This is a genomic window from Streptomyces sp. NPDC025784, from assembly GCF_055558435.1.
The window spans coordinates 23,433-79,506 of sequence record NZ_JBVHMN010000028.1 but is presented as its reverse complement, the minus strand read 5'-3'; the positions used below and the strand labels follow the sequence as shown (position 1 = coordinate 79,506).

The window sequence follows — 56,074 nt, the reverse complement described above, 5'->3', positions numbered from 1 at the left end:
TGGGCAACAGCGCCTACCTCGTCGACCTGGGTGACGGCCGCGCCCTGGCCGTCGACGCCAGCCGCGACCTGCGGACCCTGAACGCCGCCGCCGAGGGGCGCGGCCTGCGGGTCGCATACGCCGCTGACACCCATCTGCATGCCGACTTCCTCTCCGGCGCCCTTCAGCTCGGCCATGACCACCGGGCCACGGTCCTGGCCTCCGCCGCCGGCCGCCGTGCGTTCGAGCACCGGGGGCTGGCCGAGGGCGATGAGGTGGATCTGGGCGGCCTGACCCTGCGCGCCCTGGCCACGCCCGGCCACACCGACGAGCACTTGTCCTTCCTGCTGCTGGACGGCTCCCGCGAACTCGGCGTCTTCACCGGCGGCTCACTGATCGTGAACTCGGCCGCCCGCACCGACCTCCTCGGCGCCGAGCGGACCGAGGAACTCGCCCGCGCCCAGTACCGCTCGCTGCAGCGCCTGGCCGCACTGCGCGAGGAGACCGCCGTGTGGCCCACTCACGGAGCGGGCTCGTTCTGCTCGGCCCCGCCGGGCACCGAGCGCACCACCACCATCGGCGCCCAGAAGCAGGCCAACCCGCTGCTGTCCGCACCTGACGAGGACGCCTTCGTGCGACGCCTGGTGGCGAGCCTGGGCTCCTACCCCGCCTACTTCGACCGCCTGGCCGAGGCCAACCGGCGCGGCCCTGCCGTCCTGACCGCCGTCCCACCGCTGCCTGCCCTCGACGCGGGGCAGGTCGGTGTCCTGCTCGCCCACGGCGGCCACGTCGTCGACGTGCGTCCCGCAGCCGATTACGCGGCCGGCCACATCCCTGGCGCGCTCTCCATCCCGCTGCGCGATCAGTTCGCCACCTGGCTGGGGTGGCTGCTGCCCGACGACGCACCCCTGGCATTCGTCACCGGCGAGAACCAGGACCTGAGCGAGATCGTCTGGCAGGCGTACAAGATCGGGTACGAGCGGCTGGCCGGTCGCCTCGTCGGCGGGATGTCCGCATGGCTCGCCGGTGGCCGCGCTCAGGTCGCCACCTCGTTCGTCGCTGCCGAGCAGGCGCCGACGGGTCCCTACCTCGACGTGCGGCAGGAAGCCGAGTACGCGGCCGGGCACGTCACAGGCGCCCTCCACATCGAACTCGGCACCCTGCTCGCTCACGCCGACCGGGTGCCCGACGGAGCGGTCGTGGCGTGTGGGCACGGCGAGCGCGCGATGACCGCCGCCAGCCTTCTGGAACGCTCCGGTCGTGCCCATCTGACGGTTCTCGACGGCGGTCCCGCCGAGTACGCCGCCGCGCACGCCCAGCACCTTGCCGAAGGCGGCAGCAGGTGAGCCCGACCACGACCGCCGCCGCGGCAGCCAGGCCTGTACAGCTCGGGCTGCGCGAGAACTGGCTGCAGTTCACTCTGCTCGTCATCGTCAACATCTGCGTGGGCGCCCTGGTCGGCCTGGAACGCACCACCGTGCCGCTGATCGGCACGCACACCTTCGGGCTGACCAGCGACCTGGCCGTCTTCTCCTTCATCATCGCCTTCGGCCTCACCAAGGCGCTGACCAACCTGGCCGCCGGGGCACTGACAGCGCGCTATCGCCGCAAGCAGTTGCTGGTCACCGGATGGCTCATCGGCATTCCCGTCCCCTTCGCGCTCGCCTGGGCTCCGTCGTGGGGGTGGATCGTCGCCGCCAACGTGCTGCTCGGCGTCAACCAGGGGCTGACCTGGTCGATGACCGTCAACATGAAGATCGATCTCGTCGGCCCGGCCCGCCGGGGCCTTGCCACCGGCCTGAACGAGGCCGCGGGATATACCGCCGTCGGTGCCACCGCCCTGCTCACCGGCTACCTCGCCACCGCCTACGGACTGCGCCCCACACCCGAGTTGATCGGGGTCGTCTTCGTCGCCGCCGGACTCGCCCTCTCCCTGATCGTGCGGGACACCGCCGCCCACGTCGCCCTCGAACTGGCCCAGCACACCAAGCCTCTGCCCGCCGGTGAGAACACGCTGGCCGCCACGTTCGCCCGGACCTCCTGGCGCAACCGCTCACTACGCGGCGCCAGCCAGGCCGGCCTGGTCAACAACCTCAATGACGGCCTCACCTGGGGCGTCTTCCCGCTGCTGTTCACCGACCACGGACTGGGGCTTGCCGCCGTCGGCCTCATCAAGGGTCTGTACCCCATCCTGTGGGGCATCGGACAGATCCCCACCGGCCATCTTGCCGACCGCATCGGCCGCAAACCCCTCATCGTCACCGGCATGCTCGTCCAGGCCGGAGGCTTCGTCCTCGCCCTCGCTCTGCTGGAGCGCCCCCTGCTCGCGGGCATCCTGTCCGCCGTCGCCCTCGGCCTGGGCACCGCCATGGTCTACCCCGCCCTCATCGCCTCGGTCTCCGACCACGCCCACCCCGCCTGGCGGGCCAATGCCCTGGGCACCTACCGCTTCTGGCGCGACATCGGCTACGCCGCGGGCGCCCTGATCGCCGGCATTCTCGCCGACGCCTTCGGCCTGAACGCCACCGTCATCGCCGCCGCCGCCCTCACCGCCGCCTCCGGCCTGCTCGCCGCCCGCTGGATCACCGAGCACCACCCGGGCCGCTGAGCACCACCAGACGGTGCGTACGAGCGCACCGGGACGCTCGAAGTGACGGATGTTGGGGGTGGACGGATGCGGCCGTGCCTTTCGGCGGCGGCATCCCGTCATCCGCCGACCGGATCGATGACGCGCGGCCGCATGATCGTGTCTCCATCCCTTGGCGGAACGCGTCCAGTGGGGGCCCGGCACGTGGCCGCACAAGGCGACGGCGAGGGAGTCCCGGTCGCCGTAACCACAGCATCCCGGCCGCAGCCCCACTGTGCGTGCTCGCTCCGCCAGACGGATGAGATCGGTTGCAGCCCCAACACGCAGGGCTCCTTCCTACATCTGGGATTGATCCTGAGTTTTGGCACCACCGTTGGCGACGCGGCCGGTTTGTTCGCCAACCCGGTCGATGAGGATCATCGCCACATCGTCCGCCAAGCGGCCCTCGGTGTGATGGAGCAATTGCTGGTGCAGGCATTCCAGGAAGTCCTGAGGAGTGACGGCATGCATCCCTTTCATGGCGTCCGGCAGTGCGAAGAAGCTGTCGTCGCGATTGCGGGCCTCGATCACACCGTCGGTGTAGAGCAGCAGACGGTCACCGGGCAGGAACGGATAGCTCTCGGACGTAACGGGAGAGTCGGTGATGAGGTCCTGTAGACCGAAGGGTGGCAGTGGGCAGGTGGGCACCAGTTCATGAATCTGGCCCTGGCGCAGGATCAGGGGAGGCGGGTGGCCGCGGTTGACCAGCTGTACCACGGGTTCGTCGGGCGGCACTTGGGCCATGAGGGCGGTGGTGAACCCCTCCATCAGGGCTTCCTGATCGAACGCACCTGGCACGGCGGCCTCGCGTTGCAGGGCAGCCGCGCAGTGGTTCATGACCTCCACCGGGTCATGCTCGTAATGCGCGGCCTCTCGGAAAGCGCCCAGCACCACCGCGACCGCGTGCATGGCTCTCAGCCCCTTGCCCCGTACGTCGCCCACGATGATCCGGACGCCGTACCGGGTCTGAACGGCCTCGTACAGGTCACCCCCGACCTGTGCTCCCGTCCCGGCCGCCAGACACAGGCTTGCTGCGCGTACCGGGCCCAGTTGTGCGGGGACGGGCCTCAGAATGACCTCCTGCGCCGCCACCGCGATCCGGCGGACCTGGTCCAGTTCGATTTTCCTGCGGGTGGCGATGGCCCCGCTGGTCATGACGCTGGCCACCGACACCACCAAGATGGCGAGGAGGTTGGTGTAGACCTGCTGGCTGCCCCATGCGTGGTTGTGGGTGGCGGTGGTCACGCTGACGGCCAGAGCGAGGCAGGCCGCCGAGAGGGTTCCCTTGGGGCCCATCGTCACCGCGGCCAGCGCCGGTGTCGCGGTCAGTACAGGGCCGGTGTACAGAAAGTGCGCCGGCGAGAGCTCAATCCCCAGAACGACCAGAGCAAGCGCAAAGGGTATGGACCGCGCGACCGCCCAGAGAACGCTGTTCCGGCCGTCCGCTCCCGACCGAGGAGATGAGCGGAAGAGTGACCGCATGTATTCAGCCTGCCTCGGTGCAGCTCAATGCTCCACAGCGCGTTGCCCGCGTGGCTTGTCCGGCAGGCTGGAGTCCATCGGCACGCAGTGTGATGGCGCGGACGCGAATTCGCTCGAGGTCAAGGGTGGGCGAGGTGGACCGCATACGCGGTACGGGCCAGGAGCGCGGTGTGCTGCGTGGCCACGGGCAGGCTGTGGCTGCGCCGGGAGGAGTCGTGAGCATGCGAGTCACCGCGGTCCGCTCACGCACCGGGGAGCTGTGGACGCTCCTACCGTTGGTCCCGCAGACGTCCTGTGCTGCGGATCGTCCACGGAAATAGGTTCGCCACCTGGACCTGAGGGTGGAGCTCGTGCCCGCACCGGGACCGGCACCCGAGGGGCTCGCCGCGCTTCACGCCTCCCTCGACGGTCTGCTCGGCCGGCCCGCCTTGCCGCACTGGGCGGACGAGTACTACGCGCGCGGCCATCGGTCGACAGGGGCTCACGCCCGCAGCACCGGCACAGTTCGCCAGACCGCACAGCACGCTTCGGACGAGACGCCACGTGCGCGGAACGTACGGCGACAGGGCGGACCCAGCAGCGATCAACGCCGGGACTGCACAACAACCCACGTGAGTCAGCCGATCGGCACCACGAGTCGTCGCACCGCTCCGTACATTTGCCCGAAGCCCAGACGACGTGCACCTGTCGCACAAGCCGCGACCACGTCAGGCTTCGGGTCGGTCAGGGGTACCGGCATCCCTCAGCCGCGTCGCCTCAGCGATCGCGGGCGAAAGCCTCCTTCAACGCGTCGACGACGTGGGTGATCGCCCCGTGAGGTGCTCGCGCCGACGGCAGGGCAAGGTCCTTCACGCCTCTGCCACAGCGCACAGCGGAGACAACTACCCCCGCAGAGCCCAACTTGGCCGCGTAAGCCTGCCCCGCGTCCTGCAAGACATCGGAGTCCGCGGTGACGACGAGTGCCGGGGGCAGACCTGACAGCCGCTGCCCGTTCGCGTGCAGCACTTCGAAGATCTCCGCATCGGACGTGACCTGATCCCTGGCCTGCCTGGTGATGGTCCGTTTCCCAGAGATCACACAGGAGGAAGCAGCTCCCTCGTGCACCAGGGGGTACAGCAGAACCTGCAGAGCAAACGAAGCCGCGCCCCGATCCTTGGCCAACAGCGTCAACGCCGCGCTCATGTTGCCTCCCGCCGAGTGGCCGACGACGGCCAGCCGGGCGGGATCCATGCCGTGCCCGACCCCATGCTCTGTCACCCATCTGGCCACTGCGCAGCATTGCTCCAACGCGATGCCATAGCTCGCTTTGGTCGCCAGCGTGTACTCGGGGTACAGAACGGCAGCCTGCGCGCCCACCGCCAGCTCACGTATCAACCGGTCGTGTCCACCCTTGCCGTAGATCCCCCGGCCGCCGTCATGGAGGTAAAGGACTGCGGGAAGAGGCCTGGACACCCCCTTGGGGCGTACCATGCGTACCGCGACGCTGCCCTTGCGGCCGCCGAAGATCGCAGCCCACCGCTCCTCCACGTCGAGCTGCGTCACGTCAAATAGCGCGGGCACCCTGCTGCCCATGCCGGACGTCCAGTCGTCGGATGACGGCAGAAGAGCGATTTCCTCCGTCGGCTCGCCAGCCAGACCCTCCGACGTAGAGACATGATCAGGCATCACATACTCCTTGACGACGTACCTCACTGGGCACTGTCGATTTACCGCTGATGCCCCTGACTGATCGTCAAGGTCCTGCAGCAGTACAGACTTGATTGCGATGGAACCTTCGCGGAGCCGTCCGTGCATCGGTCATGTGACTGAGGTTTGGGCTCCACGGCCACGGTGCCCCGGTCATCTGCAGCGCGCGGTCGTGATCGTCGCTTCGTCGACACGCCTTTGTGTCAGCTCAGAGCCCCACGCGAGGGCATGTGCGATTCAGCCTGGGCGCGGGACGACGACGTTTGATCGTGGCAGCCTGCGAAGACCATTCACGTGACTGCCGACTGCGTCCACTGCACCGGTGACGCCAGACCGGCACCGGTGCAGTGCTTGATCGTGTGCACTCCTCAGCGTCCGGGGAGGCGGGTCTTGATTTCCTGGAGGATCCAGCCATTGCCGTCGGGGTCGTTGAAGGTGAGGTAGCTGGCGTAGGAGGTGCGCTCGGGGTGGAGTCCATGGAGGCGCTTTTGGCCTTCGTCGTGGTGGGTGACGTCGCCGGCGTGGTGGCCGTGGTGGAGGAGGCCGCCGGCGTCGTGGAAGACGTCGCTGACCTGGATCCCGCGGTTCGTGAGCTCGGCGTGGGCTTCGGCGATGTCGGACACGATGAGGTAGAGGCCCTGGGCGGATCCGGGGACGGCGGTGGTCATGCCGTTGCCGAAGATGATCGAGCACTCCGAGCCGCTGGGGGTGAGGTGGACGGCGCGGAAGTCGTCGGTGGCGGTGTAGTCGACGTCCAGGCGGAAGCCCAGCTGCTCGTAGAAGGCCTTGGCCCGGTCCACGTCGGAGACGGGCAGCACGATCATTTCGAGTTTCAGGTCCATGGGGGGTGTCCTTGATTTCTGGTGTGGGGGGCGCCGACCGGGTCGGCTCGGTTGTCTGCGGCAGTGGCCGGATCGGCGGTGTCCGCAGTCCCGGAGGCCGTGACGGCAGGTGTCCGGGGTGGGGGTGGATCGTCCCTGGGGCTCGATCCATGACAGGAAACCTACGCCACGTTTAGAACGTGCACAAGGTAAATGGGCGAAAGTGAAATGTGACAAAAGATACGCAAGAGGATCGCGGCAGGCAGCATGCGGATCCGACAGGTGAACGTGTCGGATCGAGTGCCGGGATGCTGCGACGATGGCCGCTCCGGCTCCGGAAGGCGGTGAACCCTGTCGCGCGGCCTCCAAGACCGTCATGGGGGAGGGCCGCCCAACGGTTCAGCCGATCCCTGTGCAGCGCATGCGCATGGCCGGCTGCTCATCCAGAAGGCGGGCTGCGCGGCGGCCTGCGCCCCTTGGATGCATCCGCCGCCGCTCGAAGGCCCTTCTGCAGCATCTCCAGCTGCTGCTCGTAGGAGTAGTCCAGCACTTCACGCGGATCCTCTGCGCGGTCCAGCACCTTGTTGGCCTTGATCCGGAACAGTGCGGCGATACGGTGAGTGATGCTGCTCATGACGACCCGTCCGGGACGAATCGAGAGACCGTTCGGGCCGTTTGCGGACACGTGCGCGTCGACGTCTGCCGCCGCAGGCCACAGCCCCGATCATGGCTCTTCCATTGTCCGGGCACGCCCCCGGCCCGGCAGCTCGGCCCGCTCCAGACCGGTGCCTGCCACAACGATGTCCCCGGCCGTAGCCGCGCTGTGAGGGGCCGGATGTCACGCAAAGTGTCGGCGAGAACGTAGAGGGGCGTCTGCCCGGCGTGGGTCAGTCCTTACCCCGGACCACGGTGACAGGGCAGTGCGCATGGTGCAGCAGGGCCTGGCTGACCGAGCCGAGCAACAGGCCCGTGAAACCGCCGCGTCCACGTGCACCGGCCACGACCACTTGTGCGTCACGGCTGGCCTCGAGCAGGGCCGGGCGGATCCGGGAGCGCACCAGGCGTCGCTCGACAGCAACCCCGGGACAGCGCTTCTCCCATTCAGACAGCGTCTCGTCGAGCAGCCGCTGCTCCTCCTCACGGAGCCGCTCGATGTCGACCACCATATTGAGAGGGTCGCCGGGCCCCTCGTAGGCCCGTTCGCTCCAGGTGTTCCATACGTGCACGGCCAGCAGGCCCGCGCCGCGCAGTGAGGCTTCGGAGAAGGCGAACTCGATGGCTGCTTCGCCCGCCGGTGAACCGTCGACCGTCAGGAGCACGGGACCGGCAGGGTTCGGAGTGCCGCGTACCACCAGCACCGGGCAGCGGCCGTGTGCGGCCAGATGCACGGCGGTGGATCCGAGCAGCAGGCTGCCGAACGCACCCAGTCCGCGGCTGCCGACCACGACGAGCGAGGCGGTGCGCGACTCGATCTCCAGCACCATCAGCGGCTCACCGACGGTGACCTCGCGGATGATCTCCACGTGCGGCTCGGCCTGGCGCGCTCGCTGTTCGGCCTTGATCAGTGTGCCGTCCACCAGCTCGCGCACACCCGCCACGGCCGGGTTCCACGGGGGCCCACCGGGCGGTACATGGATCGACGGCCACCCAAAAGCGTGCACCAGCCGCAGCCCCGTGCCGCGCAGTGCAGCTTCCCGCGCTGCGGCTTCCACCGCGTCCAGGCTGGACGGGGAACCGTCCACACCCACCACGACCGGATCAGTCATGCTGCACCTCCCCGTCGAGCAGCGTGCGCTGCTCGCACGTCCTGCTCCACCCAGCGTCCGCCAACCTGTCGCGCATCGCATCGGGCCAGGCGGGCCAAGCCACGTGCTCCGCGCGGCCCCGCCCGACTGGCCCACACCCTTCCCGGTCACGGCGCCGACCGGGCCCTGATGGACGCAGCCCTCACCTCCGACTTCGACCAGACCGGTCCTGCGCATTGCGCCTGCGTGGCTCGGTGCCCTCACGCTGGCCGCTGCCGCACTGTTCCACCGCGCCATCGCATCCTCCGCCAGCGGGATCCGGGGACCTGCAAACGTGCGCACGACCCGGGGCGGCTTGCAACATCCGGCGTCGACAGGACCCAACTGCGCCTGTGTGAGGTCATCGAGGCGATCGGCTGCACCTACGAGGCTCTGGCGAAGGACATTCGGCGTCTCACGGCCGAGGACGGCGAGATCCTCCAGTCCAACAAGCCGGCCGTCTCCCATTGGGCTGACGGCGGCATACGTCGGCCGACCGGGACCGGCCAGTACCCCCTGAGGTGCTTTCCCGCCGGACAGGCCGCCCCATCACTCTGGACGAGATCGGCCTTCAAGCACCCGAAACTGCGGTGGCGCAGGAGCCCGATCCGGTACTGACCGCCACCCATATGGGCCGTGCCGACGTCGAGTGCCGCCGCTTCCTCGTCGTGGCTGCCATCACTGCGGCAGGCGTGGCCATGCGAATCCGACGCCGGGGCGGCGGCCGCGTGCTGCCGCCCCGGCCCGGCGGTCAGGCTTCGCGGGGCCGGAACTGCACAAGGTACTTCTCGACCCAGTGGCCGGCGCCCTCCTCCTGCGACAGACGCGTCGCCTCGGCACGCCCGGCACTCGTGGGGAGGCCACCCACCGCCGCACTCCCCACAGCAACCACGATGCGATCTGGGCCCGCAAGTGACATCTCGCTGCCACGATCTATGTCTGGGCCGAGGCCACCAGCAGCGAGGCCCGCCTGCACCCGGACATCCGGCAAACCCCCGGCCCCTCCACCGCCATGCAACGCACTCGGACCATGGCTCAGCGCCCTTCAGCAGGCTCGATGCACTAGAAACGCACTCGACCGGTGCAGCCTCGACCCCATCGCGCAGATCGAGTGAGCGGCGCTCCGTGTCTACATCAGACAGTCTGTCAGAACGCGATCGAGCGCTGCCCGGCCGGCGGGTCCCCATGTCGGCTTGTCGCCAGGAAGGCCCCGATCTCCGTTCTGGCCCATCAGCATGAGGAACAGGCATTTCATAGCAGCCGGCCCGCGGGCACGCCGGATCGTCGCCTCGTCCGCATGCGCGTACACGTCGAAGAACCGTGAGGCGGCGCCCGAGGGAGGGAGCACCCATGCGGCCGCGCGGTCCCACGCCGGATCGCCGGCGAACATGGCGTCGAAATCGATCACGCCCGCGAGCGTCCCGTCCGAGACGACGACATTCGCGGGATGGAGGTCACCGTGCAGCCATACCGGTGGGCCTCCCACTCGGGGGCCGCTACGGCATCGTCCCAGACGGCCCGGACGTCGGCAGCGATGTCGCCAGGGTCAACGGCTTGCAGGAACTTCTCGAAGCCGTCCGCGTACTCCTTGGGGTGACCGCCGCGGTCCGAACTGGCCAATCGGACCGTGCGGATCTTCACCGGCGACCCGTCCGGCGACGCGCCGTACGCCGCCCTCTACGACGTCGGGCCCGCCTCCCAGCCGACCCCCACCCACCGCGGCGACGGTCTGGAACTGTACGGGGGCGGATCACGGTACCGGTGCGCTTCGCCCCACCCGACAACCGGCCCACCACCACCGAGCGCGACACCTGCTGCCCGTGGCCGGCGCTGGACACCTTGACAGACCATCCGGTCGCCAAGCTCGAGAATCGCGTGCGTGGTGGACACCACCGTCCAGACCCGCTCACGCAACGTAACGAGGGGCCTCCGGATTCTTGATCCGTCTGTCGTGCGTGCTTCTGGGCCGGTGTCCTGTCCGTGGGCGGGTCGTCTCGCTCGCCGATAACTCAGTGTGGATGCTCGGTCGTATCTCCACGATGGCGTCGGCGTCCTTGTCGTCGCTCTCCGTTTCGCGCCAGAGGAGGACGCGCACGGATTTCGCCTGGTGAAGCCCGGCCGCCTTCCACTCGGTCATCAGGGCGGTGATGACGAGGGAGAGGGCGTACTGAGGGTTCTCGCTCGAAGCTTCGGCGGTGATCGTGCCTCGCCATCGTTCGGGGTCGGTGCCGTAGGGGCGCCATCCCTGTGAGCCGTGCGGCTCGTCCACCCGGTACGCCCAGTTGGTCTCGATGCCCATGGCACGATCCTGTCACCAAGGGGTCCCACGCGCCGTGTCGGATCGACGCCTGCCGAGCGCGGTCGGACCGGGTACGACATGGCCCGGACCTCATCGAGCGCGAGGACGGTGGCTTCGTCGTCATGGGGAAGCTCGCCTTTGGACTCAGCCTCGGCGAGGGCATTGCGCTGCTGTCTTGGCTGAAGGTGTCCGTGCCCGGGAGGACAGGGTGTCCTCGTAATCGATCGATGTGACGCGCCCGCCACTGGCGGTATCACCGTCACGTCTGCTTCGGTGCCGGTGGCTCCGCCCACCCGTGGCGGACGGCGTGGCCGCCGAGCTGCATGCGAGTGCGGACTCCGGCTATGTCCATGAGGTGGCGCAGGCGTCGGTGCAGTGTGCGGGGTGACAGACCGAGCTGTGTCGCGGTCGTCGGGTCGGTTACGCCGGCCAGCAGGAGCGCGAGGATCCTTCGGTCGAGGTCGGTCGGGCCCTCCGTCCCGAGCTCGACAGCCCGTTCGGCTTCTTCCCCGGTGACTGACAGCTCCAGCGGGTGGGCGGTGCGCCATACCGTCTCGAACAGCGCGTCCATCGCGTCCAGCAGGCCGCTGCGGTGCAGCAGCACCGCGCCGGGCTCTCCGGTCGGCGTGGTCGCGAGCGGGACGAGGCCGAGTTCGGCGTCGGCCAGCATGAGTTTCATGGGCAGCTGGTCAGCGACACGCAGGTGCACGCCGTTGCGCAGGGAATCGATCGCGTCGTTGACGATGCCCGGCTCCGCCAGCACGGCCCGGTCCAGTACCGCCCGGAAGTGCACGCCCCGGCCGATGGCCATGGGTTCGGCCGTGTTCTCGTCGGGAGGCAGGGCGACGAACGGTGCGGTGATGAAGGTGCGGACCTGTGTGCGGGCCGCCTGTTGTACCTGGAGATAGCGATGTCGGATGGCGTCGACGCCCGTGACGACCTCGATCAGATCGACGATGCTGCTTCCGGTCATCGCCGCCCGGTGTTCCTCGGCGAAGGTCACCAGGGCATGCTCAGCCGCGCGCAACCCGTCCCGGCGCTGACTGATGAGAGCGCCGAGCGCCATGGCCGGCGGCGCGGCGGTGAACTGCTCGTCCGCCGACCTGATCACCAGTCCCCACCCGACCAGTCGGGACAAGGCCTTGTCGACCTGAGTCTGCGCCATGACGAGCAGATCCGACAGCAGCATCACGGTGGAGCTTGGCCGTCCGATCAGCGCTCGGTAGACGCGCTCGTCATCGGGTTCGAGGCCCAGAACATCCAGCATCGGCGACCGACTCTCTTCCGCTTTCCGCAGCGGGGGGAGTATGCACCATGGCGGCAGACTGCGAATAGTTCCTGATGGGAGCAGGTGTGGGACGGGCCCCGGAGAGTCGGCTCCCCGGGGCCCGTCAGCGCGGTTCATCGCAGGCCGTACGCCCGGATGATCTCGTTCTTGACGCCGAAGCCGCCGCGCGCCTCGGCGCTCGCGCGGACCGAGAGGAAGCCGCCGGGCTTCCTGGCCGTTGTGAACGAGCCCGTCCAGTAGCCGTCGGCACCCTTGGTCAGGGTCACCTTCTGCCAGGTGGAGCCGTCGTCGTACGAGATATCCAGCTTCACCGTGGTGACTTTGCCCGGCACGGCGCCGCCGTCCAGCGACACCGGCTTGAGCGCGATCTTCTGGGTCCGGTGGGCCTGGACGTCGCCGTGCAGGTCCGACTCCAGCTTGTAGTCCAGGTTCAGCACCGAGAACGGCTCGAAGAAGTCCGAGTCGACGGTGTCGGACATGAAGGTCCACTCGGTGTGGGTGCGCGTCGACAACCGGAAGACGTCGGCAGGCCGCTCCGCGTCGAGTACAGCGCGGTAGGGCAGGTTGCCCGCCGGCACCTCCACCCACTGCATGTCTGTGCTCGACGGGTTGTCGTGGATCAGCGTGTCGCCCTGGAAGACCTGCAGGTGGGTCGGTGTCTCACCCCACGGCAGGAAGCCGCCCAGCCGCATGTTGGCGCTGGCGGAGGCCCACGCCTGCACGTTCCAGGTCATGTAGTTCTGCCAGCGGGAGTTGTACACGCCGAAGGCCTCTCCCTGGCCGGGCCGGGTCGCCGGAGCGAACCAGTCCAGCCGGGTGGTGCTGCCCCTGGCATACGTGTTGTCGCCCGAGACCATCACCCACGGCAGGGATCCGTCGACGCCCTGCGCGTGGAACTCCCTCCAGACCTGACCCGGAGTCACCCATTCGGTGCGGGTGCCCGGGTGCCACTCGGCCTCGGGGAGGTTGAACGACGGGCTGAGAGTGAAGTCGGAACGGTAGCCCTCCGCCGGCTTCCCGCCCGTGGCCGAGTAGTAGCGGGCATCGATGCGGGCGAGGTCGCCCTTGGCCGGCTTGTAGACCAAGGCCCGGTCCGGCACCTGGCCGGGGTAGTTCCGGGTCAGGTCGTAGACATACGGCGTGTACTCGGTCTGCGTCGTGGTCAGTTTGAGTCTGCCGGTCTTGGCCATCGAGATGAGGCTCTTGCCGGCGTCGCGGTGCACGGTGGCCACTGGGATGGTGGACTCGCCGACGTATTCCATCAGGGCACCGACACCGTCGTTGACCACGATCAACGCCTTGGCGCCGGCCTCGATCGCGGCCACGGTGCGCTCCTGCGGCGAGACCTCGTCGCTGCGCTCGACGACGACGGCCTTGCCCTTGGCCTTGACCTTCTTGTAGGCGGCCGCCGCGCCGTTGCCCGCGTAGACGGCGTCCAGTCTGTCCGTGGCGGTGTCCAGGGCGCTGCCCGTCTGCACCATTGCGTCGAAGCGTCGGCGACCGCCCAACGCGCTCAGGCTGAGCCGAGGCTTGCCCTTGCGCCAGCGGGTGGTCAGCATGAACTCGCCCTGCTTCATCGGCTTCGTGGGCGAGACGTAGACGTCGTCGTACGTCGGCGGTAGCACGTACGCGCTGCGGTAGTCCGTGTACGAGTCGTGGCCCATGTAGTGGACGTTGAAGTCGACCTTGCGCTGACGGTCCTCGGTGCGCTGCGGCGCCTCGGTCTGCAGCAGACGGGCCTTGCTCGCGTCCAGCACCACGTCCGCGGAGCCGTCCTTGATCACGGTCTCCGGGGCCACCAGCACGGCCAGACCCGCACGGTCCGCCTTCTCACCGGCCACATCGAGGTACCCCGCCACGGTGTACGTGCCGGGTGCCATGCGCATGGTGGTCGAGCCGTCGACGTAGACCGACCACGGCCAGAGGTCGCCGGCCAGGTTGACCGTGACCGTGCCGGTGGCAGGCTTGCCGTCCCGGCCGACCAGCTTGATGTTCAGGTCGTAGCGCTCCTCCTCCTTGAGCAGCGCCACGGACGTGCGGGTCACCGGCTTCCCTGTGGCCGCGTCGGTGGCTGTCACGTAGCCGACGTGCCGGCCTGCGGAAGCGGATTGCGGGTCACCGGTCACCGGGACGGCGGCGCTACCGCCTGCCGGGACGGTCACTTTGGTGGCTCCCAGCGCGAACGGGCCGCCGTCCTCGTTCAGCGCCAGGTTCAACGTGACATCGGTGGAACCGGTGTTGGTGAAGGTCAGGTCCTTGGTGACGGCGACGTCGCTCGGCTCGTGCGGCCATCTGTAGTTGCCGAAGAAGAGCGATCCGGTGCCGCGGACCGTGGTGCGCACGGCGGCCGCCACGTCGAGACGACCGGTGCCGACCTCGTAAGGCGAGTACCCGTTGTCCAGGCCCTTCGCGGTGCTCATCAGGTGTTCCTTGAGCTGCGCGCCGGTCCAGTCCGGGTGCTGCTGGGCCAGGATCGCCGCCGCGCCGACCACGTGCGGGGTGGCCATCGAGGTGCCGCTGAGGGTGCGGTACATGCCCTCGCCACCGTCGGTCATCTCCTGCGAGCGGGCCGCGGTGATGTCCACGCCGGGTGCCGCGATGTCCGGCTTCATCCCGCCGGAGTAGGCCAGCGGGCCGGTGCTGGAGAAGGACGCGAGCCGGTCCTCCTTGTCCGTGGCGGCCACGGTCAGCGCCGAGTCGGCCGCCCCCGGGGAGGAGATGCTCTCCGGTCCCGCGTTGCCGGCGGCGATGACGAACAGCGTGCCGTACTGCGCGGACAGCGCGTCGACCGTCTGTGACATCGGGTCGCTGCCGTCCGTCGGGTAGGTGTCGCCGAGGCTCATGTTGACGACGTCGGCACCGGATTCGGCGGCCCACTGCATGCCGGCCATGACCCAGGAGTCCTGGCCGTAGCCCTCCGCGCCGCCGAGCACCTTGCCGACGATCAGGTCGGCGCCGGGGGCGACGCCCTTGTAGTCGCCGCCGGAGGCGGCGCCCGAGCCGACGATCGTGCCGGCCACATGCGTGCCGTGCCCGTTGAGGTCGGTAACGGCCTCACCCGGCACGAAGCTGGCCGTGCCGTCTATCACGCCGGCGAAGTCGGGGTGGTTGACGTCGATGCCGGTGTCGAGCACCGCGACCTTGGCGCCCTTGCCGTTGTATCCGGCCGCCCATGCCTCGGGCGCGCCGATCAGCGGCACGCTCTCCTTCAGGTCGGCCTTCACACGACCGTCGAGCCACAGCTTCGCCACACCCGCGCCCAACGTCCTGCTGTCCTGTGGCGCGACGGTGTTCCAGAAGGTGCGGGCCTGCCGCTTCTCGGCCTTGAGCGCGGCACCGCGGATCCCCTTGAGCTCGCGGGTCAGCTTGCTGCCGCGGGGGGCCGTCGGCTCGACGGCCGAGCGGGACTTCGACCGGGCGTACGTCGCGATCAGTGGCACCGCGGCCGACTTCGCGTCGTCGTAGCCCATCTCGATGAGGTCGGTGACATTGAACAGGCGCCTGTCCAGCTTGCCCGCGCCCAGCAGCGGCGCCGCTTCGTCCGGGATGACGAACAAGTCCCCCTTGATCTCCTGGAGTTTCACGCCGCCGACGGCGCTGTCCGGCCGGTCGACATCTGCGATCTGCTTGCCGTCGGCCACCGTGGTGACTGAGACGACGTCGCCGGTGACCAGAGTGACCTTGTGGGTCGTCGTCGGCTTGGCGGGAGCGGTGGGCTTGCGCGGAGCGGCTTGTGCGGGCGCTTGCGGAACTGCGAGTCCCGACGCCAGCAGCGGCACCGCGGTGACGGCCGAGATCAGCTGCCAGCGTCTGCGCCGCAAGGCGGAAGCCTGAGAAGGGGAGGACATACCCTGGGTCTATCGGCCGCCTCATGCCGACGTGAAGACCCCACGACGGCAAGTCTTCGCCACGGCAAGGACTTGCCGGCCACAAATTACATGTAGTCACGCAAGTAAGCACTTTTCTCGCCGGTGCCGGGTTGAAGTGGGTGAACTGCAGGCGACCCCACTGAGCGACTCAAACTCCCGCACCTGTACGGGGATTGTTCATGCATCCCGGATGCGACCCTGACAGGGGCGGTGGCTCACTCTAGGCGCAGGCTGATGGGTAGGCGGTCCCCGCCCGGGCCGAAGTAGTCCGGGCGGAGTCCGTCGGGGGCGATCCTGAAGCCGAGGGCTCTGTAGAGACGTAGGGCCGAGGTGTTGCCCGGAGCGACCACGGGCAGGGCCTCGCGTATGCCCTCTTCCCGGAGGGCGCGCAGCAATTCGCTCATGAGGAGCCGTCCCAGACCGTGCCCGCGCTTGCGCGGGGTGACGCCCAGGCTCAGCAGCCAGCACGAGCCGTCCCGTTTCGTGGCGGCGGCCATGATGTAGCCCGTGAGCGTGCCATTGTCGTCCACGACCAGCATGTGGTCATCGCACGCGTCGAAGAACTGGCGCAGGGCGAAGTAGGGGTAGGCGTCGGCGGCGAACGCTTCTCGGTCGAGCCGGAGCACGTCCGGCAGATCGGTTTCCACGGCCCGTCTGATCAAGCCTCCTGGACGGCCGTGAGCTGAAGCGAACAGGGCAGCGGAGGGGGTGGGAAACGATCACCATCGTGTGCGGTCATTGCAGTCCTAAGGCCGTGTCCTAGTAGGACTCCGTCAGGTCTTCCTGTTCGTGCTGATCAAGAGGATGGTGGGTTGGTGGATTTACATGAAGTGAGGCGTGTTCGGGCGACGTTGGCGTTGTTCGTGGCCGATGTGTTGGCTTCGGTGCCGTGGAAGGACCAGCGGGCCAAGGGCGACTGCTATCTGCGGGGACTCATGCTGGACGGGCGCCGCAAGCGGCAGCAGACGTTCGTTGATGCGCCGCTGCACGGGCACCGGATCCCAGGTCGACTGGTTCACGAACTGCTGCAGATGGTCGATCCGGTGGCCTGGGTGATCGACGCTGTGTCGGCCTGTGTCTGGGTCCGCTTCTTCGCGTACCGCCCGGACCGTCTCGCCGAGATGGTCCGCGAACGGGGTCTCGCCGTGAACCGGCGCGACCTCGACGCGGTCAGACTCCGCCAGCTCGTATCCTTCAAAGGGGACCGAGGTCTCTACGATCAGGCACCAGTCCGACCCGGTCGTCACGTGGGTGGCGGCCTCCTGGCTGTCGATCAGCCACACATCCAGCAGGCCGGACCGGGGCTGCGTTCCGTACCGGTGCCAGGACGCAAGCACTCGTTCAAGACGCCGCCCGACCAGGTAATCAAGACGCACCCCGGCCCCGCGCAACGGGCGCTCGTTCAACCGTTTCGGCTCCACCCAGCGACCGTTCCGTCAGGCATGGCCACAGCTCACGCGCTCATGCGGGACGAGCCTTAGCCCGACTTCCGCATGCCGGGCTCGCCGTGGTGCGCGTCACTGGCGAAGGCCTTGGTGAATTCCGCCAACGCCAGCTCTTCCTTGGATTCCAGAAGTGCCCTTTCGGCCATGGACTGGGGACGTAGGTCTCGGTACTGACTTCCGAACAGCTCCTCAGGGTCGAGTTGTGCGCGTATTTCCGACTGGGCCGTGTCGGAGATGGATCTGACCTTGCGTATTAAACTCAGAGTCTCGGAGATCGCCTTGGGTAGCTTCTCGGGTCCGATGACAACTACCGCCACGACGAAGATCGTGAGGATTTCGAGTGGCCCCATGTCGAGGAACATGCATGACCTTCCTGTGCGACGCCTTTCAGAGGCGAGTCGATCAGTGGCTGCCGGGCGGCTCAGGGGGAAGGAGCGGTGAAGCTTCATCCGGGCTGAGGGGTGCAGGTCTCCGTCGGGCGCGTCGGCGGTCGTTGACCCAGGCGATGGCGCATGCGGCCATGTAGAGCGCGGTGATGGGCCCGGCAAGGGCCAGCATGCTCAAGGGATCGCTGCTCGGTGTGGCGATGGCAGAGAAGACCGTGATGCTGATGACCATGTTGCGCCACCAGCCCGCCATGCGTTTCGCGCTCACCGCGCCCGCCAGGTTGAGCATGACGAGGATCAGCGGCAGTTCGAACGACAGCCCGAAGACCACGACCATGCGTGTCGCAAGGTCCAGGAAGTCGTCGACCGGCAGGATGTTCGTTGCCTTGCCCGGTGTGAAGGAGATCAGAACTCTCGCCGTTGTGGGGAGCACGGCGTAAGCGATCGCGGCTCCCGTCAGGAACAGGGGGATCCCGGTGGCGAGGAAGGCCAGTCCGTATCTCTTTTCCGTGTGACGCAGTCCGGGGGAGAGGAAGGCCCACAGTTGGTAGAGCCAGACCGGACTCGCGCCGATGAGGCCTGCGGTGATCGAGACCTTCAGCGCAAGAGTGAAGGGGGCCAGGAGGCCGTTGGTGGCGATGATCCCGCATCGCTCAGTGCTGCTGCTGGTGCCGGAAATGGTGCAGCCCGGCAGGGGAGCAAGCATGAAGTCAACCAGTTGGTTGTAGAAGAGCCCAGCGACGATCGTCGTGACAGCGATGGCGCTGATGGCTTTCAACAGGCGGCTCCGAAGCTCGCGCAGATGGCTGGTGAGGGGCATCACCCCTCCAGGAGCGCGGGTGGCGACTGAGAGCACGGCCAGGCCTCCTTTCTTCTGTCGCTGATGGCGTCGAGCGTCAGCGCGTGATGGTGATGCTCTGAGCGGAGGCGGTCTCGGTGGCCTCCTGCATTGCAGGGACAGCGCTGCGAGGTCCCTCGGCGGCGAGGTGGCGCGTGGAATCGGCCGGCGCGGCGACGGGAACTGCAGCAGCCGTGTCTTCGTCGTCGTGGTCGCGCATGGCCTTGGTTTCGCTCTTGATGATGCGCATCGACTGGCCGAGTGAGCGTGCCATGTCGGGCAGGCGCTTCGCACCGAAGATGAGAATGACGACAACGAGGATGAGGACGATCTCGGGTGCTCCAAGCTTGCCGAACATGCTGGTTCCTTTCGTGAGGAGCGAAGACCGCTCCACGGTGTGGGGGGAGGGAACCGCCGATAGGCGGCGAGACGTGACGCTGTGGGGGCCGGCCCCGCAGGGCAGCAGTGCTGCCGGGATCACCGGTGACAGCGTCGGCACCGGCTGCTGCACTGCTGTTGCAGGACGGCTGCGCCTGCGGGGGTGGAGTCGTGCTGGCGAGCTCGCTCTCAAGTGCGGCCGGGCGGCGCGGGGATAAGCCATGCCCGGCCGCACCGTCGAGCCGGGCTCTAGCGCAGCGAACGGAAGCCGGAGCGGACCTCGTTCACGAAGAGCTCCGGCTGCTCCCAGGCGGCGAAGTGGCCACCCTTGGGGAGCTTGTTGTAGTGGATGAGGTTGGGGTAGGCCTTCTGGGCCCAGCTCTTGGGGGTCTGGTAGAGCTCGTCGGGGAAGACGCTGACGGCGACCGGGATCGACACACCCTTAGCGGCGAAGAAGGGGAACCTGTTCTCGGCATAGAGGCGGGCGGAGGACACCGCGGTCTTGGTCAGCCAGAACAGGGTGACGTTGTCCAGGACGTCGTCCCGGGTGAGACCCGTGCGCTGCCCGTTGAAAGCTCGTGTGATCAGGTCGAGGCTGGCCGCGTCGTGATCGAGCATGAACGCCGCCAGGCCGACCGGGGAGTCGGTCAGTCCGGTCAGAGTCTGGGGACGCGATCCCATCATCTGAGCGTAGGCAATGTGCTTGTACACGAAGTCCAGCTGCTGGCAGGCACGCTTCTCCTCGGGGGAGAGGTTGCTGGGCAGCGGCATGCCGGACTGGATGGCCTTGTCGATGGCGGGCGGGACAATGCCCGGCATGTTGGTGTGGATACCGAGGAGCCCGGTCGGCGCCTGCACGGCCAGGAGGTCGGTCACGACCGCGCCCCAGTCGCCGCCCTGAGCGACGTACTTCCTGTAGCCCAGGCGTCGCATCAGCTCCGCCCAGGCATGCGCGATGCGATCAGGTCCCCAGCCCTTGGACGTCGGCTTGCCGGAGAAGCCGTAGCCCGGCATGGACGGGATCACCACGTGGAAGGCGTCCTCGGCCCTGCCGCCGTGCGCGGTGGGGTTGGTGAGCGGCTCGATGATCTTCAGCTGCTCGATGATCGACCCCGGCCAGCCGTGCGTGACGATCAGCGGCATGGCGTTCTTGTGCTTGGAGCGGACGTGTATGAAGTGGATGTCCAGGCCGTCGATCTCGGTGATGAACTGAGGCCACGAGTTGAGCCTCGCTTCCACGTCACGCCAGTCGTACTCCGTGGCCCAGTAGCGGGCGAGTTTCTGCATCGTTGCCAGTTGTGGGCCCTGCGACTGATCGCTGACCGTTTCCTTCTCCGGCCAGCGTGCTGCCTCGATCCGCCGGCGAAGGTCGGTGAGGTCCCTTTGGGGGAAGTGGACGCGGAAGGGGCGGATGCGCCGGTCAGCGTGTGAACCGTAGGAGGTGGCACTCTCGGCAGCCGCGGCCGGCCTGGCCGAGAACAGGCTCGTGGAACCTCCGAGCGCTGCTGCTGCGGCAGCTGCAGCAGCCGAGGTGGAAAGAAAAGCCCGGCGGGAGTGGGGCGGAACGGTGTCAGACATGACGATCTCCTGAGTCGAGTAGCTGTGTAGGGATGCTTTGGAGGGCAGTCGTTCTCGTTGGACTGCGCGGTGAACGGCTGAAGGACCATCCAGAGCAGGGGCGCCGCATCCAGATCTAGTGACTGGTGGTAATCGCCCAGTCCCCTTTTGTGCGCGTAGGCGTCTGCTGTGTCTGTTTAGTGAGTGTTTGTCGAGCTTGTGGAGCTTCGACATTGAAGCTACGGGGGATTTAGCTCGTGCACAAGTGAAGATGGCAAGTGGAACATGTGGCAAAGGGAACAATGTCGGAGCATCCGCCGCAGGCCCCCGACCGCACGAGAAGGCTCGCCAGCCGGACGCGGTCGGATCCGTGGATCGGGATCCGCCCCGGCGCCGCCGTGCCAGGGCTAGAAGCGCGGGCTCCTCCGCGACCGGGGGATTGTCGTCCTCGACAACGAGGCAAGGACGAAGTGGACGCTGCCATGGTTGACCCAGACGATCAGTGTCCGGCGAGACAGTGCCTGGTGGTTACTGACTCGCTGCTTGCGCGCCACCGGGGTGATCTCGCCGCTGGCTGGCACCCGCACTTCCGACTCGACCGCGGTTCCTTGCGACGGCAGAAGAGGCGGTTGGACGCCCCCGATGGACAACTCCGGTTCTGTGACGTCCTGTTCAGGAGGCTCGCGACTGCCGCGAACGGGAGAGTGCCGGATGCGGGCGCTGGTGGTTGTAGGCGTGCTCCCAGCCGTCGATCGCTTCCTGGACCTGCGGCCAGCGACTCGAACGGCATCACGTACGACTGCGATGGTCCGGGAGGTGCGTGCTGACGCTGGCAGCTGAAGTTCTGATGCCTCGAGGATGGTCGAACCACCTGTCGAGGACAGATTAGGGCCGATGAGGTGGGCACCATATGCCACGCGGTGGACAACAGCCTTTGGATCGCCGACCTCGGCGGCGGCACGGCCGTCCTGGCCGGCTGGGTGACGAGCCAGGGAAACGCCAGAGCTGCCCGAATACAGACGAGTTCGACTGCGGACGCTGAGCGAAGGCAGCAGCTTGGTGACAGTCGCCGCACGGCCTTCCTTGACCTGGTCGAGCACACGCATCGCATGGGAGAGCTCTACCTTTGATCTTGGCCAGTGCTCCGGCGTTTACGCCGGGGGGTGAAGGTCATCTCAGAGCTGCTCTGACCCGCAGGTGAGCACGGGTCCGCAGTGTTCACCTCAGCCCGCCACGTGGGGCGCTTCTGGTTCTCGATGTACTGCTTCACGACGGTCAGGGGCGCCCCGCCGCAGCTTCCGGCGAAGTACGAGCCCGACCAGAAGTGTCCGTCCCACAGGTACCGGCGGATGTGGCTGTCGCTTTCCTTGCGGATCAGCAGGGCGGAGACGCCCTTGAGACGGCAATCCAACGGCAGGGGAGAGAAGCGGCCGAGGCCAAGCCGGCAGCCTGCCCGGGCGCGATTGCCGCTCGTGAGAAGAGCCTCTCCGCGGGATTCAGAAACCGTGCGAAAAGAATGTTGAATGGTCCTGGTACAGATCAACTGCTCTCCTGCTCGTCCGAGCATGAGGGCCCCCGAGGAGGCTTCCACCCTCCGCCGCGGCTGCTACCTGACGTCCCTGTCAGTCGGATGATGTGCTGCCCCGTGCTGTCGCGACGTACGCGCTCACCAGGATCAGTACGCAGCCCGCCAGTTGCAGGAAAGTGGGGCGCTCGCCCAGTACGACCACGCCCAGCGCCACCGCGCCGACCGGGGTGAGGAGCAGCAGGACCGCACCGACATGACTGGCCAGCCGGGCTGAAGCAGTCGCGACCAGCAGCCAGCCCACGACCTGGCTGCACCCGGCCACTGCCAGCAGCCAGCCGAGGACCTTCCACCCGGGGGCCGGGTCGAACCCGTACCGGACCAGACCCGCAGCGAGGGAAACCATCGCCGCCGACGCGACGACCACCGTGTACACCTGCCGTACGGGCCCGGAATGGCCCCCACGGCGCAGCAGGTACAGGAAGCCCGAGTAGCACACCGCCGCCAGTACTGCGTGGACCGTGCCCAGGGACGGATCGGAGCCGACCCTCCCACCGTGCTCAAGAACCCCGCCCGTCAACACCACACCTGCCAGCAGCACCGGCAGGCACGCCAGGAATCGGCGGGGTACCGGTTCCCGGTCGATCGCCCAGGCCAGCAGCGGCACCAGCACGACCTGCACGTTCACCAGCACCGTGGACAGGCCCGCCCCGACCTCGCCGATCGCCTGCGTCCAGAGCAGCATGTCACCGGCGAACAGCGCTCCCGCGAACAGCGCGAGCGGGTACCGGTGCCGGGGGACGGTACCGACACGGCGGCGTTCCGCAGCAGCGAGCGCGAGCAGCGCCGGAAGGGCCAGAGCACACCGGTAGAACGACGCGGTGCCCGGTGAGGTGTGCGCCAGCTCGAGGAGCACGGCGGACGCCGACACCGCGACAGCCCCGATCGCCATGCTCCACGCCGGATACCGTGCCACCCGCGAGCCGTCGGCCCGGTCGGTGTTCCTGGACGTGGCGGTGGACACCTGCGGGCTGCCGGTCGCACGGGGCACGATGGATCACTCCTCCGATGTCCGGCGGCAGCACGCCGGATCTCGCGTGCGCTGCATGCGACGAGTACCCGGGAGAGGCCGTTTCCCACGGGCCGAACCGCTCAGGCAGGTCCCGCCATTGCGGCGCCGTCCGCACCCGGTACAACACGCCGTTGACCACCCAGCGACAGCCACGCGTGCCACCACGAGGGAGGAACCGCAGTGGCTCGGTGGATCAGGAGCGGGTGGACGCGGATTTCAGGGCTCGGCGCTGCTGTTCCTCGTGCAGCTCGCGTTGTCCTTCGACCTCCCGGTCCGCTACGAGGCAACCGTTCTCGTCGCAGCCATCAACGAATGGCTGTGACCAGGGCCTTCAAGACTCATATGGGCCGACCCGGAAGTACATACTCCTGTGCGCTCGGGGACGGTCACCGCGCCCGTGCGCGGCATCGGAGCGGTCAGCAGGTGCCATCCGCTTCGCCAGCTCCCGCAGCGTCTCGAGGCCGGCCAGCACCTCCGAGCGATTGTCCGACCTCTTCATCCACGCCGGCAGTCGAGCGAACATCGACATCGTCGGCCGCACGCCGCCGCGCTCTCGCAATCGCGCCCCGACGTAGGCAGACAGCTCGTCGACGTGCTCCTCGTTGTAGGCCCACAAGACGTGACCGGTGCAACGTGGGTGTGGCTGTGGCGCAGTTCGTTGCTGGTGTGCTCGCCCACGCTCCACGGCGATCCGCAGCGCGTCGAAGGCCGCGTTGCGGTCCTCCGCCGCCTGAGGGGCGGCCACCGGCCGGGCCGTGCCGCCGGGTGGGGGCGACGGTGTGCGGTGCGGGAAGGAGGCCGGAGGGCAACTGGTGCTGCGCGCCGCTGGTGCGGGGGCGTTCCGCCGACCGATGTCAGCGACAAGGCACAGTCCTCGTCCTTCCCGTCGGTAGGGGGTGTTCCGCCGAGTACCAGCGGCGGCTACACGTGTACGACAGATACCCCAGAGGCGGGAATGCAGATCACTCCACGACAGGCGGCAGCACCTCGTAGCCGGTCGGCGCGAGTTTCATCACCACATGCTCCAACCCTCCAGGCTGTACCGCCAAACGGACGTCCCCCTCGGCAGACGTGCACTCCATCACCAGAACGCGATAGTGCAGTCGGTTCCTCTCCCGTCCCTCGGGCCTTCGGATCCGCAGGATCCGCGCGTCCGCCGGCAGCATTGGCTCGCCGGCACGCGAACGGCGAGGCTCCCACGACCAGCACCCCGGCTCGATCACAAAGAAGCCTCGTGCCCAGCGATCGGCTCCGGCCGGGCAGATGGCGCAGGACACTGTGACGCGTCGACCATCGGTGAAGCGGGCTGTCAACCCGTCTTGCCGTCTGTTGGCATACAAGGCGACCGCTACGGCACCGAGAAGGGCACACATGAAGAACGGCAGGACATTTGGCATGCGCGCATTCAACCAGTGGGTACTGGCGACGGTCTGACGAGCCAAACCTCCGTACGCCGTGTTCAGCTCAGGTATCACCGCTCCAAGGCCACCAAGTGGCGGATCCCGCTCGTGAGTGGGAGAGCCTTCCGCGTTCCTCGCTGCGGCGCCGTTGGCCAGGTCAGCCGGAGCCATCGGCGAAGCTGCGGAGCACTGATTCCGCCCCGTGAGCGAGCGACACTGGCTCACGCTGTCGGACAGGTGGCGTCACCGTCCGCCGCTGCCGGCGTCGTCTCCTCGGCTTTGGTGTCGGCGCGGGTGATCGGTCCGGTCGGCCATGCGGCTGTCACCGCGGCGACGGCGACGATGGTGCCTGCCATGACGAAAGCCCAGGGCACGCCGCCCGGCTCGTCCACAAGGGTGCCCGCCAGCGCTCCTCCGACCGAGTTGGCGGCGACGGGGACGGTGGCGATCCAGGTGTGTGCCTCTGTGAGCATGTCCGTGGGCGTCATCCGGCCCACGAGGGAGATGTAGACCGTGAGACAGGGAGCTATGACGCCGCCGCCGAGCACGAGTGCGACGCCCAGCGCCGCCGGGCCCGGTACGACGGCGAGTACCGCGAGGCTGAGAGCGACGCAGCCGAGCAGCCAGGCCAGTTGCCGGTGAAGGGGCGAGCGCGGCGGCCAGGCTCCGTACCAGAGACCGCCCACAGCGGAACCCAGGCCCCACACCGCGAGCAGCAGACCGGCCAGCCCCGCGGAGTCGCGGCCGGAGTACTCGGCGGCGTAGGCGGGTACCGCCACGCTGACGGCGCCGAACCCCGCCCCCAGCGCGCCGACACAGCCCAGCAGAACGGTGAAGCCGGGCACCCGCAGAGGACCCAGTCCGCTTGTCCTGACGCGGGAGGCATGCGGCCGCTGGGCGCGCATCGCGGCGCCGAATGCCACCAGGGTGGTTCCGGCCAGTGTGACCCCGGCGGCTGCGATGATCGCGGCAGCCGGGGTGGCGATCACCCCGAAGACACCCACCAGCAGGGGACCGATGACGAAGACGACCTCGTACAACGCGGTGTCCGCGGCCAGCACGGTCCCACGCATTCGTGCCCAGCCGGTCCTGGGGCCGGTCAGCCGGTTGCATGCGCCGCGGATGACCGCGGTGAGAGGCGGATAGGTCGCGCCGACGGCGGCGGCCGTCGTGCAGATCAGAGGCAGCGCGCCGGCGCCCTGGGCAGTGACCACCAGCCCGGCCAGGGCCATCGCATGGGCAACGGCGGTGCCCAGGAGAACCGGGGAAGGGCCCAGCCGGTCGGCGATCCGCCCGATCACCGGGCTGATCGATACCCCGGCCAGGGCATACACACCGACCGCGAGACTGGCGTACGCATAGCGGCCGGTCGCCCTCTCGACGAGCAACAGCAGGGCAAGCGGTGTCATGCCGCTGCCGAGTCGTGCGACAACCCCCGTCACGAGCAGGGACGTGAGTCCGGGGATCTTTCGGACCTCGGCGTATCGACCCAACGCGGTCACCCAGAACTCCTTCGTGTTGGCTGTCTGCGGTCTCACAGAGGTGCCGAGCGGCGTAGGTTGTGCGCCGCAGCGCTCTGTACTCCTTCGACGCGTCGTCAGAGTTGAGGCAGTACGCGGTCGAAGAACACGCGGTCGGTCTCGAAGACGGGCTGAAGTCGGGAGAACTCCTGAGGTGTGACCCAGCGGGCGTCGCTCACCTCACCCGGATGCAGAACGACCTCGCCTTCCTCAGCCTCCGCCGTCCACCAGTGCAGTCGGAACGTGCCGTCCTCGGTCTGCGACTCCCAGACCTTGGCCACGGGCGAGACTCTCAGCCCGACTTCCTCGTGCACCTCCCGGACCAGGGCTTCCGCCTGCGTCTCACCCGGTTCGAGTGTGCCGCTCAGGGGCGCCCAGTATCCTGACAGCCTGGCCAGCGGACCCCGCTGGATGACGAGCACTCGCTCTTCGCGTCGCACCACCGCGACGATCGCTTCTCGCTGATCCATCATGCTCCTCCTTCGGCGGTTTGCCGAGCGTAGAAGACGGTGAGCGCATCGTGGGGGGGGTGCTCACGTCATGGGTACGGAGGTAATCCGCTCCGTGCCGTGCCGCCTACGACTCCGTCGCCACAGTCGCCGGACTGACCCCAGGAATACTGGTTCCGGTGAGGGCGCGAAGGGCCCTGGAGCGATGACCAGCCGTTCCCGGCAGATGCCGGCCGTGTCCGGCGCGGCCAGACGCTCGGCGACGAACTCCCCGATTTTCCTGCCCACTTCGGTGGCATCGGTCAACGCTGCGGTGGCCGGTGCACGCCGCTGCACGGAGTGCCCGACGTTCAGCCGACAACCATAGTCCGTGAGTTCCTCGTACGAGCCGGGATCGGGAAGGCCCTGGATGTCGTTCAGGTACGGGGCTCCTACGAGCGGCGGCGAAGCGCTGGAACTCAGGAAGGAACGAGTCGGCCGGCACTGGCACACTCTCGGCGACCACCTGCTCCATGACGCCGGCGAGCCGTCTGATTTCCTCAGCCGCGCCCACTTTCTGGGCTCCCAGGTGGCTCGATGCAGGACCCAGTTCGATGATGTCGGCCCTCTTCGACCGCAGCCGCCGGGCGCGCCCCACCGCTCCTTCAGCAGCCAGATACCTGCCACCGCCTGGGAACGAGTCGGCTGTCATGTCGACGGCCCCGACCAGCAGTGGCCGGCCCATGGCCATGGGCGAGGAATCCAGGTGCTGAGTCATGACGGTGCCTCCCGGGTCGATCCCAAGAAGCCCAGGCGCGCGGCACACGTCCATGTGACGAAGCCGCTCCCCGATGGTTGCGCCCATCTCGACACGCCAGTCACGGCTCGATCGCAACCTTATCCGAGTCACGAATTGACCGGTAGTGGCTCAGGAGCAGACCCCCCCTTGCGCAGGGGAGGCACAATCGCCCCGGTCGGGTGCCAGCGGATATTCCTTGTCCGTCCCGGTAAGGACGACGCAGATCGCGAAACCGTGCGTGGGCTGAACCTGAACTGTCGGGTGCGATGGTGAGTGCCGAGGATCCCGGACGTGCCCGCTGCAATACGTGGATCTTCTGGATATCTCAGTACGGGGGCCTGTGGTGTTGTGGCTGGTGGCCAGCAGGGCACGCGGCCATTTGGTCGATCTTGGATTCGGCCCCGGTGAGGCTGACGCGAAGCCCTTCGATCTCGCCGAGCCCGCCTTCCGGCTCGGCCTCGGCGATACGGTCCAGGACGTTGTCGCGGATCTCTACGAGTCGGCTGCACTGGGCCGGGTCCGGCCACAGGAGGGAGTACTAGGCACGGCGGCCGGTCATCTTCGGGCTTTCGTAGTTCCCTCCGGACAGCTCGACGAGTCGCCGGCAACGGCCAGTCGACCTTCCGTAAAGGCTTCACAGGAAGGGCAGGTGTGCTGTGGCGCAGAGCAGGGACCACGTCCGCCAGGTTGCGCGTGTGCAGCAGGCAGGGCCTCGCGCAGCACGAACTGAGCCCGCCGGCGCGAGCGAGCCCGTGCTGATCGAGGTTGTGCCGGGCATCGTCCATCACACGCGCGACGCCATGCGGAAGGCCGCGGTGGAGGCCGCCTGCGGCTCGGCGCCGAGGGCGCAGCGACCGGTGTCCCCATGACCACCAGCGGGCGCGCCGTGCGCGGGCGGGAGGGCCGAGACGAGAACTCTCAGCAGATCGGGGCCCTGCGGCAAGCCCGCAACCCGCACCCCGTCCCGCGCACAGCCTCCCGCGCCGCCGCACGGCCTCACGCCCGTGCACGGCCTCACGCCGGCAGGCAGCGGCGCGTCCGCCAACGGATCGTCAGGCGAAACCGCGACGTCCGGACGTGATCAGGCAGGAGAAGACCGATCGATGCCTTCGGGCGCCGACACGGGCTTCAGAAGTCGTCCGCCCCGTTGCGGAGTTCGGGAGTCCAGTAGCCGGTGAGTGCCTTCGCCGGGTCGGCGGCGATGCCCTCACTGCCGGGCGCGCTGACGGCGATGACCGTCGAGTCGCCCTCCAGCGTGACGGAGAACGCCGACACGGGCTCGTTGTCCTCGTCCACACCGCCGTCCGACACCTTCAGCAGGGCGTAGGCCGGGGCCCCTGCCGAGATCACGACAGGTGCGGCCGGCTTGCTCTTTGCGACGGCCGGGACATCCTGCTTGTGGCTCTCCAGGAGTTGGACGTGCGGGAAGCCCGCCAGGCGGCACGAGTACCCGGAGGTGTTCTTCGCCGTGAGAACGAGATGGGTGTACGGCGGACCGTCCTGAGTGGCGGCAGTGATGGTGACGTCCCCGGCCGTGCACACCGGGGTGGAGCCGGCAGCCTGCCTGCCGGTCGAGCCCGCGGAGTCCGCAGACCCCGAAGAGTCCGAAGACGCCGAAGAGCCCTGCGACCCGGTCGAACCGGCCGAGTCGGTCGTCTCCGCCGTTTCCGACGCGCCGTCGGTCTTGCCGGCCGCCGCCGATTCGCTCGCCGAGGAGGACGCCGAGGAAGACGCGTTGCTGTCCTCGCCACCCTGGCAGGCGGTGAGGGAGAGAGCGAGTGCCGCGCCGGCAACAGCGAGCAGGGCGGGACGGCGCATGAGCGTGTTCATGAAAGGTTCCCCGATGAATTGGTGCGGAGCCGCGGGCCGGTTGCCGGCGGCCATGGTGGTCTGGTCGGTAGACCGCGGTTCTGAGCTGCCCTCGCCCGTCCGGTAGCCGGACCGCAGGGTGTGCGCGAACCCGTGCCTTCAGTCGATCACCGCGCGCCGTCGTCTCCCAGGCAGTTCACCCGGCAGAACTGCCGACTGTCATACTTCTGCCGGTGGCTCGCGCTGGGAGAGCCGGACGAACGGGGACTTCAACAGTGCGCGGTGCCACGCCTGTCGGCAGTGACTTCGGGCACCGACTGCGCCAGCTGCGGACGCGCGCCGGACTCAGCCAGGAGGCACTCGCCCACGCGGCCGAGGTCAGCGTCAGAGCACTGGCGGACATGGAACGCGGGCGCACCCGGGGACCTCAGCGCCGTACCGTTCAGGCTCTGGCCGAAGCGCTGGGACTGGAAGGCGACGAGGCAGTGCGCCTTGAGCGGTCCGCCGCCCTGGGCCGACCGCGCCCCCGCACCGCGGACGGCCCCGCCGCGTCCGCCACGTTGGCCCTCCCGCGCGACATAGGGGACTTCACCGCACGAGCCCCGGCACTCGCCCGGCTGCTGGAACTGGCCCATGACGCCGAGCGCGGCAGGACGGCGGTCACCGTCGTCACCGGCCAGCCGGGGCTGGGCAAGACCGCGTTCGCCGTACACGCCGCGCATCACCTCGCTCCGCACTTCCCCGACGGGCAGTTCGCCCTGGACCTGCGCGGTATGGACCCCGAGCCGACCCCGCCCCGGGACGCGCTGTCCCGGCTGCTCGGCGCGATGGGCATCGCCGACGCCGCGATACCGGCCGACACCGACGACCGCGCGGGCCTGTGGCGATCCCTGGTCAGCGACCGGCGCGTGCTCCTGCTGCTCGACAACGCCGCCGACGAAGCCCAGGTCCGCCCCCTGCTGCCCGCTGCCGGACCGTCCCTGACACTCGTCACCAGCCGCCACTCCCTGGCGGGCCTGGAGTCCGTCCACCGCAGCGATCTCGCGCTGCTGAGACGCGAAGAGGCGGTGGAACTCCTCACCCGCATCCTGGGCCCGGAACGCGTGCAGGCCGAGGCACAGGCGGCACGGGACCTCGCGGACCTGTGCGGACACCTCCCACTGGCCGTGCGGATCGCCGGCCAACGGCTGCTGAGCCGACCCCACGAACGGCTGAGCAAACTCGCCACCCGCCTCGCCGCCGAAGGACGGCGCCTCGACGGCCTGCAGGCCGGCAACCTGCGCGTGCGCGCCGCCTTCGCGCTCTCCTACCGGCAACTCGCCCCAGAACCAAAGACCTTCCTGCGCCGGGCCGCACTGGCCGCCGGCGCGGACTTCAGCCCCGAAACCGGCGCGCTCCTGGCCGGACTGTCCTACGACGAGGCGTTCGCCTGCGCCGAGGAGCTGACCGACGCCGGACTGCTGCAGAGCGATGCCGACGCCGAGCGGTACAGCTTCCACGATCTGCTCAGGCTCTACGCAGCCGAGCTGACCGAGACGGAGGACGGCCCCGGCGACCGCGACGCCGCGCTCGACCGCACCGCTCGCTGGATGCTGCGCCGGGCCACCGCCGCCGCACTGCACTTCGAGGCCGACCCGGTCCTGGCCGCACCGCACCGCGACCCGGACCCGGACACGGCGCCCGTCGGCAGGGACGAGGCGCGGGCCTGGCTGGAGGCCGAGCGTGCCCAGTGGCTCGACGCACTGCGCCGAGCCCACGCGTCGGGCCGGCACCGAGAGGTCCTGGACACGGCAGAGGCCATGCACTGGTTCTCCGACGTCACCCAGCACTGGGAGCAATGGGTCGAGGTGTTCGCGTGCGCCGCGGAATCCGCGCGCTCGCTGGGCAGCAGACAGGAAGAGGCAGTCCACCTCAACTACCTCGCCTGGTCCTACAACCTCTGCGTCCACGACCCCGACGCCGCCCTGACCTCGGCCGATGCCGCGCTCACAGCGGCCCGCGAGTGCGGGGACGGCCTGCAGGAGGGCTGGGCACTCGGCTACGGCGCGGGCGCGCTCCACCGCCTGGGCCGGACCGAGGAGGCCCACGGGCGGCTGCGGAAGTCGGCCCGGTGCCTCGCCGCACAGGACTCCCCGCAGGCCCGGCTGGCCGAACTGACCATCCTCAACACCCTGGGCACGCTGTTGCGGCAGACGGGCCGGCCGGCAGAGGCCCTCGACATCCACCGCCGCAGCGAGCAGATCTGCCGGGCGGGGATCCCGGGCCGTACGGACGAGCTGATCGCCCTCTACCACGCGGTCGCCCGGCAGCAGATCGGCAATGACCTCGCGGCCCTGGAGCGCTGGCACGAGGCCGAACCGCCGTTGCGGCAAGCACTCGCCGACTTCGAGGCCGCCGAGATGCCGGCCTGGGTGGAACAGGCCCGGCTCGACCTGGGACGGGCACTCGCTGCCGTGGGACACCCCGAGGCACGGCAGACACTCCTCGCCGCCCGCGACGCCCTCGCCGCGTTGAAGAGCCCGCGTCAGGTCGAGGCCGCCGCCGCTCTCGCCGCCCTGGATCAGATCACCACCGTCGGGTGAGGCCAGCGCCCGCGCATCCATGCCAGCTGTTCTTGATGGTCCGACCTGGTTGCGGTCGGTGATGGTCTCGGGCCGCCTGACCGTTTCTCCCACGTCGTAGCGGGTGGCGGGATGCCGGTTCTTCGTGCCGGAGGTCTGGCGGGGCGGGGTCGGTTGAGTTTCGGCGCACGGGCCGGGCAGGGAAGGTTGGGGCGTACTCGAGCGGGGGTGAGCCAGCCGGGCTCGGTCGGCTTCTCTCAGGGCCGACGGAGGGCTGCGGCCAGTGGCCGGGCGAGGCGGAGCATTCTCCGACCGTCGGCCTCAAGGAGCGAAGGGGGCGGGGCGCTGCCGGGTGAGCTGCGTCGGATTGCGGAGCAGGCGCTTGACGGGCAGGGCCGCACCGGCCAGGCCTCGGCCCGTACGGCGCCTCCTCGCGGCGGTCAGGCGGCCGGTGCATGTCCAGGCACTGGGGGCGAGCGCCGGCGATCAGCCCGGCAAGGGTCGACAAGGACAAGTAGCCCGGCCCACCGGAACGTTACGGGACCGGGCTACGCGCGAGGACCCAAGACCGGGCGGGGATCAGGCTCTCTAGCTCGCGCACTTGTCGGGGGTGCTGTGCGCGCTGCCCCTTCAACGAAGCCTGCAGCCGACGGACACGCCACACCGTCCCGTTCAGGCTCTGGCGTGGCGGTCGCTCTTGTCAAAGCTGGGTCTGGTCGTCCGTCTGTCGGCCGCATGGTCAGTTCGAGGGTGTCGGCGCTGGTTCCTCCTCCGCAGCTCGGCGAGTCGGCAACGAAATGGGCACGGCCGTCCAGTTCAACAGCGCCGACCCCGTGACGACTGCCCGGCAGCGCCGTGACGGCACGCCAGCGGTCGGTGCGGGGGTAGTAGACGGTGACGTCGTCGAAGGTGTCGGTGCTGCTGCCGGGCCTGCATTCGCCGCCCGCTTACACGATGCGTCCGTTCAAGGCGACCGCTGCTCCGGCAGAGCGGGCGGTGGGCAAGGGTGCAACCTGTGTCCACTGCCGACGGTGGATGTCATACACGTCGTGGCGGGCGAGGTTGTCGCCCACGTCCTCCACGCGGCCGCCGACGACATGGACGCGGTCACCGAGAGCGGCGACGCCGGCATGATCCCGGCTCTCGGCCGGCAAGGGCTGGGCTGCGACGTAGGCGTTGCGCTGGGGGTCGAAGACGTGATGGGTGCGCACCGTCCCGAACCTCAGCGAGAAGGGCGAGCCCTCCGGGGAGACGACGCGACGTGAGTCCCGCCCTCCGAGCAGATACAGGCGCCCGCAGACGGCTGCCACTCCGATCGATCCGAGCGCCACCGGCATGTCCGGCAGACGGTCCCAGCGGTCCCCGCATGGGTCGTAGACGCGTCCGGCTGCGGGTCCATGTGCACCGCGCCGGTGAACCCGCCGAACGCGTACAGCCGTCCGCCGAGCGCGGTGGAGATCAGCGAGAGCGCCGTGCCGCTGCCGGTTGCCTGAACGGGGCGGGCGGGTCGCGCGCTCCTCGGTGACGCGCAGACGACCTGCCTCGGCAACGCGTTGGACGTACGAGGACAGGTGAGCGAAAGCTGCTGCGGCTGCGGGCGAAGCGGCATCGCTGGACGGGGCTCGGCGTACTTGAGGCTTCGAGGACCACTTCATCGACAACGCATCGTGGAGGACATCGGCGAAGGCACCGACGGGTGGACCTTCGAGTGGCCCCCGCCGTTCGTCACCTGCACCGCCGGACCATCCGCGGGCACACGGTCTCCGCCTGCGGTACCGGCGAGACCCCATGTGCCCCCGGGCGCAGCAACAGCGGGCGCCCGTCACCAACCTGCACGGTCGGAGTCCCTGCCGTGGGCGGCAGAGGGCCCAGGTCAGTGGCCGCGGACGTGCCAGGTACCGGGTTCTGGGTGCCACACCAGGTGAACGCGCCCTTGATCAGGCCTTCGGAGCGTCAGTTCATCCATGTCCAGCGCCGACAAGGCCCGCAGCGCCTCATCGGAGGCGTTCGACCAGAGGAAGAGTGAGATGCCGGCATCCGGGTCCTGGACGACGGCAAGGCCCGCGTCGGCGTCGACGACGGGCGGGGAAGACGGTGTGCCTTCGTCGTTGGTGTCGTTGCTGGATGCGCGGTTTCGGCGTACCAGGCGCCGGATCCACTGCCGGCCCTGTCCGTAGGCGTCGTCGGCGATCTTGGACACGAGCGCCTGAACGAACGGCACGAGAGCGGTGGTGACCACGGCCGTCACGATCACTTCGACAAGGCCCGGCCCGGCCGGCACACCTCCTTCGTATGTGCGGGGCCTCAAGGCCTCGGCTCGTGCGCGCCAGTCGGCGGCCTCGTCGGCCCGGCCCATTCTTTCGAGGGTCTCGGCCAGCTGCCTGGCTGCTGGCCACGAGCCTGCCTCGGCCTCCGCCCTCACATACTCCTCGGCCTCGGACGGACGGTCCTGTGCGATCAGGAAGGAGGCAAGGTGATGGCGTGCGGAGGGAAGACCGTGGGCGATGGCTGCGTGATACCACTGCTCCGCTTCGGCTCCCTGTCCTTTCCCCGCCAACATGTCGGCGAGGCGCAGCATTTCGCGTCTGGCTCCGCCGCCGGCGGCCCGGCGGAGCCACAATTCCTCCTCGTCCGTGTCCGCGGTGACCAAGGCCATGGTGCGCATCGCGTCAACCCAGCCACCCTCCGCCGCACGCCGGCACCAGCTCAACCAGGCGGCGTTGTCGGCCTGGTTGTCCGGACGGCGCTGTCTCGCCGCCCGTTCGTGGTACAACCACGACAGGTCGTGCATCGCCTCCAGATCTCCGGCCTCCGCCGCGGCGAGCAGCCACCGCTCGGCCTCCGCATGGTTGGCGTCCACCTCCGCGGTGTGCCGGTACTTGCCCAGCACCCTCATCGCGGCCGGATCGCCCGCCTCCGCGGCCAACTCGATGTTCTGATCCGGCTTACCGGCCACCTTCAGTCCTGCCACTTGTTGCCTCCCCGTTCCAGCAGCCCGGCCCCACTTTCAACGGCACCACCATCGAGACCGGCACCGACTCCTACCGGCTCGCCTCGACCCGGGCGCGGACCGAAGCGCCCGCCAAAGCCGGCTGACCGTTGCATGGTTCAGCTTGATGGTCCTCCACCCCAGGGATCGTCAAGCACCGCTTCGGGGATGTTCGCCGCGAGCATTTCGTCGATGCAGCTGCGCAGCCCGATGCCGGTGGAGTCGACCCAGGTGAGCCATGGCACCGGCTGGAGCAGGCTGTCGTATTGACGGGTGCCGGGGCTCGTGAGGAAGGTGCGGAGCTCGTCGGGGGCGGGGTCGGTGACCAGGCACAGCCAGGCCAGGCCGGCGCCGATGCGGACCTCGGGAGGTCGTCCGGGATCCGACCACAGGCCCCGGACCCACTTGCAGGCATATTCGTCCTGGTGTTCGCGGGCGAGTTGGGCGATCGCCAGGATCAGGCTCACCTGGACTACCGCATCGTCTTCCTTCGCCAACCTGGACTGCAGAGCAGAGGAGACGTGTGAAAGCCCGTCGGTCGCCGCAGCCAGAACGTACGCGGTCACGGAGCGGACCTCGGGGTCAGGGTCGGAGAGAAGCGGGAGCAAAAGGTGCAGGTCGTCCGTAACGGCCTGACGGGCGGCCTGGATCGTCCAGTCCACTGGGCACATCGTGCTGCCCTCGATCATCAGCGGCTCCTCGGCGACCTGGAGCAGGCCTTCCCGCGATCCGTCCCCCATGTGCTGACACCGGCCGATCTCGGCGACCAGGCGAAGAGTCTGCGCACGGAGTTCGGGGCGCGCGATCGCCGCGATCCGGAGTAGGAACGGCACCGCCAGTGCTCCCACCGCGATCGTGCTGCCCTGGTGGTGAAGACTCGTCCAGAGCTGCCACAAGGCCCTGTCGGCAGCTTCGGCGTCCTCGGACGCGAGCCTGGAGAGCAGCCCGGGGATCTCCTCGCCCGGGCCGTAGAAGTGCCGGAACCGCTGCCAGGGGACCTCGTCGTACCTGAAGCCGTCCTTGACCTCCCGCGGGATCGCGCTGACGGCCGCCCGCACGTCGCAGTCCGTGCCGACCCACCGTTCCGGCCAGTCGTCCCAACGGTCATCGTCCATGGCTTGGCCTTCCAGTCCATCGACAGCATCCGAACGCCGGGAGTCTAACGACCGGTGATCAAGGGACGGACCGCTTCTGCCGCACTCCGGTGGCAACGCACCAAGGCGACGTCATTTCTCGTGAGCATCTGCAGCACTCAAGATCGCCAACTGCTGCCCAAACTGCTGGTCAAACGCTGCTACTTCACGTGAACGAAGCCACAGCGGCAACCTCCACCGGCCGGTGACCCATCACCGCAGACTCCAGCGGGTCTTCTACACCTCCGCACTGGTCAGCGTCCGCTACGACCCGAACTCGCGGAAGTTCTACGATCGCAAACGCGCCGAAGGCAAGAAGCACATCCAGGCCGTGCTCGCCCTGGCCCGCCGACGCGTCAACGTCATCTGGGCACTGATCCGTGACCGACGGTGCTACGAGGTCACGCCTCCGGTCAGCGAGGCGGCCTGATTGCTGGGCACGCATAGTCACGGTCGGCCCACTTCCCGCGCGGCTATCCTCCACGGGATGCCACTTCGCCAGTACGCCTACTTCGCGCTGTTCAGCCGGCACATGTCGGCAGACGACATGACCTTCCAATTAGGCATGACGCCTGATGAGGTGACTGTTCGCGGCAGCCGGTTCACCGAGCCGACGGTGGTTCCGGTGGACCACTCGTGGATGGTTGTCTGCCGGGAGCCGGGTCTGCCGGTCGACGAGCAGATCACCCGCATTCTCGACAGGCTCCAGCCCCACACGGACCGCATCTGCGACCTCACCGGGCAGCTGGCCCGCACCGGAGGCGGAGCAGTGCTCCAGATCGTGCGCTACTTCAACGACACCGACCAAGCCCATCCGGACGCAGCGGATGCCCCCAGCCTCTTGGGTGGGCACCTGGACCGCAACGTCCAGGACTTCCTCAGCGCCACCGGAGCCGAACTGGACATCGACGAGTACGACATGGCCGGAGCCGAGGACGCCAGGTGAGCACATGACCTCGTACTCACCTGGCACCTGAGTTGCACTCCGACGGCTTGACAACAGCATTAGGAAGCCGTCGATGACATCCGGACGGTATTGGAGGCTCTTGAGCTTGCCTTTCACGGCTAGGGTGACGTCGGTGAGGTTGGCTGCCGCGAGGTTGCCAACGTCCCGCTTGACCAGCGACCAGACGCCTTCGGTCGGGTTGAGGTCACCAGCGGCGAGCAGCATGGCAACATCGCGGAGATCGGGCACGCCTTCGGAGCTGCCTTCAACACGCTGGACAGCCGCACATGCTTCACCGAGACCGTGGCGCGTGAGGAACTGTTCGACGCTCTGGACTTCTTGGCGGAGGAAGCGCAGACAACTGCCGGGCGCGACCTGAGCGCCGGTCGTGCGGCGCTGTTCGAAGGCGTGGACTCCATCCGCGACTGGTGACCGCCGCCCATCCGCCGCCACTCGGCGACTTACGCCCGTTCAAGATCGGACACGCCGCAACCGTGGATGCCGAAGTGGTGGGCTACACGAGTCTCGCCGCGCGACCGCGGACATTCGCGGTCCGCCTCCTCGACGGACGTATCACTCTCACCCAGTCGCTGGAGGCGCCGCTCGCCGCCCAGGTCGCGGCACACCTCGCAGCCCGGGGACCATCCCGGGCCGCACACACCAGAGCGGGCGAGCCGTGCACAACTGGCCACTCCCGGACGGCTCAGCCGACCTCAGCCTGGTGGTGCTCGACACCCTGAGCCTGCACGCCGCCGCCGGGGTCCCGGCCGGCACGACCGGACGGGACGCGAACAAGAAGGTGTCTGGTCGCAAGCGGGGCCTTGCGGTCGACGTCGACGTCCTGGGCCTGGTGATCGCGGTGGTGGTGCCCGCCGCCTCCAGGCACGACAACGCCTTCGGCGCCGTCCTGCTCGACGAGGTCGCAGCGAACTCCGGCACCGTGACGAAGGCCCTGGTGGACCAGTGGTTCGAGAAGATTGTCGTGGACCACGGTCAGCAGGGGCATCGAGGTCGAAGTCGTCGTGCGGAACCCGGCCGATGCCGGGTTCGTCCCGCAGCCCAGGTGATGGATCGTGGAGCAAGCCAACGAGATCTTGATGCTGCACCGCCGGCTGGTGCGCGACTACGAGCACCGGACCGCCTCGGCCGAGTCCCGGGTGTACCAGGCGATGAGCGACCGGATGTCGAGGATGGTGACCGGCCCCTCCACCCCTGTCCGGCGTGGAGCATGACCGGGGGAGAGCGGATTTTGGGGGCGGTGCTTGTTCCGAGGAGCGGGAGCTTGAGATCGCCGCGCAGGCTGAGGCGGCTCGGGAGAAGATCGCGGAGCTGACAGCGTTGTTGGACGGGTTCGACACGGTGGCCGAGGAGATCCCGATCACCCGCAAGACACTTCTGGAACTGCCCGGCCCACCACCGTCCGTGCCGCCGGCACGCGAAGCTGCCGGACCATCCGGCCTACCAGCAGATCATGGCGGTCTTTGCCGCGGCCAATGCCCCGCTGCGGGCGCGGGCGGTGCGTGAGGCAATGGATGTGAGGATCGCGCCCAGCATCATCAACAACGTGCGCTTGAAGCTCAAGCGGCTCGCCGAGCGGGGAATCCGGGCCGAGACCGAGCAGGGGCTGTTCACCCTGCCGCGACCGTAACCTCCGTACCGGACACCGGTCATCAGCTCGCGCGTCGCCCTGTGAGCAGGTCCTGGTAGGACTTGGACTGGAGTTGCAGGGGCGGAGCCATGTTGCCGAAGGACTTGCCGAAGGCTTGCGGCGACTGCGCCAGTTCCATCATCACCTGGACTGCTGCGTCGTCGCCGGCAAGGTCGGGCGCCAGGGCCGCGCAGGCCCGAGCGCCTGCATGTGGGTCAGCCAGCCAGGGGCGTGTGTCGCCGTCGAGGTGGCCCATGGCGATCACAATCGTCGCCAGGTCGTGCGAGGAAGCGGTGGCCCGGGCCATCGACGTCAACTGTTCCAGCAGCTCCGGACGTTGTGCTGAGGCTGCGGGATGCCGCGCCAGTGACCCTACAGCTGCGGCGGCGCATGTCCTGCGCCTGGCGCGTTCCGACGCGAGGTGAGGCAGTGTTCGCCGCAGGAGCGCGGGAACCAGGTCGAAGCAGGCAAGTGCCGCCTGATCGAGGACGAGTTCACCCAGCCCCGTGCCGTCCCGCCACATCCGGGCCCTGCCATCCGCCTCGGTCGACACGTACTCGACAGTCCAGGCCCGCAGTTCAGGTGCGCGGTCCTTGACCCGAGCGCGGATCTCCGCAACCCGGTCTCCAAGATCGGCGGCGACGCCGACCTCGTACAGATAGGCGAGCATGGCATCGGGCAACGAGGGATCATCCGGCCCCAGCAGCGGATTGTCCAGGAGCTCGGCGACAAGCAGCGCAGTGGGCGCCGTCGCAGGCCAGGCCTTGCCCTCGCGACGAAGCGTCGCCGACCACAGGTGACAGTACCCGGCGACGAAAGCCTCCGCATCGTCGCCGAGGAGAGCAGCCAGATGCCGGGGCGTGTCGCCGGCCGGGCCCGAGGCATGGAAGAGGCCGGACCAATCCACTTCATGCCTACGGTCATCCACAACGGTGATGGTGCCAAAACACCTCGACGGGCTCACATTGCCCAGACCCACTCCGGATCGGCGGACACGCTCACCCAGCCCGGCCCCCGACCCCGGACACCTGACCCGCCAACGTCACTCAATCCTCAGTCGCGAACCAGATATCAGCTTGCATATCGCCCTCTGAGGGAACGGTTTCGTGAAATGACCTACGGATCGACTACTACCAGCGTGACTACACGGGCGAAGAGGAAGTACGCGCCCTGCTCAACGACTTGTCCGACTGCTTCAGCGACTGGCCGGCAACTCGGCGTACCTACGGTCGCCCTCGGACAACTCCGCAGTACTTCCTGGGCCGTTCGTCTACTGCGAGCAGGAACAGAAACGCAACAGCCGCTGTCTCGTCGACAGCCGGCAGCGGTTCGTGACCCTGCACCTGATACTTCTCCAAATACGCCTGAGGGCCAGGAGTCCGGGCAGGCATCGCTGCACGACTCAGCCGCGTCATCACCTCCGATCGCGGCCAGTTTTCCGTGGGAATCAGCGACCATGAGCCGGTCCTGAGCGCGGTGAGTGAGGCACGCGCCTACGACTCGTACTCGGCGACACGCTGTCCCGCCGCAATCTGTGGGCCCGAAGCCGGCAGATCGAGGCGCAACTGGCCGAAGATCTCGATGCCGAGAGCCTGCACCGGTTCACCCCGAGTGGCTTCTGGACCGGGTGACCCAGGGCGGGATCCGTGCAGCGGATTCCGACCACGGCTACCGCATAGTCGAGTCGATGAACGACCGCGGTGCCCGCCTACTGCGCTCGACCTCCTCGAAAGGCATCTGCTGTCCAACGTCGGGGAGGGCGAGAGCCAGCCGAACGCCCTCCGCTCACTTGTCGGCGTCGATGCCGAGGAGCTCCGCCAACCCGGCGACCTGTCGGCCGGAGGCGCCTCTGCCCAGCGATCGGCATCCGGGGATCATGGCTAGGCTTTCCGGGCCAGTCCGGCGGCTATGAGGTGTTCCCAGACCGTGAGCTCTCGTCTTTCGTCGCTGTTCCACGTTTTGTCGCTCTCGTCGGGACGCCACAGAGACGCCGGGACAATCCCGGGGTCGAGGATCTCCAGGCCATCCAGCAGGGAGGCGATCTCCGCGTCGGTGCGCCACCGGCCGCGGCCGAACGTCTGCTGGAGGACCTTCTCGGCCTCCGCGCTCTCCGAGTTGTTGCCGGAACGGAAGTGGCTGATGAAGAAGTAACTTCCGGAAGGGACGTGGTCTCGCCAGTAGCGGACGATGCCAGCCGGGTCCTCGTCATCGTTGACGTGGTGGAGGATAGCGCTGAGGATGACGGCGACGGGACGAGTGAAGTCGATGATTTCCAGGGTGTCGGGATGAGTGTGGATGCCTTCGGGGCTGCGCACATCGACCGCGACGACGCGGGTCCGGTCGTTGTTCTCCAGCAGTGCGCGGCCGTGGACCAGCACTTGGGGGTCGATGTCGACGTAGACGACCCGGGACTCGGGGGCGTGCCGTTGCGCGACCTGGTGGACGTTGTCCGCGGTCGGCAGACCACTGCCCAGGTCGATGAACTGTCGAATGCCGGTTGTCTCCGCGATCTCCCTGACCGCCCGGGTCAGGGCCGCGCGGTTGGCGAAGGCGATGGCCACCGAACCCGGCAGGTCGCGCTTGAACACGTCGCCGATCTCGCGGTCCACGGCGTAGTTGTCCTTGCCGCCGAGCAGGTAGTCGTAGACGCGGGCGATGCTGGGCTTGGCCGGGTCGATGGAGGAGCCTTCGTACGTCATAGTGGCCATTATCTCCAGCAACGTCGCCTGTGGAGCCTCGTTTTGGGATCCTCCCTTTGGCTGGAGGCGGCGCGAGGGCATGAGGAGGCGGCGGTGTCACTGGCGCCGAACGGGCCTTCGGCGCCGAACATGACCCCGGTGCCTGCTGCCGCCGCGCGCGACGGTGATGCGGTGGGCCATCCCGCCCTACGGCTTCGATACCGAAGGCACGTGATGAGCCCGGCTTTGGGTAGTGACTGCCGTGGTGAGTTGACCAGCCGTGCCGGAACGGCCGGTTGGTCTGCGCTGGGTGGCGTGGCCGGCGTTCGCCACCGCCGGCGTGCGGATCGCGAGGAGCACGCCGCATGAACATTCACGACGTCCAGCAGAACCCGGACGAGCATGTCCGCTTCGCGGCCTACCTCGACGAGCTGGGGCAGGTTGCCGATCCGGACGCGGTCGACCTGGTCGGCCGCGTGCTCACTGATCCGGACCGGACGATGGCCCAGTCCGCCGTGCTGCGGCACCTGGACCGTCGAGCCGCCGGTCTCTACCCCGGCCCCGCCTACGAGGGATGGGCGCAGGCGATGACCCGGGCCACGGTCGGCTATCCCTTCCTGGTCCAGCGCCTGGGGGAGTGGTGTCTCTTCCGCGCCGTCACGCTCAAGCTGCCTTGGCAGCCGGATGACCTGCTCGCGTCATCCAACTGGCTCCAGCTGAAGACCGCCGCCGGCACGAACACCGAGGCCATCGAGATCCTCGCCGAAGCCGGCCGGACCAAGCGGATCCGCCACACTGCCAGGACCAGTCTCAGCCAGCGCAGCTGATACTGAGATCAGCTCAACCACAACTCTTGACTATTGCTCTCGCGGTGATGCCGTGGGCTGTCCTGGCCGTTCTTGTCGCCTGTGTCCGGTGTGGCGTGCTGCGGGCCGGCTTCGACGTGCCGGTCTGCCTCCGGCGGTGCGGTGCGGCTGGTGTTCACGGCTGTCATCGGCGCTCGGTGACGCGTGGTGATGCCGGCCTGGTGCGGGACGGCGGCCGTGGTCGTCGGCGGCGCGGCGGTGTGATTCGTGGCGGGGTCGGCGGGGCGGCCACTGTCCGGGTCCGCTACCGCTGTTGAGGTGGGGGCGGAGGCAAGTGCCCTTCCGGGGGCTGTGGCACTCGCCGGGGTGCCGGCCGGGCGGTGGTGGGCCCGTATCACTCGGCTTGCGGCCGGTGGTCGGCGGTGTTGTTCGCCGGGTCGGCTGCTGCCGTGGCGTGGCGGGGGTACCGGTGCTTCGTGGCATCGCGCGTGTGCGGCGGGGTTGGTCAGGTGGTCGGCCTGACGGGGGGTGTGGGGCTGTGTCAGGCGGATGCGGGAAGGGCGGGGGTCTCGGTGCGGCGGTGGCGGCCGTTTGTGGGGGTGTCGAGGGCGGAGGGGCGTTCGGGGGATGGCTGTCCGCGGTGTCGGCCGGTACCGGGGTGGGTGGCCGGGCGGAGGCGGCGGAGGGTTTTGATGGTGCGGAGCGGCGGCGTCATGGTGTTCTCCGGGTGGAGGGTTCCGGGGTGGTTGGGGTTGGGGCTCAGATGCCGTAGGGGTCTTCGATGACTTGGGCGGTCCAGAGCTGGTCGAAGTTCCAGCGGTCGAAGGCGTAGGCGCGTTCGTCGGTCTGGGTGATGGCGGTCCACTGTCCGTGGTGGCGGTGGTAGACGCGGTGGCCGTCGTAGCGGAGCTGGTGGTCGTCGGAGCGCCAGTACGTGTAGCCCGATGTGTCCCGCTCGCCGTGCCATTCACGCTGTCCGTCCGAGAGGGACCATCCCTGGCCGATGCGGGAGAGGCCGCTGTGCTGGCTCACGCTGACCACGGCGGCGGGGTGAGCGCCCTGCTGGGCCGCGGGCTGGGCGGGCGTCGAGGCGGGGACGGTGACGACGGCCGTGGTGGGATGGGCCGCGGGCCGGGTGGCTGCCGATGCGGTGCCGGTGACGGCGAGGAGGGCGCTTCCGGTCATGGTCACGGTGGCGGTGGCGAGGGCGACGCGGGTCATCAGCTTGTTCATGGTGGTGTCTCCTTGCTTCGCCCGGTGTCTGGTGCGGGCGGTGAACGATCGACGTGTGATGCCGAGGGGCTCGTGGCCGCTACGGCTGAGCAACGTCATGCATTGAAGCTAGCAGATCGTTGAGACTCATCAATCAATGAGCGGGTGTGACTGTCGACTCACCGAAACCAAACTGTCCGGGATGCCGCGGAGCTGCGGAGGCTGTCGGCTCACCGGATCGAAGCCGGCCGGGGTGCCGCGGAGACTGCCGGCTCACCGAAACCAAACTGCCCGGGACGCCGCGGACCCGCGGAAACTGCCGGCTCACCGGGACGGAGCTGCCCGGGATGCCGCGGAGCTGCGGAGGCTGTCGGCTCACCGGAGTCAAGCCGTCGGGGGATGCCGCGGATCCGCGGGAACTGTCGGCGCGCCAGAACGAAGCCGTCGGGGGTGCTGTGGATGTGCGGCAGGGGGTGGCATGGCGAAGGGGCCACGGGTATGCCCGTGGCCCCTACTTGCCTGGTGGTGGCGGGTCGGTCAGGTGCAGGCGAAGTCGCTGCCCGACGTGCTGATGCCCTTGGAGGTCTGGACCCGGGCGAGGAGGCTGCGCAGGGTGGTGAGCTCTTCGGCGGTGAAGTCGGCGAAGAGTTCCTTCTCCACGGCGGTGATGGCGTCCTGGGCCTGCGCCAGGACGCGGCTGCCTTCGTCGGTGAGCGCCACGATGTGGCGGCGCCGGTCGGCCGGATCGCGTCGGCGCTCGACGAGGCGCGTGTTCTCGAGGTCGTTCAAAATCCCGCACAGGATGCTGGGATCCACCTCCAGAACCTCGGCCATGCCCTTCTGGCTCATGTTGCCCGACTCGCCGAGCAGGACCAGTGTCGCGCCTTGGCGGGGTGTCAGTCCGCACTGCTTGAAGGCGTGCTCGGTGCGGGCGTAGGCGATGGCGCCGTGCCGGGCGAGCAGGAAGCCGAGGCGGTCGAGGGGTTCGGCCTCGACGGTGCCGGTCAGGTCCGCAGTCATTGTCACTGTCACCCCACTTACCTTGCCTATCGGCAAACTATTACGCGAACATAATCATCTATCGATATCGATGATAGCAGGGGCTCAATGGTACGGGTCCGGGACGCGGCGGGAGCACGGTTCGCAGGGGCGCGTTCGGGGCCGGGGCGGCGGCCGGAGGACGTGTGATCGGCGGTTTCGCACGTCGCCCCGGACCGCCCGTGAGCGCTCTGTTCCTCGCCCGGTGACTGGAGCCGCTCAGTGATCCGCCGGCCCGGCCATTCCCCGGCGCGCCGGGGAACGGCGGCCTCGAGGTCTCCTCGGGCCCGCGGCCCGTCGCCGCAGCTCACGACCCCGGACCGCGGGGTGGCTGGGGCGATGCGGTGACGGGCGTGCCTGTGGCCTTCTGCTGTCGCGCCTCATGAACCCCGGACCGCCGGTTGAGTGGGGTGGCGAGCGTGCCCGCGGTCAGGGTGGCCCTCCGCGCCCCGCTGGGATGGGCGCTGTGTCGTCGACTGCTGCTACTCGGGGTAACGCGTTGTGGGGCAACGGGTGGCCCGTGCCGGGTCCGGTCAGTGGGGGGTGGCGCCAGCCGGTCGGGGGAGTGGTTCCGGCCGCCTGACGGATGTTGTGGCCGTGGGGCTTTCACTGATCATGGAGCGCACGAGTCACGGCGTAGCGCCGGGCCGGGCCAGGAGGAGGTTGGTCTCATGACGATCCGCCTGACATTGGTGAGTGCACCCGGCGGTGACGCCACTGTGGATCCACTCCTTGGTGACGCCCCCCTGAGCGAGCGCGGCGTGCGCAGTGTGCGGATGGCCGGCGCCGGGGGAGCAGGACTCCCTGAGCACGAGATGGCCGTCCGGGCGCCCTCGGTCCGCTGCGCGCAGACGGCGGACGCCTTCGGCCTGGTGGCGGCGGTCGAGCCTGCGCTGCGCGATCTCGGCCTGGGCACCTGGTGCGGTCGCACCGTCGATGATGTCGCCGCAGCCGACCCCGACGGGTTCAGTGCCTGGCTCACGGACCCGGATGCCGTCCCGCACGACGGCGAGTCGGTGCGCCGGCTGTGCCGGCGGACAGCGCACTGGCTGAACCACGTGGCGCCCGAGATGGGCCACGCGGTCGCGATCACCGAAGCAGCCGTGGTCCGGGCCGCGCTCATTCATGCTCTGGCCCTGCCGGCGAGAGCCTTCTGGCATCTGGCTGTGCCGCCGCTGTCTCCGGTCTCTCTCACCTGGGGAGAGGGCCACTGGGACGTCCGGCCCGGCCACGTCACAGGCCGGGATACCCGGCGACGGTTCTCGCCGTCAGGGACCCTGGTACGCGGCGATGGTGATCAGTTCGCGGCGGCCCACCCGGGCGGCGGGAAACGGTCGAGTTCGCTCCGGGTGACGATTTTCGCGAGCTGAGGGTAGGGCTCCAGGGCGCCCGCCGTCGTCCCTCAGGCGATCCTTTCGGTCATGATTGTCCGTTCGGTGATCGACGGGCACAGCCCCCGATGGTGCGGTGCTGACGCTGTTGCTCAAGGGCATTGAGTCGGCGCGGGTGGCCTGTGACGAGTTCGTCGCCGCCGCCCGGGCAGTGCCGCCGGGCCAACCACCGACTTCCCGAACTTCCCCGGGCCGGGGGGCCGGGGCCGCGCCGCCGGGAAGGAACCGTCGCCGGACCGGACATCACCGCCGATGCCACCGGCCTGACGCTTTTCGCGACGGCGCGGCGCGCTGACGAGCCGGGGTGACCCCCGCAGCCGGCATCGTGTTCCTCCCTGATGTGGCATCGGTCGTCAGTCGAGGCCTTCGATGATGCGGAAGTCGCGCTCGACGCCGTCAGCAAGTACGGCCAGCGCCTCCTGGTAGGCCGCACTCGCGCGTGCGGCGACCGCCTGTTCGAAGCTGTCGAACTCGATCAGGACGGTGCGCTCGGCGATTCCGGCGTCGTGTGCGACGACCCGGCTGCCGCGGGAGAGCAGCCGCCCGCCCGCGGCCTTGACGGCTGGACCGGCCAGCTTGTCGTAGGCAGAAAGCCTCTCAGGGTCTGCGATGGTGCGGTAGACGCTGACCCAGTAGCCCTTGGTCACGGTACCTCCTGTGTTCGCAATTGATGATCAGAAGCATGCTCAGATCCATGGCCGGCTCGCTGTGGGTCAGCGAGCCGACGGAGACGGCGTCGAAGTCGGACGGCTTCGACGAACCGGCTGGGGCTGCGATCGGATTGGTCTCGGGTGAGCGTCGGCGGGCGAGGACGAGCCAGAGCCGGTCGAGTTGATGACTGGCCTCGCCGGAAGGGCGGTGGCCCGGACTAGAACGAAGAGGTGCCGACAAGTAGGTACCAGTCGCACCAGCACGACGTGATCGGCCATCAACCCTGAGCCCCTGCCACAGATGCGGCCAGAACTGGCCGGGCTCTCACAGGAGCAGTTGGACCTGCTGCGCACCGGCACCCTCGCCTTGAGCGCGCAGGCCTCAGCGCATGACCGTGCGCACGATCGCTGCCTGGCCGCCGACTCGGATCCGGTGTCCCGTGCGGTCGCGGTGGACGGTCGCTGTGATGGTGGACGGGCTGCCGAGGTGGTCACCCATGTCGACAGCGAGGCGGTAGGTGCCGAACCCGGCAGCATGCGCTGCCAGGCAGGCCGTGCTGTTGGCGTTGGCGAGGTCCTCGGGGACGCCGATCGACGGGGCGAACATCCGGGCTGCTGCTCGGCCGTGTCGGTCCGGGGGCGAGTAGGCGTAGCAGCCCAGCAGACCGTTGCGGTCACAGGCTGCGCGCAACAGGGTCAGGTCCGGTGTGAGTTCGGCCAGTGCGGCGCGGGATCGGATGGGCAGCAGAAGCCTCGGCCGCCCGTTCGACGCCACGCAGGCGTCGCCGGCGACCGCGTCCTCCGTCAGTCCGAGGCCGCCTGCGACTGCCCTCAGTTCGGGTCCACCGGCGCTACGCAGGCTGACCGGGCCCGGGTCGAACGAGGCCGTCAGGCCGTCACCGTTTCGGCTTGCCTGACCGTCGAAGCTGCGGTGGGCCGTACGCAGGACGGCGCGGTAGTCGTGGTCGCCGCCTTCCCGTTCGGCGAGGACGGCGAGGGCGGCGACGGTGCCGTGGCCGCAGGCGGGCAGTTCGTCCTGGGCGGTGAAGAACCGCAGTGTGTACGCGGGCCGACGACGCTCGATTCCGGTCGCGCGGAGGAAGACGGCGTGCGATGTTCCCAACTCCGTGGGGATGCGGCATCGTTCCTCGTCGGTGAACGGCGCATCATCCAGAACGGCGGTCGGGCTGCCACCCGCGCCGTCTCGCTGACACGCGTCGACGATCGCTACCTCGGACATGGCACCGGGCCGGTGGTCAGAAGCATGGTCAGGTCCAGCGCGGGCGCGCTGTGCGTCAACGCCCCGACCGAGATGAGGTCGACGCCCGTCCCGGCGATGGCGAGAACTGTGTCCAGGCTGATGGTGCCCGAGGCCTCCAGCAGGATCCGGGACGCGTCGGCCCGCCCGGCCCGGACCTTCACGACCTGCTCGATGTCGGCCACCGGCATGTTGTCGAGCATGATCCAGCGGGCTCCGGCGTCGAGGGCCTCGACGGCCTGGGTGACGGTCTGCACCTCGACATCGCTCTCCACGGTCTGCCCGGTGCGCGCCATCCCGCGCCTGACCGCCTCGATCGCGGCCGTCACCCCGCCCGCCGCGGCGATGTGGTTCTCCTTGAGCAGGACCATCGCCGCGAGATCGAGGCGGTGGTTGTGACCGCCGCCGGCGGTGACCGCGTACTTGTCCAGGGCGCGCAGGCCCGGCGCCGTCTTGCGCGTGTCCAGGATGCGCGCCCTGGTCCCTGCCACAGCTTGGACGTAGCGGTCGGTCAGCGTCGCGATGCCGCACATGCGCTGCAGGAAGTTCAGCGCCGTACGCTCCCCGGTGATCAGGCTGCGCGCCGAACCGGACAGGTGCACCAGGACCTGGCCGTCGGCCAGGCGGGCGCCGTCGGCGACGGCCGACTCGACCTTGACCTCGGGGTCGACCTGCGCGAAGACCTCGGCGACCACGGGGAGGCCGGCGGCGATGCCGCTGTGCCGGGTGCGGATCTCGGCCGTGGCCGCCAGGTCCTCGGGAACGCTCCACACGGTGGTGATGTCCTTCCCTGAGGCGTCCTCGACCAGGGCGGCAGCGGCGGCGGCCCGTGCTGCCGCCGAGGGAAACTCGGTCGTGGTCATATGGTCTCCATCTCTGAGTGGACGTCGGCTTGGCGCCGGCAACCGCTGACGAGGCAACACTGAAGTTCCGCTGGGCCGGTCTGCAGGACCTGGTGGATCCTGCACTCGATCCTCCGCGTGCCGGTCACCCGTCCCCCGCCACGAACAGGTTCCGGGTGAGCCGTCCGTGCGACTCGGCGCCGGCGTCGAACTCGGGGCACCATGCGCATGTACCGGTCCTCCCGGCCGGTCTCGCCTCCATCGACCCGGGCCTTCAGGAACACCTCTCACCCAGGTCGGCAGGGCAGGTGCCACAACAGCCGCCTCCGATTCGATTTCCGAATCGGTCATCGATGCTAGCGTGTCGGAATTCGAAGCATCAACCCTGGAGAGCTGGACATCCCGACATGGCAACACCCAGACCTGGCAATCCTGTTCGCGGCTCGACCACCGGCCGCCCCCTCATGGCCGCACTCGATCTGTTCGGGCGGCGGTGGAGTCTGCGCATCCTGTGGGAGCTTCGCGCGGGTCCGCTTGGATTCCGCCCCTTGCAGAAGCGGTGCGACGACATGTCCTCCAGTGTGATGCGGCAGCGCCTGACCGAACTGCTGGATGCCCAGGTGATTCACCAACTACCGGACAGCCGCTACGAGCTCACCCCGCTGGGACAGGAGGCGCGCCACGCCCTGAACCCCCTCGCCCGCTGGGCAGAACGCTGGGCGGCCGCGATCGACCCGCAAGGGGCGCACCACGCCGAAGTCCAGTCCGCCAGCCGCGTCTCACATCCGGACACCGTGGACGACGGGACACCGGAGAGGGACTCCGCGGACTGACGCCCCGCCTCGGATCGGAGGCGGGGCGGGACCGCCGGGTCACGAGGTTGCCGTGGCTCGGCCGAGCGCCGGGGACAGGCGCGAAACCCCCGCCAATCCTCGTGGAAGCAACCGCCAGGTCAACGCCGGAGATCGGTCGCACTCCATGTGCTGCGCACCACTACCTGATCGTAGATACATGGCATGCAACGCATGCGGCAACGGGCGCCATAGCACCTGGCTGGTCTGACAGGTCAGCCCAAACCTGCCAATTCGGTGGTGTGGCACGAGGTGGGCACCGACATCGCCGCCAAGTCCGGATGGTGCGACCCCGAACGGCACGACGATCACTACTCCGCACAGCGATCAAGGAAGTCCTGGCACGCCCCTGACCGGTACCCGGCTCCGAGACCTTCAGTGCGAGCCGGCCTACGACGGCCTGCGTGCCGCCGAGGCCAGAGGCTGCAAAGGCGGACGCCGCCCCGCCGTGGCGGCCGACACGACGGGCGCCGTCCACACCGCCTGCCTGGAGGGCGGTTGCATCGCAGCCCTCGCCCGCGAGCACAGGGTGAGCCGCGGCGCATCCGGACGGCCGTCACCGATCTCTTGCCCGACCACGCCGATATCAAGGCCGACGCCCCCACCCCGGAGCTTCCAGCCGTCCTCGACATGCTGGTCGAGGTCGCCGCCGGCAAGGGGAAGCCGAACACCGACTACACGATCAACGAGACCGGAAGGGCTCGCACCCAGGACAGGACTGCCGGAAAGCAGCCCCGAGGAATGGCTGATCTTCCGGGCGGTCAGTCGGTCGATCGTTCTGGTCGTGGCGCTAGTCCGGCGAAGGGGTTCCGGAGCTGGTGGTCTGTGGGCCGCACCAATGGGTCAACGCCTGGCGGGCTGCGTCGATGCGACGTTCAGGTGACTCGTCTGATATGGCCCATGCGATGTAGGCGTCTGGTCTGACCAGAACACTCTTTTTGGTGGTGCCCTTGGGGGACACGATCTCCGCCTCGCCGGACCATTCTTTGATCAGTGAGGGGAGGCGCTCGGGATCGGGCGGGGTGACAAGGACGAACCGTCGCTTGCGGAGGGCTTCGTAGAGTCTGCGTCCGTCGCTGAGGGCGACGTCAGGTGCGCGCTTGCCGACGAGGGGGTGTGCGCCGGCCGGGGCGGCGTAGGAGATGTCGATTCCTGAGATTGCCTGGGCCATTCGTCGGGCCACTGGTGGGGTTTGCAGCACCGTACGTGCTGAGAGGTCACGGAGGCCGCACAGTGCTCGTGGTGTGGTGAGGACGCCGCGGAGCAGTGCGCCGCTCATTCGCAGGACCCGGTGTCCTACCGGGTGCCGTTCGTCCTGGTAGCTGTCGAGCAGGGCCTCGGGTGCGCGGCCGCGCTGAACGGCCGCGAGTTTCCAGCTCAGGTTTGCGGAGTCCTGGATGCTGGTGTTGAGGCCCATGCCGCCGGCGGGGGAGTGGACGTGGGCGGCGTCGCCGACGAGGAACACCCGGCCCACCCGGTAGCGGGGGGACTGGCGTTCGTCGCTGTGGAATCGGGAGAGCCAGCGGGGGTCGTGCATGCCGAAGTCGCTGCCGAGCGCCTGGCGGGCGACGTCTTTGATTTCTTCCAGATCGACCGATGCGTTGTCGGGCATGGGGTGGTGGCGATTCCAGGCCATGACCCTGAACCAGCCGTCGCCGAACGGGACGACGATGGCGAAGGCGTCTCCGATCGCTGCCACGGTGGGCGGCTTCTTCGGCGGGTCGGCCATACGGACGTCTGCGAGCATCATGGAGCGAACGGCGGAGCGGCCGGGGAACGGCAGGCCGAGGGACTGGCGTACGCAGCTGTTCCGTCCGTCCGCGCCGACTACGTAGTCCGCGCGCAGGCTGTGTTCAGTGCCGGCTGGTGTCTTCACGGTGACGTCGACACCGGTGGGGTCTTGCAGGACGCCGGTGACTTCGTGGGCCCGCATGATGTTCACGCCGTGGTCCAAGGCGCGGGCCAGGAGCAGCCGCTCGGTGTTGTACTGGGGTGTCACGAGGACGTGGGGGAAGCGGGTCGGCAGGCGCGAGAGATCGATCCGCAGGAATTGCAGGATCGGGTTGCGGAGGCCGGTCAGCAGCAGGTCGTCGGCCAGGCCGCGGGCGTCCAGTTGCTCCATCGTTCGGGCGTGAACGGCGAATGCGCGTGTCAGCCGGGATTCCCCTTGTCGCCGTTCGACGACGGTGCAGCGCACTCCGGCCTCGGCCAAGTCGCCTGCGAGCAGCAACCCTGCTGGACCGGCACCGACGACCAGCACGTCAACGTCGGATCCCATGCTCTGTCCTCCGCGTGCGACTGAACGAGCAGTACGGCGGGTGATTGTCAGGCTGCCGTTTGATACCGGCGGTGCAAGTCTGTGCGGGTGGGCGAAGGCGTCCGGGAGTTCACTCGGGTGGCGTGGTGCGTGGCTCCTGACGGTGCGGGTGCCCGCAGCATTTCGTATGCACCACCGTACGAGACAGGCCTCTTCCTCGCCTGTCAGGCGTCGGCCGTCCCGCTCATGCCGGAGCGGTGACTCCAACGCGCCGAATCCGTGCCCCGCGCCTATGTTGATCGAATGCGGTGCCGTTTCCGTCACATCCCCGGAGGGCGTGACGTGAGAGGCCCGCGAGCGGACTTCGAGAGGAGCGCAACCATGCCCTTCGCCACCGCCGGGGACGGCACTCAGATCTTCTACAAGGACTGGGGCTCGGGCCAGCCCGTCGTTTTCTCCCACGGCTGGCCGCTCACCGCGGACGCCTGGGACCCCCAGATGAAGCTCATGGTGGACAACGGATTCCGGGCCATTGCCCACGACCGGCGCGGTGGCGGCCGCTCGGGTCAGCCATGGGACGGCAACAACCTCGACACCTACGCCGACGACCTGGCGGCGGTCATCGAAGCCGAAGACCTGCACGACGTCATTCTGGTCGGGCACTCCACCGGCGGCGGCGAGGTCACCCGCTACATCGGCCGGCACGGTACGGCACGGGTCGCCAAACTGGTCCTGCTCGGCGCCATCCCTCCGCTGATGCTGAAGACGGAAGCCAACCCCGAGGGCCTGCCGATCGAGGTGTTCGACGAGATCCGCCAGGGTGTGCTCACGGACCGCTCGCAGTACTACAAGGACCTCAGCGCCCCGTTCTACGGTGCCAACCGTGAGGGCTCGACCGTCTCCCAGGGAACGCGTGACGAGTTCTGGCTCTGGAGCATGACGGTCGGCATCAAGGGCGCCTACGACTGCGTCAAGGCGTTCTCCGAGACGGACACGACCGAGGACCTGAAGAAGGTCGATGTGCCGACACTGATCGTGCATGGCGACGACGACCAGATCGTGCCCATCGTCTCCGCGGGCGACAAATCATCCAAGATCGTCAAGGGCGCGCAGTACAAGGTCTACGAGGGCGCACCGCACGGCCTTGCGATGGTGCCCAAGTACGCCGAGATCTTCAACAAGGACCTGCTCGAGTTCGCGCGCAGTTAGCCGCGGCCCGAACCCCGGGGAACGGGGCATCCGGCAGCACTGCCGCCGACCGGGGCACTCTGAAGCGGCGCTGCGACTGGCCGCCCGGGAGAGGCCGCTCATCGTTGACGGACCGCGGGCCTTGGGCGCATGCGCAGGGGTTTTCCGGCCGGCCGTCGCAGGCCTGCAATGTTCGGCCGCGGCGGACGGCGGCGCTCCCGAACCATCTCCCGGACAACTACGTTCCGAGCGGCCATACCTGGCCTGGCGGCCAGGGCGATCGCGCGCCGTCTCCCCTTCCGGCGTCGGGCCATGGGTCCCGTGGATGGACGGAGCGCGATCGGTTCGCTGTGTCAGCCGACCGGACTTGCGCCCTGCTGGAAGACGTTGATGAGATTTCCGTCGTTGTCACGGATCGCGGTCGAGATGCTGCCGTCGCCGAGGTCCATCTGCTCCCAGACGGTCGTCACGCCCAGATCACGGAAGGTGCGGGTGACGCTGGCGAGGTCCTCGACGCGGAAGACGAGGGCCTTGTTGCCGATCAGGCGGATGTGCGCGGGGGGCTCTGCCGTCAGTTCGGGGATCCGCACACCGTCCGCGGGCTGAAGGAGTTCGAGCCGGAACCCGGGACCCTCCAGGAAGGCGACGTCCGCCCCGATGGCGTCGAAGCGGGACTTCGCCAGCAGGGTGAGGCCGAACACCCGATTCCACCAATGGATCGACGCGTCGAGGTCACTGACGGAAATCGTCACGTTGTGAAGGCTGAAGGTGAAGGGCGGCTGGGCGGCGGTGGCCATGGTGATCACTTTTCGTTGAGCGTGTGCAGTCGTTTGCGGCAGGGCACGCGAGGTCCTCGCCCAGTCCCACCCGGCTTCTCTCTGCCGTATTGGCGGAACAGTCTGTGCCCGTCCGCCGCTGACCCGATGCCACTTGCAGAAGCGAATCCAAGGGTCGCAGCTCAAAGGTAGGCCTTATGGACCATTCAGTCAAGAACATATGTCCACTTCAGGTTCATTGCGAAGTTGCTGATCAATACACCAGTTGGCAGCTGCCGCTGGCATGCGGAAGAGGGGCGCGAACGCGGTACTGCGCGGACCTGGGCAGTTGGAGTCCTCGCGCCCCAGGGCCCGTGGGCAGTGGTCCGGCGTCGTCGGCTGCCGCAGCGTCGTCCAGTCCGCGTCGAGGCGCCGTCGATGGCGCAGCTGCGCGGCCGGAGAGCCTGCTCAAGGGGATGGCGAGAGGGGCAGCCGTCAACCGCGCTGTTGTGGGTACCCCGGCCACTCGTGGGGGTGTTCGGAAGGCAGGTGCGCTGGGTGCTCGCATGCCGACTCGAGCAGGGCCACCCGGATCCCTGCCTGTCGGCACATCACCTGTGAAAGGCGTCGGCCCGCGGAGTGGTCAGTGCCGGGACAGCCGCTTGAGGGCGGCCTGGCCTATCTGCAGGAGGGCCGAGCTGTCCATGTCGGTCTTGGCGAGAAACTCGATGCCCTGCATGACGGCAAGGAGCAGCCGCCCGAGCTCCTGTGCGTCCGCGCTCGGTTCGATCGCCCCCTCGTCCTGGGCTTCCTTCACGCAGGCGATGAGAAGATCTTCGACCCCTTGATAGCTGGCCCGGGCCCGGGAGACGACGTCCGGATCATTGCTGTGCAGCTCGGACGTGGTGTTGACCAGAAGACAGCCGCGCCGCTGCGGGTCCTCCGTGAATCCCTTGACCACCTCCTCGATGAGCAGGGTCAGGCGTTCGAAGGCCGTACCGGGCCCAGTGAGGACGGCCCGGACGCTGTTGAGCTGTTCGTCGCGGTAGCCGTCCAGCACGTGCAGGAACAGCTGCCGCTTGTCGCCGAATGCCCCGTACAGGCTTCCCTTGCCCAGTCCGGTGGCGTCCGTCAGGTCCTGCAGTGACGTAGCTGCGTAGCCCTGATTCCAGAACTGCTCGCGCGCAGACTGCAGCACCTGGTTCTCGTCGAAATTCCGCGGGCGTCCCATGCTCAACAGCATACGTCATTCTTGACCTATCGGTCCAGATCGTGAGATGCCGTCCTGGGTGCGTGCGGCGCCGCGGGGATCCGGGCGGCCTCTGGGGTGGCCGCCGCGCGGGGGGCGGGCCGGGTGGTGGCGGGGGTGTGTGGTGTGTGGCCCCCGGGCTCTCCCGGCGCCCTCGCGGGCGGGTCGGCGTCGGCTGTGGCCTGTCGCCGCTCGGAGCTGTGGAGGCGGTCACGTTTTTGTCCGTGCGGTCCATAACGTAGTTCTTTACCGTATAGTCCATAACTGGGTCCGAGACCGTCCGGTTCGGGCTGTAACACCGCAATGACAGTTGGTGCACGCCTTCTGGCGTTCGCACCGGACAGGGGTAAACGATCATGGGACAGCTTGACGGGAAGACGGCAGTCGTCACCGGAGGCAACAGCGGAATCGGACTGGCCACCGCCAAGCGATTCGCACGTGAAGGCGCGCACGTGTTCATCACCGGCCGCCGGCAGGAGGCCCTCGACGCCGCGCTGGCCGAGATCGGTGGGGAAGCCACCGCCGTCCGGGGCGACGTCGCGAACCTCGCGGACATCGACCGCCTCTACGCGGCTGTCGCCGAGCGAGGCCGGCCCATCGACGTACTGTTCGCCAATGCGGGCGGCGGTGAGTTCGCCGCTCTTGAGCAGGTCACCGAGGAGCACTTCGACGCCACCTTCAACATCAACGTGCGAGGAATGCTCTTCACCGTTCAGAAGGCCATTCCGCTCCTCAACGACGGCGCCTCGGTGATCCTGACCGGATCGACCGCCGCCACCTCAGGCGGCGCCGCCTTCGGCGTGTACGCCGCGTCCAAGGCCGCGGTCCGTTCCTTCTCCCGCACCTGGGCCAACGAACTCAGGGGCCGCGCGATCCGAGTGAACACCCTGGTCCCCGGACCGATCGTCACCCCCGGCATCACCGGCCTGGCTGCCGACGCCGACCAGGCAGCAAAGATGAGGGACGCCTTCGCCAGCCAGATTCCGCTGGGCCGGATGGGGCACCCGGACGAGGCCGCTGCTGCCGTACTGTTCCTGGCCAGCAGTGAGAGCAGCTTCGTCACCGGATCCGAGCTGTTCGTCGATGGCGGACTCAACCAGATCTGATCGCCGCTGGAGGACGCACCAGGCACGTCCCGGCGAAGACAAGAGTCGCCGCGTCCGCGTCGCGGTCACACCGGTAGTCACACGGAACCTTCCGGTGGGCGCAGCCCCGCCGGTGTGCACGCAAGCGGTGCACCCGGAATCGACCGAGGGCGTGGAGCCGGAGCCGTACGGATGGCCCATCACCACAGCGCTGTCGTCGGCGGCTTCGGCCAGCGATGGCTTGCGTCGAGGATCGTAGGTGTCACCGCCGTCACCGAGGTCATACAGCCAGAGGAAGCGGCAGAAGACACGAGGCCTTCTCCGGCAGGGCACCACAAGTCACGAGTCTCCTCGAGTCCCTCCGTAACGAGTAGGACCCGTGACCGACGTCCATGCCCACGATGACAGCCGGCAAGTCCGCGTCTATGCCGGTGGAAAAACGCCTTCTTCTGAGCGCCGGTACTGGCGCAAGCAACATGAGTGGGGCCCGGCCGCGAGCGGGCGGGCCCCCCCCCTGTTTGGTTCGCGGCAGATGTCGAAACCCAG

46 protein-coding genes, 10 pseudogenes and 1 riboswitch (1 of these 57 running past the window's edge) are annotated in these 56,074 nt (G+C 68.6%); of the genes and pseudogenes, 17 read left to right on the top strand and 39 right to left on the bottom strand.

Annotated elements, in window-relative coordinates; genetic code table 11:
* Together ACZ4IF_RS41235 and ACZ4IF_RS41230 are read left to right on the top strand one after the other, a co-directional pair.
* On the top strand, nucleotides 1-1,325 hold the 3' portion of the coding sequence (locus ACZ4IF_RS41235) for an MBL fold metallo-hydrolase (RefSeq protein ID WP_467573337.1). 124 nt of this gene lie to the left of the window's left edge; 1,325 of the gene's 1,449 nt are visible here — the last part of the coding sequence; the start codon falls outside the window, past its left edge; it ends in the stop codon at nucleotides 1,323-1,325.
* The gene (locus ACZ4IF_RS41230; RefSeq protein WP_467573334.1) at nucleotides 1,322-2,587 is read left to right on the top strand and encodes an MFS transporter; all 1,266 of its coding nucleotides are present in this window, start codon (nucleotides 1,322-1,324) and stop codon (nucleotides 2,585-2,587) included. Before ACZ4IF_RS41235 ends, ACZ4IF_RS41230 begins: the two co-directional genes overlap by 4 nt.
* A gap of 315 nt (nucleotides 2,588-2,902) precedes the next feature.
* Here the strand turns inward: ACZ4IF_RS41230 and ACZ4IF_RS41225 are convergent, their stop codons facing one another.
* From ACZ4IF_RS41225 to ACZ4IF_RS41205, 5 genes are all read right to left on the bottom strand, one after another.
* Entirely contained in the window at nucleotides 2,903-4,087 is a 1,185-nt protein-coding gene (locus tag ACZ4IF_RS41225) for a PP2C family protein-serine/threonine phosphatase (RefSeq protein WP_467573330.1), read from the bottom strand.
* Between the two features lie 756 nt (nucleotides 4,088-4,843).
* Nucleotides 4,844-5,752: an alpha/beta hydrolase fold domain-containing protein gene (locus ACZ4IF_RS41220; RefSeq protein ID WP_467573327.1), complete on the bottom strand. Its 909-nt coding sequence runs from the start codon at nucleotides 5,750-5,752 to the stop codon at nucleotides 4,844-4,846.
* Nucleotides 5,753-6,141: 389 nt separating this feature from the next.
* Nucleotides 6,142-6,615, bottom strand: a complete 474-nt coding sequence (locus ACZ4IF_RS41215) for a VOC family protein (protein WP_467573324.1) — start codon at nucleotides 6,613-6,615, stop codon at nucleotides 6,142-6,144.
* 418 nt (nucleotides 6,616-7,033) lie between these two features.
* The gene (locus ACZ4IF_RS41210; protein WP_467573322.1) at nucleotides 7,034-7,228 is read right to left on the bottom strand and encodes a PspA/IM30 family protein; all 195 of its coding nucleotides are present in this window, start codon (nucleotides 7,226-7,228) and stop codon (nucleotides 7,034-7,036) included.
* Between the two features lie 253 nt (nucleotides 7,229-7,481).
* Entirely contained in the window at nucleotides 7,482-8,360 is an 879-nt protein-coding gene (locus tag ACZ4IF_RS41205) for a universal stress protein (RefSeq protein ID WP_467573320.1), read from the bottom strand.
* 363 nt (nucleotides 8,361-8,723) lie between these two features.
* Here ACZ4IF_RS41205 and ACZ4IF_RS41200 point away from each other — a divergent pair.
* A pseudogene (locus ACZ4IF_RS41200) lies at nucleotides 8,724-9,079 on the top strand (tetratricopeptide repeat protein); the annotation flags it as partial.
* Nucleotides 9,080-9,507: 428 nt separating this feature from the next.
* Here ACZ4IF_RS41200 and ACZ4IF_RS41195 read toward each other — a convergent pair.
* A pseudogene (locus ACZ4IF_RS41195) lies at nucleotides 9,508-9,992 on the bottom strand (phosphotransferase); the annotation flags it as partial.
* 1 nt (nucleotide 9,993) lies between these two features.
* On the opposite strand from ACZ4IF_RS41195, the pseudogene ACZ4IF_RS41190 reads away from it, so the two are divergent.
* Nucleotides 9,994-10,202 (top strand): annotated as a pseudogene (locus ACZ4IF_RS41190) (uracil-DNA glycosylase); the annotation flags it as partial.
* 82 nt (nucleotides 10,203-10,284) lie between these two features.
* Here ACZ4IF_RS41190 and ACZ4IF_RS41185 read toward each other — a convergent pair.
* From ACZ4IF_RS41185 to ACZ4IF_RS41170, 4 genes are all read right to left on the bottom strand, one after another.
* On the bottom strand, nucleotides 10,285-10,677 hold the full coding sequence (locus tag ACZ4IF_RS41185) for a hypothetical protein (RefSeq protein WP_467573317.1): 393 nt from the start codon (nucleotides 10,675-10,677) through the stop codon (nucleotides 10,285-10,287).
* A gap of 259 nt (nucleotides 10,678-10,936) precedes the next feature.
* On the bottom strand, nucleotides 10,937-11,944 hold the full coding sequence (locus ACZ4IF_RS41180) for a transcriptional regulator TrmB (RefSeq protein ID WP_467573314.1): 1,008 nt from the start codon (nucleotides 11,942-11,944) through the stop codon (nucleotides 10,937-10,939).
* A 134-nt stretch (nucleotides 11,945-12,078) separates the two neighbouring features.
* On the bottom strand, nucleotides 12,079-15,786 hold the full coding sequence (locus tag ACZ4IF_RS41175) for a S8 family serine peptidase (protein WP_467573311.1): 3,708 nt from the start codon (nucleotides 15,784-15,786) through the stop codon (nucleotides 12,079-12,081).
* Between the two features lie 263 nt (nucleotides 15,787-16,049).
* The gene (locus ACZ4IF_RS41170) at nucleotides 16,050-16,481 is read right to left on the bottom strand and encodes a GNAT family N-acetyltransferase (RefSeq protein ID WP_467573308.1); all 432 of its coding nucleotides are present in this window, start codon (nucleotides 16,479-16,481) and stop codon (nucleotides 16,050-16,052) included.
* Nucleotides 16,482-16,649: 168 nt separating this feature from the next.
* Here ACZ4IF_RS41170 and ACZ4IF_RS41165 point away from each other — a divergent pair.
* A pseudogene (locus tag ACZ4IF_RS41165) lies at nucleotides 16,650-16,790 on the top strand (IS701 family transposase); the annotation flags it as partial.
* A gap of 521 nt (nucleotides 16,791-17,311) precedes the next feature.
* On the opposite strand, the gene ACZ4IF_RS41160 reads toward ACZ4IF_RS41165, so the two are convergent.
* The 13 genes and pseudogenes from ACZ4IF_RS41160 to ACZ4IF_RS41100 form a co-directional block, all read right to left on the bottom strand.
* Nucleotides 17,312-17,641: a twin-arginine translocase TatA/TatE family subunit gene (locus ACZ4IF_RS41160; RefSeq protein ID WP_467573305.1), complete on the bottom strand. Its 330-nt coding sequence runs from the start codon at nucleotides 17,639-17,641 to the stop codon at nucleotides 17,312-17,314.
* Between the two features lie 40 nt (nucleotides 17,642-17,681).
* On the bottom strand, nucleotides 17,682-18,485 hold the full coding sequence (tatC, locus tag ACZ4IF_RS41155; RefSeq protein ID WP_467573303.1) for a twin-arginine translocase subunit TatC: 804 nt from the start codon (nucleotides 18,483-18,485) through the stop codon (nucleotides 17,682-17,684).
* 76 nt (nucleotides 18,486-18,561) lie between these two features.
* A complete protein-coding gene (tatA, locus tag ACZ4IF_RS41150; RefSeq protein ID WP_467573300.1) occupies nucleotides 18,562-18,861 on the bottom strand; it encodes a Sec-independent protein translocase subunit TatA in 300 nt (99 codons plus the stop codon).
* A gap of 269 nt (nucleotides 18,862-19,130) precedes the next feature.
* The gene (locus ACZ4IF_RS41145) at nucleotides 19,131-20,294 is read right to left on the bottom strand and encodes an epoxide hydrolase family protein (RefSeq protein WP_467573471.1); all 1,164 of its coding nucleotides are present in this window, start codon (nucleotides 20,292-20,294) and stop codon (nucleotides 19,131-19,133) included.
* Between the two features lie 816 nt (nucleotides 20,295-21,110).
* On the bottom strand, nucleotides 21,111-21,191 hold the full coding sequence (locus ACZ4IF_RS41140) for a hypothetical protein (RefSeq protein ID WP_467573467.1): 81 nt from the start codon (nucleotides 21,189-21,191) through the stop codon (nucleotides 21,111-21,113).
* A gap of 490 nt (nucleotides 21,192-21,681) precedes the next feature.
* Nucleotides 21,682-21,837: pseudogene (locus ACZ4IF_RS41135) on the bottom strand (transposase); the annotation flags it as partial.
* Between the two features lie 223 nt (nucleotides 21,838-22,060).
* Entirely contained in the window at nucleotides 22,061-23,014 is a 954-nt protein-coding gene (locus ACZ4IF_RS41130; protein ID WP_467573297.1) for a DMT family transporter, read from the bottom strand.
* A gap of 76 nt (nucleotides 23,015-23,090) precedes the next feature.
* Nucleotides 23,091-23,216, bottom strand: a pseudogene (locus ACZ4IF_RS41125) (transposase); the annotation flags it as partial.
* 781 nt (nucleotides 23,217-23,997) lie between these two features.
* Nucleotides 23,998-24,432 (bottom strand): hypothetical protein, encoded by a 435-nt coding sequence (locus ACZ4IF_RS41120; protein ID WP_467573295.1) that lies wholly within the window; start codon nucleotides 24,430-24,432, stop codon nucleotides 23,998-24,000.
* A gap of 224 nt (nucleotides 24,433-24,656) precedes the next feature.
* Nucleotides 24,657-25,937, bottom strand: coding sequence for an MFS transporter (locus ACZ4IF_RS41115; protein ID WP_467573290.1), 1,281 nt, complete (start codon nucleotides 25,935-25,937; stop codon nucleotides 24,657-24,659).
* Nucleotides 25,938-26,032: 95 nt separating this feature from the next.
* On the bottom strand, nucleotides 26,033-26,425 hold the full coding sequence (locus ACZ4IF_RS41110) for an NUDIX domain-containing protein (RefSeq protein WP_467573288.1): 393 nt from the start codon (nucleotides 26,423-26,425) through the stop codon (nucleotides 26,033-26,035).
* Nucleotides 26,426-26,531: 106 nt separating this feature from the next.
* Nucleotides 26,532-27,095, bottom strand: a complete 564-nt coding sequence (locus tag ACZ4IF_RS41105; RefSeq protein ID WP_467573464.1) for a dihydropteroate synthase — start codon at nucleotides 27,093-27,095, stop codon at nucleotides 26,532-26,534.
* A gap of 88 nt (nucleotides 27,096-27,183) precedes the next feature.
* A riboswitch (ZMP/ZTP riboswitch) is annotated at nucleotides 27,184-27,275 on the bottom strand.
* A 1,035-nt stretch (nucleotides 27,276-28,310) separates the two neighbouring features.
* Nucleotides 28,311-29,012 carry a DUF4232 domain-containing protein gene (locus ACZ4IF_RS41100; RefSeq protein ID WP_467573286.1) on the bottom strand — a complete coding sequence of 234 codons (702 nt, stop codon included), beginning with the start codon at nucleotides 29,010-29,012 and terminating at the stop codon, nucleotides 28,311-28,313.
* A 254-nt stretch (nucleotides 29,013-29,266) separates the two neighbouring features.
* Here ACZ4IF_RS41100 and ACZ4IF_RS41095 point away from each other — a divergent pair, with 254 nt between their 5' ends.
* Nucleotides 29,267-31,573 carry an ATP-binding protein gene (locus tag ACZ4IF_RS41095; protein ID WP_467573284.1) on the top strand — a complete coding sequence of 769 codons (2,307 nt, stop codon included), beginning with the start codon at nucleotides 29,267-29,269 and terminating at the stop codon, nucleotides 31,571-31,573.
* A 36-nt stretch (nucleotides 31,574-31,609) separates the two neighbouring features.
* Here ACZ4IF_RS41095 and ACZ4IF_RS41090 read toward each other — a convergent pair.
* The 3 genes and pseudogenes from ACZ4IF_RS41090 to ACZ4IF_RS41080 all read right to left on the bottom strand — a co-directional run.
* A pseudogene (locus ACZ4IF_RS41090) lies at nucleotides 31,610-31,854 on the bottom strand (NF041680 family putative transposase); the annotation flags it as partial.
* A gap of 645 nt (nucleotides 31,855-32,499) precedes the next feature.
* Complete coding sequence (locus tag ACZ4IF_RS41085) at nucleotides 32,500-32,889, bottom strand: Kelch repeat-containing protein (RefSeq protein WP_467573282.1); 390 nt, start codon at nucleotides 32,887-32,889, stop codon at nucleotides 32,500-32,502.
* A 536-nt stretch (nucleotides 32,890-33,425) separates the two neighbouring features.
* On the bottom strand, nucleotides 33,426-34,523 hold the full coding sequence (locus tag ACZ4IF_RS41080) for a tetratricopeptide repeat protein (RefSeq protein WP_467573280.1): 1,098 nt from the start codon (nucleotides 34,521-34,523) through the stop codon (nucleotides 33,426-33,428).
* Nucleotides 34,524-34,555: 32 nt separating this feature from the next.
* Here ACZ4IF_RS41080 and ACZ4IF_RS41075 point away from each other — a divergent pair.
* A pseudogene (locus ACZ4IF_RS41075) lies at nucleotides 34,556-34,648 on the top strand (ATPase); the annotation flags it as partial.
* Between the two features lie 12 nt (nucleotides 34,649-34,660).
* Here ACZ4IF_RS41075 and ACZ4IF_RS41070 read toward each other — a convergent pair.
* On the bottom strand, nucleotides 34,661-35,656 hold the full coding sequence (locus tag ACZ4IF_RS41070; RefSeq protein ID WP_467573278.1) for a hypothetical protein: 996 nt from the start codon (nucleotides 35,654-35,656) through the stop codon (nucleotides 34,661-34,663).
* 202 nt (nucleotides 35,657-35,858) lie between these two features.
* Here ACZ4IF_RS41070 and ACZ4IF_RS41065 point away from each other — a divergent pair.
* A pseudogene (locus ACZ4IF_RS41065) lies at nucleotides 35,859-36,104 on the top strand (IS110 family transposase); the annotation flags it as partial.
* Between the two features lie 57 nt (nucleotides 36,105-36,161).
* Complete coding sequence (locus ACZ4IF_RS41060; protein WP_467573274.1) at nucleotides 36,162-36,620, top strand: DUF4279 domain-containing protein; 459 nt, start codon at nucleotides 36,162-36,164, stop codon at nucleotides 36,618-36,620.
* 60 nt (nucleotides 36,621-36,680) lie between these two features.
* Here ACZ4IF_RS41060 and ACZ4IF_RS41055 read toward each other — a convergent pair.
* Nucleotides 36,681-36,833 (bottom strand): annotated as a pseudogene (locus ACZ4IF_RS41055) (IS630 family transposase); the annotation flags it as partial.
* A gap of 90 nt (nucleotides 36,834-36,923) precedes the next feature.
* Here ACZ4IF_RS41055 and ACZ4IF_RS41050 point away from each other — a divergent pair.
* Nucleotides 36,924-37,052 carry a hypothetical protein gene (locus tag ACZ4IF_RS41050; protein ID WP_467573271.1) on the top strand — a complete coding sequence of 43 codons (129 nt, stop codon included), beginning with the start codon at nucleotides 36,924-36,926 and terminating at the stop codon, nucleotides 37,050-37,052.
* Nucleotides 37,053-37,323: 271 nt separating this feature from the next.
* Here ACZ4IF_RS41050 and ACZ4IF_RS41045 read toward each other — a convergent pair whose 3' ends face one another.
* Nucleotides 37,324-37,626, bottom strand: a complete 303-nt coding sequence (locus ACZ4IF_RS41045) for a hypothetical protein (protein WP_467573268.1) — start codon at nucleotides 37,624-37,626, stop codon at nucleotides 37,324-37,326.
* A 67-nt stretch (nucleotides 37,627-37,693) separates the two neighbouring features.
* On the opposite strand from ACZ4IF_RS41045, the gene ACZ4IF_RS41040 reads away from it, so the two are divergent.
* Nucleotides 37,694-37,852 (top strand): hypothetical protein, encoded by a 159-nt coding sequence (locus tag ACZ4IF_RS41040; protein ID WP_467573266.1) that lies wholly within the window; start codon nucleotides 37,694-37,696, stop codon nucleotides 37,850-37,852.
* 239 nt (nucleotides 37,853-38,091) lie between these two features.
* Nucleotides 38,092-38,268, top strand: coding sequence for a hypothetical protein (locus ACZ4IF_RS41035; protein ID WP_467573264.1), 177 nt, complete (start codon nucleotides 38,092-38,094; stop codon nucleotides 38,266-38,268).
* 22 nt (nucleotides 38,269-38,290) lie between these two features.
* Here ACZ4IF_RS41035 and ACZ4IF_RS41030 read toward each other — a convergent pair whose 3' ends face one another.
* Both ACZ4IF_RS41030 and ACZ4IF_RS41025 read right to left on the bottom strand, forming a co-directional pair.
* A complete protein-coding gene (locus ACZ4IF_RS41030) occupies nucleotides 38,291-39,196 on the bottom strand; it encodes a hypothetical protein (protein WP_467573261.1) in 906 nt (301 codons plus the stop codon).
* Between the two features lie 952 nt (nucleotides 39,197-40,148).
* Nucleotides 40,149-40,976, bottom strand: a complete 828-nt coding sequence (locus ACZ4IF_RS41025) for an SAM-dependent methyltransferase (protein ID WP_467573258.1) — start codon at nucleotides 40,974-40,976, stop codon at nucleotides 40,149-40,151.
* Nucleotides 40,977-41,311: 335 nt separating this feature from the next.
* Here ACZ4IF_RS41025 and ACZ4IF_RS41020 point away from each other — a divergent pair, with 335 nt between their 5' ends.
* Nucleotides 41,312-41,773, top strand: a complete 462-nt coding sequence (locus ACZ4IF_RS41020; RefSeq protein ID WP_467573256.1) for a hypothetical protein — start codon at nucleotides 41,312-41,314, stop codon at nucleotides 41,771-41,773.
* 738 nt (nucleotides 41,774-42,511) lie between these two features.
* Here the strand turns inward: ACZ4IF_RS41020 and ACZ4IF_RS41015 are convergent.
* Nucleotides 42,512-42,985 carry a hypothetical protein gene (locus ACZ4IF_RS41015; protein WP_467573251.1) on the bottom strand — a complete coding sequence of 158 codons (474 nt, stop codon included), beginning with the start codon at nucleotides 42,983-42,985 and terminating at the stop codon, nucleotides 42,512-42,514.
* Nucleotides 42,986-43,501: 516 nt separating this feature from the next.
* Nucleotides 43,502-43,984, bottom strand: a complete 483-nt coding sequence (locus tag ACZ4IF_RS41010) for a MarR family winged helix-turn-helix transcriptional regulator (protein ID WP_467573248.1) — start codon at nucleotides 43,982-43,984, stop codon at nucleotides 43,502-43,504.
* 689 nt (nucleotides 43,985-44,673) lie between these two features.
* Here ACZ4IF_RS41010 and ACZ4IF_RS41005 point away from each other — a divergent pair.
* The gene (locus ACZ4IF_RS41005) at nucleotides 44,674-45,372 is read left to right on the top strand and encodes a histidine phosphatase family protein (protein ID WP_467573245.1); all 699 of its coding nucleotides are present in this window, start codon (nucleotides 44,674-44,676) and stop codon (nucleotides 45,370-45,372) included.
* Between the two features lie 374 nt (nucleotides 45,373-45,746).
* On the opposite strand, the gene ACZ4IF_RS41000 is transcribed toward ACZ4IF_RS41005, so the two are convergent.
* The 3 genes from ACZ4IF_RS41000 to nadC form a co-directional block, all read right to left on the bottom strand.
* Nucleotides 45,747-46,040, bottom strand: a complete 294-nt coding sequence (locus ACZ4IF_RS41000) for a DUF1330 domain-containing protein (protein WP_467573241.1) — start codon at nucleotides 46,038-46,040, stop codon at nucleotides 45,747-45,749.
* 385 nt (nucleotides 46,041-46,425) lie between these two features.
* Nucleotides 46,426-47,283 carry a PhzF family phenazine biosynthesis protein gene (locus ACZ4IF_RS40995; protein ID WP_467573238.1) on the bottom strand — a complete coding sequence of 286 codons (858 nt, stop codon included), beginning with the start codon at nucleotides 47,281-47,283 and terminating at the stop codon, nucleotides 46,426-46,428.
* Complete coding sequence (gene nadC / locus ACZ4IF_RS40990) at nucleotides 47,271-48,164, bottom strand: carboxylating nicotinate-nucleotide diphosphorylase (protein ID WP_467573235.1); 894 nt, start codon at nucleotides 48,162-48,164, stop codon at nucleotides 47,271-47,273. Before nadC ends, ACZ4IF_RS40995 begins: the two co-directional genes overlap by 13 nt.
* A 332-nt stretch (nucleotides 48,165-48,496) precedes the next feature.
* Here nadC and ACZ4IF_RS40985 point away from each other — a divergent pair, with 332 nt between their 5' ends.
* Complete coding sequence (locus ACZ4IF_RS40985) at nucleotides 48,497-48,976, top strand: winged helix-turn-helix transcriptional regulator (RefSeq protein WP_467573462.1); 480 nt, start codon at nucleotides 48,497-48,499, stop codon at nucleotides 48,974-48,976.
* 808 nt (nucleotides 48,977-49,784) lie between these two features.
* Here the strand turns inward: ACZ4IF_RS40985 and ACZ4IF_RS40980 are convergent.
* Nucleotides 49,785-51,254: an FAD-dependent monooxygenase gene (locus ACZ4IF_RS40980; RefSeq protein ID WP_467573232.1), complete on the bottom strand. Its 1,470-nt coding sequence runs from the start codon at nucleotides 51,252-51,254 to the stop codon at nucleotides 49,785-49,787.
* 378 nt (nucleotides 51,255-51,632) lie between these two features.
* Between ACZ4IF_RS40980 and ACZ4IF_RS40975 the strand changes: the two genes are divergently transcribed.
* Nucleotides 51,633-52,460 carry an alpha/beta fold hydrolase gene (locus ACZ4IF_RS40975; RefSeq protein ID WP_345654925.1) on the top strand — a complete coding sequence of 276 codons (828 nt, stop codon included), beginning with the start codon at nucleotides 51,633-51,635 and terminating at the stop codon, nucleotides 52,458-52,460.
* Between the two features lie 332 nt (nucleotides 52,461-52,792).
* Here the strand turns inward: ACZ4IF_RS40975 and ACZ4IF_RS40970 are convergent, their stop codons facing one another.
* Together ACZ4IF_RS40970 and ACZ4IF_RS40965 are read right to left on the bottom strand one after the other, a co-directional pair.
* A complete protein-coding gene (locus tag ACZ4IF_RS40970; RefSeq protein WP_467573227.1) occupies nucleotides 52,793-53,191 on the bottom strand; it encodes a VOC family protein in 399 nt (132 codons plus the stop codon).
* Nucleotides 53,192-53,837: 646 nt separating this feature from the next.
* Nucleotides 53,838-54,425, bottom strand: a complete 588-nt coding sequence (locus ACZ4IF_RS40965) for a TetR/AcrR family transcriptional regulator (RefSeq protein WP_467573224.1) — start codon at nucleotides 54,423-54,425, stop codon at nucleotides 53,838-53,840.
* Nucleotides 54,426-54,799: 374 nt separating this feature from the next.
* On the opposite strand from ACZ4IF_RS40965, the gene ACZ4IF_RS40960 reads away from it, so the two are divergent.
* Nucleotides 54,800-55,549 (top strand): SDR family oxidoreductase, encoded by a 750-nt coding sequence (locus tag ACZ4IF_RS40960; RefSeq protein WP_467573221.1) that lies wholly within the window; start codon nucleotides 54,800-54,802, stop codon nucleotides 55,547-55,549.
* Nucleotides 55,550-56,074: the final 525 nt, after the last annotated feature.

Bases quoted from the DNA above. Each gene is read 5' to 3' on its own strand.
- ACZ4IF_RS41180 (WP_467573314.1), bottom strand. From the start codon at position 11,944: ATGCTGGATGTTCTGGGCCTCGAACCCGATGACGAGCGCGTCTACCGA.
- ACZ4IF_RS40995 (WP_467573238.1), bottom strand. From the start codon at position 47,283: ATGTCCGAGGTAGCGATCGTCGACGCGTGTCAGCGAGACGGCGCGGGT.
- ACZ4IF_RS41045 (WP_467573268.1), bottom strand. From the start codon at position 37,626: ATGCCCCTGCTGACCGTGGTCCACGACAATCTTCTCGAACCACTGGTC.
- ACZ4IF_RS41100 (WP_467573286.1), bottom strand. From the start codon at position 29,012: ATGAACACGCTCATGCGCCGTCCCGCCCTGCTCGCTGTTGCCGGCGCG.
- ACZ4IF_RS41220 (WP_467573327.1), bottom strand. From the start codon at position 5,752: ATGCCTGATCATGTCTCTACGTCGGAGGGTCTGGCTGGCGAGCCGACG.
- ACZ4IF_RS40965 (WP_467573224.1), bottom strand. From the start codon at position 54,425: ATGGGACGCCCGCGGAATTTCGACGAGAACCAGGTGCTGCAGTCTGCG.
- ACZ4IF_RS41225 (WP_467573330.1), bottom strand. From the start codon at position 4,087: ATGCGGTCACTCTTCCGCTCATCTCCTCGGTCGGGAGCGGACGGCCGG.
- ACZ4IF_RS41070 (WP_467573278.1), bottom strand. From the start codon at position 35,656: ATGGACGATGACCGTTGGGACGACTGGCCGGAACGGTGGGTCGGCACG.
- ACZ4IF_RS41185 (WP_467573317.1), bottom strand. From the start codon at position 10,677: ATGGGCATCGAGACCAACTGGGCGTACCGGGTGGACGAGCCGCACGGC.
- ACZ4IF_RS41015 (WP_467573251.1), bottom strand. From the start codon at position 42,985: ATGAACAAGCTGATGACCCGCGTCGCCCTCGCCACCGCCACCGTGACC.
- ACZ4IF_RS41105 (WP_467573464.1), bottom strand. From the start codon at position 27,095: ATGACAGCCGACTCGTTCCCAGGCGGTGGCAGGTATCTGGCTGCTGAA.
- ACZ4IF_RS41025 (WP_467573258.1), bottom strand. From the start codon at position 40,976: ATGGCCACTATGACGTACGAAGGCTCCTCCATCGACCCGGCCAAGCCC.
- ACZ4IF_RS41210 (WP_467573322.1), bottom strand. From the start codon at position 7,228: ATGAGCAGCATCACTCACCGTATCGCCGCACTGTTCCGGATCAAGGCC.
- nadC (WP_467573235.1), bottom strand. From the start codon at position 48,164: ATGACCACGACCGAGTTTCCCTCGGCGGCAGCACGGGCCGCCGCCGCT.
- ACZ4IF_RS41085 (WP_467573282.1), bottom strand. From the start codon at position 32,889: ATGCCGGTGGCGCTCGGATCGATCGGAGTGGCAGCCGTCTGCGGGCGC.
- ACZ4IF_RS40960 (WP_467573221.1), top strand. From the start codon at position 54,800: ATGGGACAGCTTGACGGGAAGACGGCAGTCGTCACCGGAGGCAACAGC.
- ACZ4IF_RS41215 (WP_467573324.1), bottom strand. From the start codon at position 6,615: ATGGACCTGAAACTCGAAATGATCGTGCTGCCCGTCTCCGACGTGGAC.
- ACZ4IF_RS40975 (WP_345654925.1), top strand. From the start codon at position 51,633: ATGCCCTTCGCCACCGCCGGGGACGGCACTCAGATCTTCTACAAGGAC.
- ACZ4IF_RS41020 (WP_467573256.1), top strand. From the start codon at position 41,312: ATGAACATTCACGACGTCCAGCAGAACCCGGACGAGCATGTCCGCTTC.
- tatC (WP_467573303.1), bottom strand. From the start codon at position 18,485: ATGCCCCTCACCAGCCATCTGCGCGAGCTTCGGAGCCGCCTGTTGAAA.
- ACZ4IF_RS41060 (WP_467573274.1), top strand. From the start codon at position 36,162: ATGCCACTTCGCCAGTACGCCTACTTCGCGCTGTTCAGCCGGCACATG.
- ACZ4IF_RS41005 (WP_467573245.1), top strand. From the start codon at position 44,674: ATGACGATCCGCCTGACATTGGTGAGTGCACCCGGCGGTGACGCCACT.
- ACZ4IF_RS41205 (WP_467573320.1), bottom strand. From the start codon at position 8,360: ATGACTGATCCGGTCGTGGTGGGTGTGGACGGTTCCCCGTCCAGCCTG.
- ACZ4IF_RS41010 (WP_467573248.1), bottom strand. From the start codon at position 43,984: ATGACTGCGGACCTGACCGGCACCGTCGAGGCCGAACCCCTCGACCGC.
- ACZ4IF_RS41035 (WP_467573264.1), top strand. From the start codon at position 38,092: ATGGCGGTCTTTGCCGCGGCCAATGCCCCGCTGCGGGCGCGGGCGGTG.
- ACZ4IF_RS41110 (WP_467573288.1), bottom strand. From the start codon at position 26,425: ATGGATCAGCGAGAAGCGATCGTCGCGGTGGTGCGACGCGAAGAGCGA.
- tatA (WP_467573300.1), bottom strand. From the start codon at position 18,861: ATGTTCGGCAAGCTTGGAGCACCCGAGATCGTCCTCATCCTCGTTGTC.
- ACZ4IF_RS41120 (WP_467573295.1), bottom strand. From the start codon at position 24,432: ATGCCAAATGTCCTGCCGTTCTTCATGTGTGCCCTTCTCGGTGCCGTA.
- ACZ4IF_RS40985 (WP_467573462.1), top strand. From the start codon at position 48,497: ATGCTAGCGTGTCGGAATTCGAAGCATCAACCCTGGAGAGCTGGACAT.
- ACZ4IF_RS41160 (WP_467573305.1), bottom strand. From the start codon at position 17,641: ATGTTCCTCGACATGGGGCCACTCGAAATCCTCACGATCTTCGTCGTG.